This is a genomic window from Telmatospirillum siberiense, assembly GCF_002845745.1.
GTDB lineage: Bacteria > Pseudomonadota > Alphaproteobacteria > Rhodospirillales > Magnetospirillaceae > Telmatospirillum > Telmatospirillum siberiense.
On the sequence record NZ_PIUM01000024.1, the window covers coordinates 1 to 57,671 of the forward strand.

A 57,671-nucleotide genomic window follows, 5' to 3' on the forward strand; every position below is an offset into this window, starting at 1 on the left:
CGGCAACCCCACCGGCTGGCCCCCCACCACCAGTCCCAGCGACAACGATCTTCGCGCGGTGCCTTTGCGCCTGGGCAACGTCATGTCGTTGGTGCCGCCGGCTCATGCTGAAAGCTCAGATCCGACCGCGCGCCCCGCCGTCCCCTCGGCGGACATATCCGCGCCATCGCCCCCAAGTGGACTGACAGCGGCCCCTCCCGAAACGGATTTCTACTTTCTTGAGAAACACCGGCCGGAGACCACTTCTTCCCTTCCGCATACGGCCGATCAGCCCACGGCACCCCTTGATTCCATACCGCGCGGCCTGGACGGCGTGATGTCGGACATCCCGGCCATGCCGGACGCGGCGATTGCTCCGCCGCGTCCATCTGCCGCCCCGCCCCCGTCGTCACCCGATCAGCCGCTCTCCTTTACCAGCGAGAAGAAAGCGGTCGGCAACCGGACCGATCCGGCCACCCTGCCCAACCGCAATTCCATCCCTTGGACCTTGGAGCTGCGCCCCGAATCGGTACCAAAATCAGAACCGATCCCCCGCCCATTCGACCCTCTTGCGCTGAAGGGCGACTTTCCCATCCTGCGCGAAAAGGTTCATGGGCGTCCGTTGATCTGGCTGGACAACGCCGCCACCACGCAGAAACCCCAGGCCGTGATCGACCGGCTATCGCATTTCTACGCTCACGAGAATTCCAACATTCACCGGGGCGCCCACACCCTGGCGGCGCGGGCCACCGACGCCTATGAGGCGGCACGGGACAAGGTCCGACGCTTCCTCGGGGCGGGATCGGTCGATGAAATCGTCTTCGTCCGCGGTGCGACCGAGGGGATCAATTTGGTAGCCCAGGCCTGGGGCCGGCATCATATCGAAAAAGACGACGAAATCGTCATTACCTGGCTTGAGCACCACGCCAATATCGTGCCCTGGCAACAACTTTGCGCGGAAAAGGGTGCCCGTTTGCGGGTGGCGCCGGTCGACGACAGAGGCCAGATCCTGCTGGAAGATTACGCAAAGCTGCTGGGCCCACGGACCCGTATCGTCGCGCTCACCCAGGTATCGAACGCTCTCGGCACCGTCACTCCGTTACAGCCGATGATCGAAATGGCCCACAGTCACGGCGCCTGCGTCCTGGTCGACGGAGCCCAGGCGGTATCTCACATGCCGGTCAATGTGCAGGCGCTCGACTGCGATTTCTACGTCTTTTCCGGCCATAAAGTCTTCGGCCCCACGGGGATCGGCGTGGTCTACGGCAAGGCGGAAGTTCTGGCCGCCACTCCGCCGTGGCAAGGCGGCGGCAATATGATCGCCGACGTCACTTTCGAGAAAACCGTTTTCCAACCGCCGCCGGCCCGTTTTGAAGCGGGAACGGGCAACATCGCGGATGCCGTTGGCCTGGGTGCCGCCATCGATTATGTCCAATCGATCGGCATGGCCAATATCGCCGCTTATGAACACGGCCTGCTGCTCTACGGTACAGAGCGGCTGCTGAGCGTTCCTGGCCTGACCATGATCGGTACGGCTGCGGAGAAGGCCGGTGTGCTGTCGTTCGTTCTGGCTGACGTACCGTCGGAAGAGGTCGGGAAAGCCCTCAATCGCGAAGGCATCGCCGTGCGGTCGGGCCACCATTGCGCCCAACCCATCCTGCGGCGCTTCGGCCTGGAATCGACGGTGCGGCCGTCACTCGCCTTCTACAATACCTGCGCCGACATCGACGCGCTGGTCACGGCATTGCTACGGCTTCCGAGACCTTAAGGGCTTGGGGCGAAATTATCGCTCCAAGCCCTGAAGCCCGAGCGGCGCATGAGCCGGCCGAAGCCGGAGGCGCAGGCATCATATAAACCCTTAGGCTCTGGAGCGATTGTTTCGGCCCAGAGCCTAAGGGCTCGAGACAAAACAAATAGAGGCGTTTTGTCCCGGCTCCTTAAGATTTCATACGACGCCTCCGCTCCGCTTTCGGCGGGCTCAGGCGCCGCTCGTCAGATCGTGTAGTTGAACGATTCGTAGGAGATGTCGCTGAGGATCTGGTCCATCCGACGGGAGGGTTCCGGATCCTTGCCGGTCTTGATCACGCGAGCCGGAACGCCGGCCACGGTGGAATAGGCCTCGACCGGTCGCAGCACGACCGAACCGGCGGCGACGCGGGCATAGGCTCCCACCTCGATATTGCCGAGAATCTTCGCCCCCGCACCGATCATCGCGCCGCGCCTTATCTTTGGATGACGATCCGCATGTTCCTTGCCGGTCCCGCCCAGCGTGACCCCCTGCAACAGCGAAACTTCATCTTCGACCACCGCGGTTTCACCAATCACCAACCCGGTGGCATGATCGAGCAGGACGCCGTGGCCAAACGGAACAGCCGGATGGATGTCCGTCTGAAATACCTCCGACGACCGGCTTTGCAGATAAAAGGCGAAATCCCGCTCGCCGTTGTCCCATAGCCAATGCGCCAGCCGATGGGTCTGAATGGCGTGGAATCCCTTGAAATAAAGAAAAGGCTCGATAACCCGCTCGCAAGCGGGATCACGCTCGACCACGGCTGCAATATCGGCCCGCATGGCCAAGTCCATTTGCGGATCCGCCGCCGCGGCGCGGAAGAAAGTCTCGATGAGAAGCGGCAAGGAGACGACATCGTTCTTAAGGCGCGCCGCCACCCGATGAGATATCGCGGATAGGAAGGATGGCTGCTCGATGACGAAATCAACGAACAACGGAGCCAACATAGGCGAAAGGGACAAGGCGTCCTCGGCCTCCTGGCGCAAACGTGCCCAAAGGACGTCGGCGGACGCTTGACGTTCCTCCGCCCCCCCTAAAACCAGATTCAGGTTGGTCGACGTGGAGCGCGTCACAATGCTTTTCCACCTTTCCATCTTGCGAGCCGTCGGCCCCTAAGGTCCTGTTGATAAAGACAGGTCCTTAGCCCGAACGGCACGTCTCGCCCGCTGCGGCGGAGCGCAGGCCCTGAAGGCCTGCCATCTATTTTACAAAATGTTATGATGGTAACAACAATTTTAGCACACATTCATACTATCCCAATAGCCATACCCATTATTCAACATATATTTTTTGTTTATTTTTCAGATCGATGACATGGCGATATCACGCAACTTGAGACGGCGTTGCCATAGACAAACCTTGTGCCGGCTTGCCAGTTCGGACATCCCGGGAAGCAATGGCGGCCCTAAATTTCACACAAAAACATTCCTGTATCGATCGTCCATATATCGCTATACACTTTATTTATAGAATAAGTAGTAATTTAACATCGTCATTGCGTGTTTTATGAGATGATCTTGCGCCACTTCGCCGTTCCGGGTTTTCGCTCCGTCCTGACCGTCGGCACCCGGCTGGCTCGGGATGACGAATCCTGCAGCTATCTGGGGGGCTGACCGACCCTGCACGCGTTGCTCCACCCGGATGAGCCCACGACCCCAATCAATGTCGGCATAGGACTCCAAACATGATGCATCTTCGCCGCGTCTCGGCCGCACTTGGCCTGTTCATCGCTCTCGGCTTTCCGGTGATGGCCCATGCCGGGCAAACCATCGACAAAATCAGGACGAGAGGTGAACTCGTCTGCGGCGTCAGCCAAGGTTCCGCCGGCTTGTCCCTTCCGGATTCGAACGGCCGCTGGTCGGGTCTCGACGTCGACTATTGCAAGGCGGTTGCCGCCGCGGTCCTGGGAGACGGCGAGAAAGTCCGCTTCGTTCCCCTCAGTTCCGCACAGCGGTTCGCCGTCCTGCAAAATGGCGAAATCGACATTCTCTCTCGCAACACGACCTGGACATCGACCCGCGACGCCTCGCTCGGCCTGGCATTCGTCGGCACGATTTTCTATGACGGCCAAGCCTTCCTCGTTCCGAAGAAGCTAGGCGTCACCAGAGCTCGTCAACTGGATGGGGCAACCGTCTGCGTGCAACCCGGCACGGTGAACGAGCAAAACCTGGTCGATTATTTCACCGCCAACAATTTGAAATTCAAATCGGTGGTGATCGAAAGCCTGCCTGAACTGGAGGCCGCTTTCTATGCCGGCCGGTGTGACGTCTATCTGTCCGACGCCTCGACCCTGTCGGCCAGCCGGGCCGCGCGCGCTCCGAAGATCGACGACTTCCTGATCCTGCCCGAACGCATTACCAAATCGCCGCTTTCCCCGGTGGTCAGGGCCGACGACCCTCAGTGGTTCGCCATCACCCGCTGGACGCTTAATCTGCTGATTGAAGCGGAAGAACTCGGCGTGACGAGCCGGAATGTCGAACAGCAGAAAGCGTCGAAGGATCCGGCCGTCCAAAGGCTGTTGGGTGTGGCGCCCGGCATCGGCAAGGCCTTCGGTCTCGACGAGACCTGGGGCGCACGGGTCATCGCCGCCGTCGGAAATTATGGCGAAATCTTCGACCGCAATCTCGGCCCCGGAACCAAGCTCGGTCTCGACAGGGGGCTGAACGCGCTGTGGTCGAAGGGAGGCCTGCTCTACGCACCGCCATTCCAATGACAAGCGCCGCTCTTCCGGCACGCGCCGGAAGCCGGACACTGCAATCGATCGCAAGAATCGGCTCCGCCGCCACCTTGTTGATCCTTTTCGCGGGGATCGGATCGACGGTCGGTTGGCCGGGACTGCGCTTCGATTTTTTATCGCAGCATTCCGGCTTTCAGATCTCGGAAAGCCTATTCCAGATCGGCGCCGATGCGCCGATCTGGCTGATGCTGATCGCCGGCCTGATCAACACCATCCGCGTATCGGCGATGGCGATGGTCCTGACCATTCCATTGGGAATCGCCCTAGCGCTTCTCCGCGGCTCGGCGTTCCGGCCCGGGCGGTGGCTGGCGACGGGAGTGATCGAACCGATCCGCAACACGCCGGTGCTCCTGCAGCTTTTCCTTTGGTACGGGATCGTCACGCAGCTTCTGCCGGGCCCTCGCCAGGCCGTGGAGATTCCACCCGGCATCCTCTTATGCAATCGGGGTCTTTATTTTCCGTGGTTCGACGGTTCCGGCGTCACCTGGCCAAAACTCGCCGGCTTCAATATCGAAGGCGGCCTTTCGATATCGCCCGAATTCACCGTCCTGGTGTTCGGTCTCGCCCTGTTTCACGGTTGTTATCTGGCGGAAATTTTTCGCGCCGGCTTCCTCGCCGTGCCCCGCGGTCAGCGTGACGCGGCCAAAGCCTTGTCGATGCCGGCATTTTCGACCCTGCGCAAGATCTTGCTACCGCAGGCTCTGGCCTTCGCGCTGCCCTCGACGGCCGCTCAAATTCTAGCCCTCGTGAAGAACAGTTCCTTGGCGATCGCCATCGGATTTGCCGATTTCGTTGCCGTCCTCAACACGTCGGTCAATCAAAACGGCCGCACCTTGGAAGGCTTGATCGTCATCATCCTGGTTTTCCTCGGCCTCAATACTCTATTGGGAGCAGCCGTCGAAAAAGGGACGCGGCGCTTCGGCAAGGCGACGCGCGGACAACTGGCGGTCGAGCGCCAAAGTATGGAGGACCGCAAACCGGCGGGGCTTCGCGTCTGTTCCGACATCGCGATGATCGCCACCGCCACGGCGATATTTCTCCCCGCGATTGTGCGCATTTTCCGTTGGGGCGTTCTCGATGCGGCTTGGGCCGGCTCGCCAGCCGACTGTGCGATGGCAAACGGAGCCTGCTGGGCCGTGGTGACGGAAAAGGCGCCCCTGCTGCTGTTCGGACCATTCCCCGGCGCGGAAACCTGGCGTCCGCTGATCGCCACCTTGCTCATCATTCTTTTCATCATTGCGCTCGGCATCGATCGCCTGCGTCATGCCGGTGTCAGCCTGGCCGCGCTCGCCGCCACCATGATCGGATGGATTTGGCTCCTCGGGGGCGGCGCGGGCCTCGCTTCGGTACCGACCAACGCTTGGGGCGGCCTTTCGCTTACCAGCGGCCTTGCCGTCGCGGTCGTCATGGGCGCCTGCCTTCTGGCCTTGCCATTGGCTCTCGCCCGGCGATCCCCCCATAAGACGATCCATATCCCCGCCGTCATTTTCATCGAAATTTTTCGCGGCGTCCCGCTGGTCGCCTTGCTGCTGAGCGCGGATATCCTGATCCCCGGACTCCTGCCCTCCGGTTGGCAGTTTGACAAGCTGTGGCGCGCCTATGCCGCGATCACCCTGCTGGCATCGGTCAACCTCGCCGAAGTCATGCGTGGCGCGCTTGCCGCCGTGGCACCCGGGCAAACCGAGGCCGCCCGTGCCCTGGGCCTGTCCGCGCGGCGAAGTTTTCTCCTCGTGATCCTGCCGCAAGCCATCAGAATCGCCATGCCGGCGCTGGTCAATGTTTTCGTCGGCGCGATCAAGGACACCTCTCTCGTCCTGATCGTCGGTATTCTCGATATTACCGGGGCCGCCAAGGCCGCGGTCGCCGACCCCGCCTGGAGAAACTTCGCACCGGAAATCTATCTGTTCCTGGCCGCCGTCTATTTTGCCCTTTGTTTTCCCATCGGCCGGCTCGCCCGGCGCATGACGGATCAAACGACCGCCGACAGCCCCTCAAGAAAACGCTCGATATCGGCGGCATCGTTATAGATATGCGGTGCCACCCGGATCGCGCCGTTGCGGGAACTGACATAGATCTTCCGTTCCGCCAATTTGGCGGCGGCCGCGCCCGCGTCGAAACCCGGCTTGCGAAGCCCGATAATGTGGCCGGCGCGCCTCGCCGCCGGTGGACTTGAAAAACCGAGCTCCGCCGCCCGTTCGGCGATTCGCGTCGTCAATGGCGCCAGATAGGCGGCGATCCGCTCCGTTCCCCATGCTCGAATGAGACGGATGCCGGCGATCGCCATGGGAAGCGTCACGAAATTGCTGCGCTCGCCCATATCGTAGCGACGGGCGCCATCCATGAACGTCAATTCCCGCTCGTAGCGATCGGTGATCAGATCGGCACCCACGCGGGAAAATGTATGTTCCTCGAGCGGCACGCCGGATTGACGATCGGGATCGGCGTAGAGAAATGCCAAGCCATAGGGACCAAGCAACCATTTATAGGTTGGAAAAACCAGATAATCGGGGCGCACCGTCCGCACGGAAAATGGACGGGCGCCAATCGACTGTGTCCCGTCCACCACCAATTGGGCGCCGACCTCGTCAGCCGCCGCGCGGATGGCGACCAGATCGAGTGCGGCGCCATCATTCCAATGAAGCGGCGTCAGCGACAGCACTCCGACTTCGGGTCTGGAGCGGTCTTGCAGACGCGCCAGAATCGCCGCGGTCCAGTCGTGATCGGACGGACGCGGCAATTCCTCGTGGATGGCTCCTGTTTCGGCAGCCAGGCGAATCCAGACATAGACCGGGGATGGATGCTCCTCCTCGATGGTGAGCACCACTTTTCCGGGATCGACCGTCAGATTACGGGCAGACGTGGCGATACCGTAACTTGCCGAACCGACGATGGCGATGTCTCGCGGCTGGGCGTCGACAAGGGCGGCTGCTTCCGTGCGCGCCTCCTCCACGATGTCGTAGAAGCTCGCCCGCGAGAAGGTCCATGGCGTCACTTTCCGGGCGACGCCATGCTCGCCGGCGGCGCGTACGGGACCAGGGATCGGAGAGAGCGAGGCGGCGTTGAGATAAGTGATATCCGCTGGAATATCGAATAAATCGGATCGACCAAACGAAGGTGACTGCGATGCCATGGAAGTTTTCCCGTGGAGCGTATCTTTAAAAAGCGCGAAAGACATGGGGGCAACATCGGTGGCGATCGACGAAATCGACCATTCCACCATCCCCTTCGCGCCTTACCGAACCCTATGGGCCAGTATATTTTCGATATAATCCATGGGCTATATTAAATATAAGTTCCTGCCACGAAACTCGGATTTTCGCATGTGCTCCCGCATTCGGCAAAGGGATGGCGGCAGAAGGACGCGGCGTCGGCTAGCAGGCTCTATATCAATAAAGTAGAGGGCGATTTAGACATTGGGTTGGCGCACCAATGTGCGCCGACCCAATGTCATCGCGCTCTAAGCCGCGACCGCAGCATCAAGGACGCGCTGAATGGCCCGGACCAGTTCCGCTTCGCGAAAGGGCTTCTGCAGGACGACCGCCTTTGGCCGAAGCGCCCGCACGCGGGACGCATCGCCGCTGACGAACAAATGGGGGATCGGGCCGGTCCGGCGGATTTCCTCGACGGCGGAGAGACCGCTGCCCTCGCCCAAACGGGCATCGACGATCATCAGATCAGGGTCGTATCGGCCGGCGGCAATCACCGCGGCGGTCTCGGTCGCCGCGATCGCGCACATGTCGTGCCCCATCTCCACCAACATCTCTCCGAGCAGAAGGCCGATAACGGCATCGTCCTCGATCACCAGGACACGAAGTGCTTTCATTTTGCCAAATAGCCTCTGTCATCACGGTTTTGCGTTTGCGGGCAGGAGAGATTGACGGCGATCATTGCGGAGCGGCGTGGGATTCGACGAACCAAAGCTGCTGATCGATGCCGCGGGAAATTTCGGTAAACAGATCGGCCGTATTCGCATCGCCGAATTCGCTGGCCAGATCGATGGCCTCCCGCGCGGATTGACCGAACGCCGCCAGGGTGCCGGAAACGGCGAATATGTGCCGAACCTCATCGGCGATACCAAGCGGATAGGGAACCAGGAAGGAACGCTCGGCCGCCACCTGAATGGTGCCATGGGCGGTGCCGCCCAAGCCCGCGGCGCGCTCGGCGAGAAGGTCGGTGTAGGCATCGACCGCCTTCGCAACCTTGTCGAAAAGTTCGTGGGTTGCGATAAAGCCGGGACCCCGCACGTTCCAATGCGCCTGTTTCATCTGGGCATGAAGATCGATCGCCGCGGCCAAGTGCTTGTTCAGCAGCTCGACGGACTGCGAACGGATGTTCTCGGACAATGTGTTTCGCGTCGGTTGCATGGTTTTCAAGTCTCCAACGTTTCGGAAAAGCCGGCGAGGACCATAGCGGATGGGCGAGTGCGGAACGTAGATTCGGAATCTACTCAAACGCCGGCGGGGACGCCGGTGCCGCTTTGTTTCGTCCGGGACGGATCGGCACCCCGCCGGAAATCGATTCCGATCACCGGAACCGAAGCGGGAAGACGAAGTCGACCACTGGCGGGCCCGCAGGCGGAGCGTAATACACGGGCGGCGGCGCATAGACGTAGTCAGGTTGCTCATAGGAACGGAGCCGATAATCCTCACGGCGATAACGTCCGCGATCGTCGTGATGGCGTTCCATTTGGCGTCCACGGTTCTCGTGGTTGCGCCCATCCTCGGCGCCGGCAGGCAGGCTCAATAGACCGCCCGTCAAGACGGCAATGACGACCGCCATGAGGAAAGTCGGGGCACCCCGGCGCTTTCGGCCGGTCCGCGTGCTTGCGGATTGCATGATGGATGTCCTTTCAAAGGATTGCCGCCGTCTCACATATGAGACATGTGAGCGTGACGCTGATGTTCACCGAAGACATGATCGGCGCGCTTTTGCTGATCCGGCGTCATCGCCGCATAAAGCTCTTCGAAAGCCGGGATGAGCCGCTTCAACCCATCGGCATGTTGATCGGCGATGACCTGAAAGGACTTGAGGTCGTCGACGGCGGTCAAATTCTTGTCCTTCAACCGGGCTGAGCGGTCCGCCATGCTGGTCTCGAAGGTCTTGCCGTTGTCGCGCATGGTTTGAGCAACCGTGCCCCACAGCCCTTCCTGTTCCTGAGTGATCCCCAGCTTTTCATGCAGCTCCCGAATCCTGCGCTCCGCCCGATCGGCCGAGAGCATGCCGCCTTTTGCGTGCGGCGCCGTGGTCTGCATCGGCTGATCCGCCTGCTGGGCACGGCTTTCATGGAGCGGGACGAGCGACAGGAAAGCTCCGAAGAGCGTCGCCGCCGCGATGGAGCTTCCGGCTCGAACGATGAACTGGGACATTGAGATCCTCACCTCGTGATGGGCAGGACGCAAGGGGGCCTGCGCGGTTGTTCCGTTGAGCCCCCAATCGAGATTTCCCTTGGGTGTCGTCAACTTTCACACCTTAAGCCGGTGCCGACTCGCGAACATAGAATCGGAAAATACTCATCACAAAGAAGATCGATATGAAAAAATAATGTTGAAACAACACCCTGAGTATTTTCCGAGTCTTCGTCGAAAATGCATCGAATGATAGGTTAACTCAGCGTTTCCTCGGGCCCCACCAGCGATCTTAAGCGCCGTCGTGATGACGGCGGTTCTTAGGAAAGGCTCGGCTATCCTTATCTTTATCACATAACCGTCCCACAATTTGGCCATGCCGGTATCAAAGAACGATTGCCAATTGGTGCGACTTACGGAAAGCGAGTGTCTGGCCATGAAAAAGATCCACTATCTGCTGACAGCCGCGGCCGGCTTGGCCCTGAGTGGTTGCGCCACCGGCGGCAACATCGACGACGTCAATCAGTTGAGGGCGGCGCATGTGCAAGGCGGCACGCCATTTACCCAAGCCCTCGCCGTCGAATATCGGGCTCGCATGAATCATGAAGCCGACGACGAACATGAATGGAACGATGCCGGCTGGTACGCGCGGAAAGGTCTCCGGGCGGCCCAAGGCGAAGTCGTGCTGCCATCGGAGGTCGGTGTCGGCGGCGCGGACATCAATCGCTGGGGAACATTGGGCCCCGTCGTCAATGTCAGACGCGGCCTCGCGCCTCCCTTGTTGGCTGCGCGCGGCCGGTTGATGGCCTTCCTCGACGGCGGCGGGCGCGAACGTTCGCCGGCAATTGCCGCAAGCGCCCAGACCTTCTTCGATTGTTGGCTTGAAGAGGACTGGGAGCCCGATGACGACACTCAGTGCCGCGCCGAATTCATGAGGCTTGAAACCCAATTCACCGTCGCGTCCACAGCCGCGACCACGACCACGACGTCGACAACCGCCGCGGCCCGGGTGGTGAACACCTTCCAGGTATTCTTCGATTTCGATCGTTCAAATATCGCCGAGACCGCAGCACGGATTATCGACCAGGCAGCCGCCAGCGCCAAACAAGGCAAGCCGACCCGTATCGAACTCACGGGCCACACCGACGCCGCCGGACCGGACGCCTACAACCAGTCCTTGTCGGAACGCCGGGCCGATGCCGTCAAACAACAACTCGTCCGGGACGGCGTCCCGGCGAACGAGATCACCACGGTTGGCGTCGGCAAGGCCAAGCAGCTCGTCCCCACGGCGGACGGCGTTCGCGAACCGCAGAACCGTCGCACGGAAATCATCTTTCACTGATCGGCTTCAGCATCCGTCATCCCCGATCTTCGCGGGGATGACGGAAGACCATCGGTCTTTCCACGTCATCCCTTTCATGCGGTCGTACCGCCCCCTCCTTTCCCACAAGGGATTCCCATGAGTGACAACAGCGTCAGAAACGAATTCGACAGCCTTCGGGCGGACTTCAGCCAAATGCGCGACGATGTCGCCAGCCTGACGAAGGCGATCGGTGAAATGACCGCCCAAGAGGCAACGGATCGCCTGGGCGATTTGAAACAGGCCGGAAAATCCGCCCGGCGCCAGTTCAACAAGGCGGTGGACGGCGCCGATTCGCTCTGCCAATCCGGCGTCACCGCCATCGAACGGCAAATCGACGAACGACCGCTGGTCGTCATGGCGCTGGCCTTCGGCATCGGACTGCTGATCGGCAATGTCGCCCACCGGAGATAGCTTGATGGACAATCCGTTTGCCGGCTTCGCCCACGGCACGCGCCATCTGGTGATCAAGTGGCAGTTACTGGCCACGGCGGCGGGCCTTACCATGCTGGGCATCGCTTTTCTGGCCGTCGCCGCCGACCTGTGGCTCGCCGATCGGATCGGCCCTCCGGCGGCGGCGGCGGTGACCGCCGGCCTGCTGATCCTCATGGCCCTCGCCGTCGTCGGCATCGCCGCCATCGTCACGGCCTGCCGACCGAAAGCCGTTTCACGCGAACGCGCGGTTGACCCGGCCGGTCTGGCCGAAACGGCGGCGACGCTGATCGATCTCTGCCAGAAACTGGATTGCGAAATAAGGACGTCAGTCAAACCTCTGACGATCGCCGCCCTCGTTATCGGCTGCGCCGTCGGCTACAGCCCGCTTCTGCAACGGAAACTGAAGGATTTGATCTCGTAAGGATTAAGCGCAGGAATGACCGCCACTCCCTCGTCATCCCCGCGAAAGCGCATCGGCGCTTGCGCGGGGATGACGACGTGGTTCGTTTGTTTGCACCCGTCTCCTGAACCGCCATTGGTGATATCGCGGCACAAAAAATATTATAAAATACTGGTTGTGCTACAATAGAAACAATTCTCCCGTGGGGAGATAAGATCAAAGAGAACAAAGCAAGAATGCCCCAAAACCAGCCGCTCTCGACAAAAGCGATGCAGCCGCGGCTGAGCCGTCGCCCGTTGCCGGTCCGTGGCCCGCCACGTGGACCCGAGGATTTTCCCGTCGTCGGAATAGGCGCCTCCGCCGGCGGCCTCGACGCCTGCAAGACGCTGTTGAGCGCATTACCGGCCGGCAACGGCATGGCCTTCATCCTCGTCCAGCATCTCGATCCCACTCATGAAAGCATGCTGGTCGACCTCCTGACCAGCCACACATCGATGTCCGTTCTGCAAGCCGCGGATGGCGCGCCGGTCGAACGCGACCACCTCTATGTCATTCCTCCAGGAACCTATCTGTCCGTGGTCGCCGGCGCCCTGCGCCTCTCCCAACCGCACGCGCGTCACGGCGCCCGCCTGCCTTTCGATTTTCTGCTGCAATCGCTGGCGGAAGATTGCGGCACGCGCGCCATCGGCGTGGTCCTTTCGGGCACCGGGGCCGACGGCAGCCTGGGCATTGCCGCCATCAAGGAACGATGCGGACTGATCATCGCGCAATCCCCGGATGACGCCGCCTTCGACGGCATGCCGCGAAGCGCGATCGCGACAGGCTTGGTGGACCTCGTGCTCCCCGCGGCGAAGATCCCCGACGCGCTGGTCAAATACGACCGGCGCAAGGCTCTCAGCCCCCCCGGCGCTTCGATCCCGCAGGAAAGCCCGGCCCACGATTGCCTCCCCAAGATCATCGAGCTTCTGCGGACGAAGACGGCCCACGATTTCACTCTCTACAAGCAGGGAACGTTGCAGCGCCGAATCGAGAGGCGCATGGCGATGGCGGCGATCGCGGTCGATGACATGGCCCGCTATCTCGAAATTCTTCAAGACGACACGGCTGAACGCGACCTTCTCGCCACGGATTTGCTGATCAATGTCACCAGCTTCTTCCGCGATCCGAAGGTCTTCGACCTTTTGGCCGAAAGGATCGTGCCCGACCTGATCCGCAGCGCAACCCCGGATCGTCCGCTGCGCATCTGGATCGCCGGATGCAGCACGGGCGAGGAAACCTACTCCCTGGCCATGCTCTTCCAAGAGAAGATCACCGAGGCCAATTCCAATATCAAACTGCAGATCTTCGCCTCCGACGTCGACCCGGACGCCGTCGCCTTCGCCCGGGAGAGCCTCTACCCCCGGACCATCGAGACGGATGTGTCGCCGGACCGCCTGGCCCGTTTTTTCGCGAAGGAGGACCACGGTTACAGGGTCCTGCCCGAACTGCGCGGAGCGGTGGTCTTCACGGTGCAAGACGTGCTGGCCGACCCCCCCTTCTCGCGCCTCGACATGGTTTCATGCCGCAATCTGCTGATCTATCTGCGCCCGGAAGCCCAGACGAAGGTCATCTCCCGGTTCAATTTCGCGCTCCGCGAGGGCGGTATCCTCCTGCTCGGCAGTTCGGAGACGGTCGGCAACGCCGGCAAGCACTTCGAGGTGATCTCGAAATCCGAGCGGCTCTATCGGCGCATCGGCCGCCTGCGCCCGGGAGAAATAGATTTCGCGATGAGCGCCGGCGACGGTCTCCGGGTTCCGGCGCGTCCCGGACAGGCCCAGGCGCCTTCGCGCCAGACGATGCTGGGCGATCTCTGCCGCCGCTTGGTGGTGGAAGCCTTCGCGCCCGCCGCGGTACTGATCAACAGCAAGAACGAGTGCCTCTATTCCTTAGGTCCCACGGAACGCTATCTCCGCGTGGCGCCGGGGCAGCCCAGCCATGATCTGTTCGCCATGACGCGCCGGGATCTGCGAACCAGGCTCCGTTCGGCGATCCAGCGGGCCAACCAGGAAAAAGCCCGCATCGACGCCGCTGGCGGCCAAATTCCCTTCGACGGCCACATGGTGTCGTTCCGCATCGATATCCAGCCGGTCTCCAGCGAGGGCGAGGAGTTGCTGCTGGTCTGCTTCGTCGACGAGCCGAAATCCTCGCAAAAGCGAAGCGCTTCCGGGGTTTCGCGGAATGATCATCATGTCGCCGACCTTGAACAGGAACTTGAAGTCACACGGACGGAGCTCAAGGACGCCATCAGCAACCTTGAGATATCCAGCGAGGAGCAAAAGGCGATCAATGAGGAGGCCTTGTCCGTCAATGAGGAATATCAATCGACGAACGAGGAACTTCTGACGTCGAAAGAGGAATTGCAGTCGCTCAACGAGGAACTCACCGCCCTCAACAGCCAACTCCAGGAAACCCTGGAGTTGAAGCGGACGACAAGCAACGATCTGCAGAACGTCCTCTACAGTACGGATGTGGCGACGATCTTCCTCGACACCAGGCTCAATATCCGGTTTTTCACACCGGCCACCAGAACGCTGTTCAGCGTCATTCCCAGCGACCTCGGGCGGCCGCTGGCCGATCTCAACCCTCTGGCCGCGGACAATGCCTTGCTGAGCGATGCCCGGGCGGTATTGGAGAAACTGACACCGATCGAGCGGGAAATCGAAGCGCGGGACGGTCTTTGGTACATCCGCCGCATCCTGCCCTATCGCACCCAGGACGGCGGTGTCGAAGGCGTCGTCATCACCTTCGTCGACATCACCGAACGGAAACACGCGGCGGACGCGTTGGAAATAGCCAAACGACAGGCGGAGTTGGCCAATATCGCGAAGTCGCGTTTTCTCGCGGCCGCCAGCCATGATCTCCGCCAACCGCTGCAAACGCTCGCCCTGCTTCAGGGATTGCTGGCGAAAGCCGTGGTGGGGGAGAAGGCGCAGAAACTCGTGGCGCGGCTCGACGAAACCCTGGGCGCCATCTCGGGCATGCTGAACACCCTGCTCGACATCAATCAGATCGAGGCGGGGACGGTTCATCCCGAAATGGTCGAATTTCCCATCAACGATCTGCTTGACCAGTTGGGGGAGGAGTTCGCCTACCACGCGCAATCGCAGAATCTCGCCTTGCGCATGATCCCTTGCGGCCTGTCCGTTCGCAGCGATCCGCGTCTGCTTGAACAGATGATCCGCAACCTGCTGTCGAACGCGTTGAAATACACCGAACAGGGCAAGATCCTGCTGGGGTGCCGCCGGCATGAAGGATTATTGAGCATCGAGGTCTGGGATACCGGAGTGGGCATCCCGGAGTCGGAACTGCAGGCGATCTTCGAAGAGTATCATCAACTCGACAATGCGGCGCGGGAGCGAAGCCGCGGCCTCGGTCTCGGCCTCTCCATCGTGAAACGCCTGGGCGATCTGCTTGGTCACCCCGTCAGGGTCCGCTCCCGCCTGCGCAAAGGCTCCGTCTTCGCCATCGAGATTGCCCAACCCTTGATTGACACGGCGCCACGGCAGGCATTTCCACCTCACGGTGAGGACGGCCTGAGCGAAGCCCATGTTTGCCACACGGGCACGATCCTGGTCGTCGAGGACGACCCCGAACTACGCACGCTTCTCGAACTTCTCCTCAAGGACGAGGGGCATCGCACGGCGACTGCGGCCGATGGCGTCGCCGCGCTGGAACTGGTGCAGCAGGAGGGAATCCGCCCGGACCTCATCCTTACGGATTACAATCTGCCGAAGGATATGAACGGCCTTCAGGTCGCGGCGAGGCTGCGGGAAAAATTTCAATGCAAGATCCCCGTCGTCATTCTGACCGGAGACATATCGAGCGGAACCTTGCGCGATATCGCGCTCCAGAACTGCGAGCAGCTCAACAAACCGGTGAAGTTGACGGAGTTGACGCAGGCCGTTCAGCGGCTGCTTCCGGCGACGCCACCGCATAGCCCGCTGGTGGCGCATGCACCGCAACCGCCGGCCAAGACGAGCGGCATCCCGGAATCGCCCATCATCTTCGTCGTCGACGATGACCGCCATGTGCGCCAGGCGATTCGCGAGGTGCTTGAGGAGGATGGCCGGACCGTCGAGGACTTCGCGACGTGCGAGGCCTTTCTTGAGGCCTATCAACCGGGTCATGAAGCCTGCCTGGTCATCGACGCCTATCTCCCCGGAATGAGCGGTCTCGAATTGCTGAACCGCCTCAACGGTGAGGGCCACCGGCTGCCGGCCATCATGATCACCGGCTATAGCGACGTCCCGACGGCAGTCCAGGCCATGAAAGCGGGCGCCCTGGACTTCATCGAGAAGCCGATCGGCAGCGGCGACCTGCTCGCCTGCGTCGCCCGCGCCCTCGAATTATCGCGCGATGCGACCAAGCTCTCCGCATGGAGGGAAACCGCGGCCAACCATGTCGCGGACCTGACCCCACGGCAGCGGCAGATCATGGAGATGGTTCTCGCCGGCAATCCCAGCAAGAATATCGCCGCGGATCTCGGCATCAGCCAGCGCACCGTCGAGAATCACCGGGCCTCGATCATGGCGAAAACCGGTTCGAAGTCACTGCCGGCCTTGGCTCGCCTGGCCCTCGCGGCGACCTGGAACGCCCCCGACGAGCCTCACATCTAATCCTGGCGCGCCAGATGCCGTGCCAGGTTCAGGCGCAGCTCGTCGGGCGCGACCCGTTGAAGGGCCGCGCTCAATTCGCGCATCCGGCGTCGCTGATCGTATAGCTGGTCCAGCAACGACAACACGACGGGCAACGCCTCCTCATTGATCCGCATCTCATCGCGCAATTCCTGAATCAGCCGCACGCGAGCCACGTCGATCTCTCGAAAAACATAGGTACCGGCATTGCCGTCCGGGCGCACCCAGGCGTTGGAGATCCAGCGGTCCAGATCCTGGCGCCGCAAGCCAGACAGTTGTGCGACAAGGAGATCGATCGTGATCATTGTCCAGCCTCCATCGTCCGTCTCGGATCGGCCGGATGCTCCGGCTTCCAATTGCGAAGGAATTCGTCCAACGCCGCGTCCGGCCCACCCGCGAGCATCCGCAACGTGGCATACAGATCACCTGCGGCCTGACCATCATGTGCCGGCACGCCTCGACCGCGCAGCCGGAGTTCGCCCCCGCCATCGGAATGGGCAGGGATGCGCATGCGCACCGGACCGGCCGGCGTCGGCACCTCGACCGAACCGCCCAGGACCGCTTCCGCCAGGGTCACCGGCAACTCCAGCCGGATGTCCTGGCCGTCGCGTTTGAAATAGCGGTGCGGCGTCACATGGGTTTCTATCAAGGCATCCCCATCGGAACCGCCATTCACCCCACCGTTTCCCTGGCCGCGCAAACGCAAGACCTGACCGTCCACCGTTCCCGCCGGAATCTTCACGTCGAGAGAACGCCCATCGGGCAAAGTCAGCCGCCTCGTCGTCCCGTTGACCGCATCGAGGAAGTCGATCGTCAGCGCGTAGAGTTCATCCCGCCCATGCATGCGGGCCTTGCCGCCGGACCTTCCGCCCTCGGAGAACATCTTGCCGAACATGTCGTCGATGTCCTCGGCGCTCCATCCTCCCGGCTGCGGACCAGTGCGCCCGTAGCGGCGGCCCGGTTCTCCCTCGGCATAGTCGCGATAAGACGCCGGCTGCGCGCGTTCCCGTCCCGTGGCGTCGATTTCGCCCCGATCGAACTGTGCGCGCTTCTCGGGATCGGACAACAGCTCGTTGGCGGCGGATACCGCCTTGAAACGATTCTCCGCTTCCATATTTCCCGGGTTGAGATCGGGGTGAAGCTGCTTGGCCAGAGTACGATAAGCACGGCGGATGTCTGCGTGACTGGCGTCGAGCGATACCCCGAGCGTTTTGTATGGATCGTCCACGTTCAATCCCCAAATGCCTGGTCGTTGCGCGACCTGCGCTTCGCCAACCGTCGAGCGTCACGTCTCCACGCATCTTAGATCGGCGCGCCATTCCCCGAGAGGCCCGGAAACTACTCATCCCGGAGCAGGAATATTGAAGAAATCCCGCGTTCTCCCGTCGCCTGCGCACCCTTTGAGTACTTTCCGACTCTGCCCCCGCCACCCCGCTCCTCTTAAAGTGAGGCATCGAGCGTTCGATCGGGAGCGTCGTCAGGAAACGAACGGATTGGAAAAGCCCGAGACCCCGCCAGTCATCGGCTTCGCGCTTATCGAAGAGAACGGTCCTTGGCTCGAACGTCGGCCCCCCCACCAGCGCCGTCGAACACCTCACCCCTCCGTGGGAGATTCCGTTCCATGCGTACAAGATACCTCGTTTACGGCGTCACCGCGCTTCTTCTGGGAAGCATCGCCCTTCCCTGCCTCGCCGACGACGCCCCCACCGGACAGAGCGCATTCGTCTCGGAACTCGCGCGCAAGGCGATCCTTTCGGTGACCAGCGACACCATTTCCTCCAACGATCGACAACAACGGCTCTCGGTATTTCTGGACTCGGATTTCGATATGCCCCGGATCGCGCGTTTCGTTCTCGGCCGCTATTGGAAAAAGGCGAGTGAAAGCGAACAGCAGACATTCATCGTGGTCTACCGGGATTTCATGGCTCGCGTCTATTCGCAACGCTTTGCCCGATATAACGGTGAATCGTTCCGCGTCGTCGGACAGCATAAGGACACCGAGGACGCCAGCATCGTCTTGACCGAGATGAACCAACCCGCCGCGGGATCCCCGCTCAGGGTCGAATGGCGCGTCGCCGACAACGGCGGTTACAGGATCATCGATATCAGCGTCGCCGGAATCAGCATGGCCCTGGCTCAACGCGAGGAATTCGCCTCCTACCTTACTCAAAATGGCGGAAACCTGTCCGACCTTATCTCGCAGTTGCAGGTGAAGATCATCGCGCTGGATTCAAGGTGACGAACCGATCTCCCCCTCACGAGAGAGGCTTTCGGGAAGCCCTATGGGATAGGCCATCTAATTTCGACAGACACTCAACAACTGTCAAATAAACCCATCGGCTGTTCTGAGTAATTTCCGAGTCTACCTCCCCCATTTTTCAGACGTCTATACTGAAACAGTTATTCAGAGGACCAGGCCGATGATCGTCGATGACCACGGCATGGGAACGGACTCAACGCCTTCAAATTAGGAATGAAACATGATGAACGTCCGAGGACTTTTTCTGGCGACGTCTCTCGCCACCGCGGCACTGGTGTCATCGGCGGTCGTCGACCGTGCGAACGCGGCCGCCGCGGAAGACATCAATCGGGACTCCGAACAGGCACTCCAAATTCTTTACAAAGCCAATCCCATCGCGGTGGACCTGTCGAAGAAGGCCAGAGCGGTTCTCGTTTTCCCCAACATCGTCAAAGCCGGCCTCGTCTTCGGCGCGGCATATGGCGAAGGTGAATTGAAGCGGGGAGCGAAAATCGACGGCTACTACAATTCCTTTACCGGCTCCTGGGGCCTGCAGGCGGGCGCCCAGTCCTATGGATATGCCGTGTTTCTGATGACCAAGAAGGCTGAAAGCTACATCAATCGGTCGGCCGGATGGGAAATCGGTGTCGGACCGACGGTCGTTGTCGTGAACGAGGGCGTCGCCAAGAATTTGTCCAGTTCAACGCTCAAGGATGATGCTTACGCCTTCATATTCGATCAGCAGGGCCTGATGATCGGCATCAGTATTGAGGGAACGAAGATTTCAAGAATCAAGAACTGAACGATGATGCCGGCCCAAAGCGACAATCACCCAGAGAGGATCTTCCCCATGACATCGAATACACTCCTCATCGAACCGATCATCGCCTTGGTATCCGGCATCCTCATCCTGTTTCAACCGAGACTTCTCAATTATATCGTCGCAATTTACCTGATCGTGGTGGGAGCCATTGGGCTATCCCACCGACTTTCCTTCTAGACAAATTTCTAAAAAAATAATTCATCAACTTCACTAAGACACTAGATCAACACGAACGGTAAACGAAAACCTCACCTGGTGACCTATGATCTTGGGAGATAACTACGATGGAAAATGAAGAAACAATGGGCATGGCATATTTTCTTGAGCGCGCCCAGCAATGCCGTCGCCTGGCACAACAGGCACTGTCCTACGGAATCGCCAACGAGCTTGAAAAATTGGCCCGTGACTACGACAAGGATGCGGCCATGCTTGAAGCATCCGCACAGACGGCCTCCGAATAGTGGATTCCATCAACAGCCGACACTATTTTGATAATTTGACACCAGACCCAGATCTGCATCCGTCAAATTCTCGTCACCGGCAATCGGCCGCCTTGGCCGAACCATCCGCACAAGGAAGACGGTCATGGAACGCTCGATGAATACACTGATAATCTCGGGAATATTGCTAGCCTTCCTCGGTATTGTCGGATTTGCCATCCCGGTGTTCACCACACAACAGACGAAGGATGTGGCGAGAGTAGGCGATCTGCAGATTCAAACTCAGGAAGATACGTCCCACGTCATCCCTCCGCTGGTCAGCGGCGGCGCCCTGATCCTTGGAATCGTCCTCGTCAGCGGCGGGCTGTACCGCAGGCGGTAAGATCGCTCGCTCTGGCAGCATCAATATCCAAAAAATATATTAAAAATAAAGTAAAAATACATGGGTATTTTCCGACCCTATACCCCGAACTTATTACAATATAATGTTCGAAAAGAGAACTATTTTACAAAGGAAACACGAGATGAAAAACCTTTTACTATTTAGCGTTGGCGCGTTCTCGATGATGGCCGTCGCCGCATTCGCCCAAAGCCCCTCTTCCGATACGACGACATCGACACAATCGACAACCACCACGGTTGCGCCGGCCGTCGGCAGCTACAGTACCCACAAGTCCCAAAAAACCATTGAAAGCAACGGCACCGAAACCGACAAGAGCCAGAGCTATACAAGCGGCGCCAGCGGAAGCACCTCCAGCTCGAGCACCCAGACCACTGCCCCGGACGGCTCGAAATTGAGCACCACGAATGAACAACGCACCCCCTCATCGCCGGGTAGCGACACGACGACGATCAAGCGCACGACCACGACGACGGGACAATAGGCCCGACCGCGGCGCCGCGCTTCGTCCCCGTCCCCACGGCACTTATTCGCCAACATGGATCGCATCGGAGTCAAACCATGACCACGACATTGCTCCCCCTTCGACTTTTGACTGTCGCAGCGCTTCTCACCAACACCATCTTGCTGGCGGGTTGCGGCAGTTCGGAAAAAACCACCAGAACGACCACCGAACAGACCACCACCGTGCAACCGCCGCCGGTAACGTCTTCGACGACAACCACCACGACGAAACAGTCGCCGCCATGATGGGATGCGACACGGCAAAACATTTTCTCGTCATTCCGGCCGAAGCAAAGCTGAGAACCGGAATGACGAACCGGCAGAAACTGGAGACCGAAAACCATGAATAAGGATCGCATCGCCGGCATCGCCAAACAGGCCAAAGGCGCAATCGAAGAAACAACGGGGAAGGCTTTGGGTGACGCCAAACTCGTCGCCGAAGGAAAAACCGACAAAAGCAAGGGAAAGATCCAGAACGCCATCGGCGGCGTAACGGACGCGTTGAAGAAATAACGCCGGCAAAAAGGACAGCGCCCATTTCGTCCGCTCCGCGTTTTAATGCCGCCAATCAATTGAAGGATATTCCCATGACACGTCCGATCACGCTTCTGGCCGGTGCCCTCATCGTCATCGCGGCAGCCGCAAGCGGCCCCGCCTTTTCACAGGGTGTTCCTCAGACCTTGTCCGTGATGAAGATCGACCCGCTGTCGCTGGCCACGGGATACCGGACCACCAAAGTGGTGGGCAGTACCGTCGTCAACGAAGCCAACGAGATTGTCGGAAAAATCGACGACCTGATCGTCACCCCCACGGACAAGGTTCCCTTTGCGGTGTTGTCGGTCGGGGGCTTCCTGGGCATCGGCACCAAATTCGTCGTCGTGCCCTACAATGCGCTGGAAATACATGACAATCAGATGCTGCTCCGCGGCGCCACCAAAGAATCGCTGAAGAGCCTGCCGGCATTCAACTACAGCACCTGAGCGAAAGATGAAAGAATATGAGTAATTTCCGAGTCTACCAACATCATCTCTAAGTTGGTATTTTAGAAAAATACAGATGAAACAATGCATTGATATATTTTCGATACGACACCTTCTTGCTCGGGAGTTCATGCCATGCTCGGCACTATCCTACTGATCATTCTGGTGCTGTTCATAATCGGCGCCTTGCCGAGATGGTCTCACAGCACGAACTGGGGTTACCTCCCGAGTGGCGGATTGGGAATCCTTCTGATCATCGTCGTCGTCCTGCTGCTTCAGGGACGAATCTAGTGTTGTAAAGCATTTTGAATATATGTCCGTCTGAATTTCCCCGTCGGTAGGGAGGACATGTGATGTGCATATACAGAGCGAGAAACATTCATCAAAGCATCGGATCCACCCAACAGACCGAAAGCACTGCCGACAATGTCTATTGCGACAACGAGAATTCCACGAATGTCGTTGAACTGATCGTAAGCTTGCAAACTACGCCAGAAAAAACTGCATCAATACTTCGCGTTCACCAGCATTCATACGGAAAGAACAGATTTTCCCTTAGGCGCTGATGCCTCTGGAAGCGACGGCAAGAAAAAACCAGACCGAGGCCGCATGATGCAAGCCCCCCTGCCCCATCCCCTCCAGGTCGGCTGATCCATGCGGTTACGAGTGGCCCCTTTCCACCTCTGGAAAGGGGCCACTTCACTGCCAGCCTTCGACAAAACAGAGCCACCGGCGTGCCCGCCCAACAAGGCGCTCGGATAAGCCCTCGCCCCTTGTGGGAGAGGGCGGCGAGCGTGAGCGAGCGGGTGAGGGGTTCGCGCGTCGGCGCGACATAAAGACTTGTTTGTTTCTGCACACTTTTTCCGCGCTCATCGCGCGTAAGTCCCCTCACCCCGCTCGCTGCGCTCGCCCCCTCTCCCGCAAAGCGGGCGAGGGGTTTTTTATCCTCCCACCCATGGGCAGGAACGCCGGTGCCACTGAAGGATTACTTCGTCTTTGGCTCGCGAATGACACGCTTTGTCTCTGTTCACCTCAGATACAAGGTGACTTCGGTTCGACGATTTTGCGGTTCGCGAACCCCATCGTCCGTCGGGGTAAGCTGGGCCGTCCCGATATCCACGCTGGAGATTCGCGACGGCGGCACGCCATCCTTGATCAGTTCCGCCTTGACCGCCTCGGCCCGGCGTTCCGACAGCGCCTGACTGTTCGCATCCCATCCGGCGGCAACGGAATGCACCGAGAGCTTGACCTGGGCAGCCGGATTTTCTTTCGCGCTATCGGCCACTTCATAAAGAATCTTCGCGGCGGTCTCACTGATCTCCGAACGGTCGGGATCGAAGAAAACCTCGAACTTGTTCAGATCGGGAGTACCTTGCGCGTCCACGGTTGGCGGCGAGCCGCCGCCCGCAATCACACAGGCGCTCAACGCGAAACCTGCCCCGGCCATAAGCATGTATCTGCCCAATGTCATGACTAATCCTGTTCTTTCGTGCATGTCGGCCAGTGGCGTGCTTCATTCTGGATGAAGGGTGGAGAGCCCGAGCGCCACTTCGGGCTCTGGTTGGCCTTGTTCAGTTGCGGAAGAGCGGCTTCCGTCCGGGTGCCGTCAGCCTATTGGCCGGAGGCCTCATACCCGCCCGAAGGATCTTCTCCCCCCCGGTCTGCCCCGCCTCCGGTCCGGCATGTTCCGGCGTCTCGGGTTCTGGGCGCTTTGTCTCATCGGACTGATTATTCTCGTCGGTCATCTCATACCTCCTGTTGCTCCGGCCCGCACGGTCGTCACAAGGCGATGGAATCAGCGGGAAAAAAGGGTGTACCTGGAAGCCACCGCAAGAGCGTCATCGGGCCACCATCGAACCGACAACGGGCATGGAAGTCGGCAAATCACCTCTGCCAAAGTCGAAGCATAGCGCGGGATAACCAGATCCCGTCAGCCTCGGGAACTACTTATGCAAAACCGCGCGGATCGGCGGCAGGGACGCGGGGACCACACCCAGGCGATTTGAGTAGTTCCCGAGTCTACCGTCGCGGGGGCGTCAGCCGTCATTCTGTCGTAGCCATTCGGACGACATTGCTCACATCAGGAGTCGCCGCAGTAGGAACCAAGGACGGGGGAAACCAAAGACGGGCCGCCCCGTTTTCAGGAGTCCATTCCATGCTCTTCACGATTGTTCTGGTCACCCTGGTGCTGTTCCTGATCCACGCCTTCCGGAGATGGTCTCAAGGACGCTTCCGGACAAATCAGGGACAAGGCGTCACGCTAGTTATCGTCACCCTCCTGCTGCTCCTGACCTGAAACGCCACAAATCGGAAGGGTGGTGAATGGACGACTCCACGCTTAAACAGCCGGACCGGCCAAAGCTCCTTCAGATCATGGGGCCAGGCCTTATCACCGGAGCATCGGACGACGATCCCAGCGGCATAGCGACCTATTCGCAGGTGGGGGCCCAGTTCGGTTACGGCCTCGCCTGGACGCTGCTCTTCACTTATCCCCTGATGGCGGCGATCCAGGAAATCAGCGCCCGCATCGGGCGGGTAACCGGTTTTGGCATCGCGGGAAACCTTAGCCGTCACTATCCGGGCTGGCTTTCAGGCGGAATCGTCGGCTTGTTGCTGTGCACCAACATCATCAATCTGGGCGCCGATCTGGGCGCCATGGGCGCCGCGCTCAAACTGCTGATCAAGGGCCCCGACCTTCTCTATGTCTGCCTGTTCGGCCTCTTCTCGGCGGCCCTCGAAATTTTCACCCGCTACGCGCGCTACGTCTCGATTCTCAAATGGCTGTGCCTGTCCCTGTTCAGCTACGTCATTTGCGCATTCCTGGTGAAAGTGCCATGGGCCGAAGTCGGCTTGGCGGTCATCTGGCCGCGGCTATCGGCGAAACCGGACTACGCGATGGCGATCGTGGCCGTTCTCGGCACGACGATCAGCCCCTACCTGTTCTTCTGGCAAGCGGAACAAGAGGTCGAAGACGAGAAGGAATTATCCGGCGCACGCCCCCTCATCCGGGCCCCCGAACAAGCGCGCGGCGCGTTCGCCCGCATCCGTATCGACACCTATCTCGGCATGGCGCTTTCCAACGTCATCGCCTTCTTCATCGTTATCACCACCGCCGCGACGCTCCACGCCAATGGAATCACCAACATTCAAACGTCGAGCGACGCCGCCGAGGCGCTTCGGGCGGTCGCCGGCCGCTTCACATTCGCCGTCTTCGCCGCCGGAATCATCGGCACCGGTCTGTTGACGCTTCCCGTCCTGTCCGGATCGGCGGCCTACGCCTTGGGAGAGCTGTTGCGTTGGCATGTCGGCCTGTCGCGCCGGCCACTTCGGGCCAAAGCCTTTTATGCAGTGATCGCCTCGGCGACGACGATCGGCGTCGGGCTGAATTTCACCGCCATCGATCCGGTCAAGGCGTTGTATTGGAGCGCGATGCTCAACGGCGTCGTCGCCGTGCCGGTGATGATCGCCATGATGCATCTGTCGATGCGCTCCGCCATCATGGCCGGGTTCACGCTGCCACGGCCATTGCAGGTCATGGGCTGGATCGCGACGATCGTCATGACCGTCACCGTCGTGGCGATGGTCGTCACTTGGCTCGTTCCGGCCTGAACCACGCTTCAAAACTTGAGTAGTTTCCGAGCCTACCGCCACCGGAACGCAGCCCGATATGATCGCTCCGACGAGGTGGCGCATCTACCCGGCTTATCCCCCATGGCTTTTTCGAAGCCCCCCAATCTGACCGGAAGCCCGAGACAAGGGATACCGACCGCCGCCTTCCCTCTGGAAAGAGACACAAATGAAAAATACCGATTCAGCCGTCGCCGTCTTCGCGGATCACAATGCAGCGGAAAACGCGGTAAAAAAACTCACCGCAGCGGGCTTCGAGATGAAAAATCTCAGTGTCGTCGGTAAAGGATTCCACACCGAAGAAAAGGTTGTCGGCTTCTACAATATTGGTGACCGGATCAAATTTTGGGGCGCCAGGGGAGCGTTCTGGGGCGGTCTTTGGGGATTGTTTTTTGGCGGGTTGTTCCTGACCATTCCCGTCGTCGGGCATGTCGTCGTCCTGGGATATGTGGCCGCCACGATCATTGCCGCCGTTGAAAACGCCATCGTGGTGGGTGGCCTGAGCGCCCTTGGCGCGGCCCTCTACAGCATGGGGATCCCGAAGGACAGCGTCATCCAATATGAAGCCGCCGTTAAAACCGATAGCTTTCTGGTAATGGCGCACGGCTCCGCGGCGGAAACCGCCAGGGCCAAGGCAATTCTCGCCGAAACCAATCCCTCCAGTCTCACCGTGCACAGCTGCGGCAAAACAACCGAGCCGGCGGTTCCAGCCGCCGTCTGAACGTTACCGAAACAGGAGGTTTCCATGAGGATTATCATCGCTTCGCTGGTCCTGGGACCACTTCTGCTGATCGGCGGGACCGCCGCCGATGCCGGCACATCCGTTTTTCCGATCGAATCCGCCCCCGTTAAAATTGCGGCCCGCGCCGATTCCTCCGCCGACCGGGAGGGTTTCGTGCAGAGGGCGCGCGAAAGAACGGCGGAATGGCAGCAAAAACTGCAAATCCTGAACGATAAGGCGGCGGCCAACGGAAGCGCCGCCGGAACCGCCGCCGAGGAAGATCTGCACAAGGCCTGGATCAAAATCGAGGCCGCATCACACCGATTGGAAGACGCCAGCGACGAGGAATGGCAAGACGCCAAGACCGCGTTCGAAACGGCGTCCCACGAACTGGCGGACACGTGGCACAGGCGATATCCGGCGGACAAATGAGAGACATCATGTCATCGAAATCATCCATCGCCATGGCTGCCGTCGTCGTCCTGGCCGGGTTGAGCCTTGCCCCCCAGTTCGCCCACGAGGCTCACGCTTCCGGATGCGATGCTAATGACAAAATCGACAAGTCTTCCGCCGATATGGCCAGGAAGGCGATGGCAAAGGCCGGCTATCTTCAGATCCACGCGCTCAAGAAAGGCTGTGACAATTTCTGGCACGGCCAGGCGACCAGGAATGGCGTCGCCGTCCGCATCGTTTTATCGCCCCACGGACAAATCGAAACGGAAGGTGATTGATATGGCGAGACTTCTTGCCTGGCTGCTGGCATCAGCTTGCGCGCTATCGGCACTTCAAAGCGCCGCGCGGGCCGACGATACGAATCGGATCTCGGTCCTCGAAGAAAACGACTCCCCCTATTTCAATACGGACAAGCACTATACCCAGGGACTGCGCCTATCTAATCTGGGGCCCGACGTCGAATCGGGCAGTGGCTGGAATGGTCCGTTCGATCTCGCGGGCCGCCTCGCCCCCGTCTTCTCGCAGGATGGCTCCTCTCCGCGGAGCACGCGCCGCTACGCCCTGTTCCTGGGGCAAAGCATCTTCACCCCGCAAAATCAGGCTCTCAAGCCGCCGGATCCCCGGGATCGGCCCTACGCCGGCTGGCTTTACGTCGGAACAAGCCTGCTCCAGGAAAGCAACCGCCATATGCTCGAAAATCTCGAACTCGACCTCGGCGTGGTCGGACCGGCATCGCTGGCGAGACAGACACAGAACGATTTCCATCAATTCATCGGCGTTGCCCAGGCCCAGGGCTGGAGCCATGAAATCCAGACCGAGCCGGGAGGAATGCTGACTTACGAACGGCTCTGGCGCATCGCCCTGGTTGGCGACCGCGACAACGGCATCGACGTCGTGCCGCAACTGGGCGCGACGGTCGGCAACATCATGACCTACGGTGCCGCCGGAGGCCTGCTGCGGGTCGGCAAGAACCTGCGGGCCGATTACGGACCGGCGCGAATTCGCCCGGCCCTGTCCGGCACCGACTATTTCGATGCCGACCATCTTGACGGCGATCTCGGCTTTTATGTCTTCGCCGGCGCTCAGGGTCGCGTCGTCGGACAAAACATCTTCCTCGACGGGAACTCGTTTCGTACGAGCCCCAGCGTCGACAAACGAGTCTTCGTCGCCGATTTACAGGCCGGCTTCTCGCTGTTCTGGTCGCGTTCCTGGCGCATCGACATCAGCGGCATCCGCCGCACCCGCGAATATGACGGCCAGCACACCCCCGACGTAATCGGCACCGCGACCCTCTCATTTTCGATGTAGTATTCATGGACCACGGGAGATCGGCTGCGGGAAAAGCGATGCGACATCCATGGGGCCGGTGGTGAGTGAAGCGCGTCATGCGTTGGGATCGCGGAATCCGGGCACGCCTCTGGATGCGCTGGCCAGTAACTCCTTTTGCCGTGTCGCCGACGCCCAGCAATTTGATGGCAACGCCGTTCGGTTGCTGTGCGACGGAGGCGAGAACTACCCGGCGTGGCTGGCTGCCATCGCCCGGGCCAGGCACAACGTCAACCTGGAAAACTATCTCTTCTGGGATGACGAGATAGGGCGGGCCTTCTCCGACGCCTTGGCCGACGCCGCGCGACGCGGCGTCGCTTGCCGGGTCATCTATGATTGGCTGGGATGCGTGGGCAAGACCTCGGGACGGTTCTGGCGGAAAATGCGCGCCGCCGGGGTCGAGGTCCGCTGTTACAACCCGCCGCGGATCGACAACCCCCTGATGTGGGTAAGCCGCGACCACAGGAAAGTTCTGTGCGTCGACAACCAGCTCGCCTTTACCGGAGGGTTGTGTATCGGCAGCAATTGGATCGGCCACCCCGACCGGGGCATTCCGGCCTGGCGGGACACGGCCATGGAAATCCGGGGTCCGGCGGCGGCGCATCTGAGCCAGGCTTTCGCGGACAGTTGGCTCTCAGCCGGGTCGGCCCTTCCGGCCAATGAGCTGACGCCGCCGGAAGAAACGGCGGCCCAGGGCGACGTCAGGCTGTGGGTCGTCGCCGGACATCCCGATAGCATGGGCCTTTATCGGCTGGAGCAGTTGGTGGCCGAAATCGTCGAACGCTCGCTATGGCTGGCGGACGCCTATTTCGTGGCGACCACGGCCTATGTCCGGGCCCTTACCACGGCCGCCCAGGCCGGAGTCGACGTGCGCCTGCTGGTCCCGAGTTCCGGCGACGTTCCTCTCGTCGGCGCGATCTCGCGCTCCGCCTACCGTCCTTTGCTCGAAGGCGGGGTCCGCATCTTCGAATGGAACGGACCGATGATGCATGCCAAGACAGCCGTGGCCGATGGATGCTGGTCGCGGGTGGGATCCAGCAATTCCAACTTCGCCAGTTGGATTACCAATCGGGAACTGGATATCACCGTTCACGATCGCTCGCTGGCCGCGGACATGGAAGCGCTTTACCTGCGCGACCTCGATAACACCACGGAAGTGGTTCTCCGCCACGGCCGGCCGAGGCCCACGCCCCAGCCGGGATCGCATGAGGCACGCTATCTCGGCAAGCGGGCGGGAACGGCGAGCCGCCTTCTGGCGGGCGTGATCGGCTTCGGCGGAACGGTCGGCGCGACCTTGGCGAGGCATCGCGTGCTGGGCGCATCCGAAGTGCGCAACATCGCCTTCGCGGGCATTGGCCTGCTGCTGTTCGCCGCAGCCGCCCTCACCCGCCCCTGGTTGATCGCCTATCCCTTGGGCGCGATTGCGGTTTGGGTGGCAACCTCCCTACTGGTCGGCGCCTGCCGCCTTCACTTCGAAAAACCACCGAACGACAAGCCTGAACATAAATAATTCAAAGACCATAGCCAGCGTTGCCCAGGGCAATCGGGTGAACGCGCGCAAGTTGTTCTTCCAAAAGTAATCTTCTCCGCGTTGGCGCGTTGATCGCCCTGAAGCTTTAGCGGAGGAAGCCCGAGGCGGACGGATGTCCGCCGCCCGGCGTGTGAGGGGCAAGAATTTAAACCAGGGCACGCGGGATCACCCGATTGCCCTGCAGCGTTGCCGCAGCGGCGACCGGCAGGAACAATATGAAAATCATCAGTTGGAATTTGTTGCATTTTGCGGGTGCCACGCTCGATGAAATCGTGCATCTGATCGAGGACGAACACCCCGACCTTCTTCTGATGCAGGAAGCAACACGCCGTATCGATTCCTTGCCCGCACGACTCGGGGGCTATTACGCCCGACACCCGCTTCCGGGGCGCCGCCACGGCCTGGCGGCCTGGAGCCCGACCCCGTTCCGCACGGCACCACAATCCATCAAACTGCAGTCGGGACTGATGGTGCCGCGTATTTGCCAGATCCTCGGCCTTTCCGGCCTTACCGTCGCCAATGTCCATTTGTCGCATGGCCAGATACTCAATCGACGACAGTTGGGCCTGATCTTCGACAGTCTGCCGGTCAGAGCTGCCGTCCTGGGCGATTGCAATATGGTCGGGCCGGTACTTCAGAACAGATTCCGGGACGTTGGCCCCAGGATAGCCACGCATTTCGCCGGCGCCGTCTTGCCATTGCGCCTGGATCGATGCTTCGTGCGCAATCTGGACTGCACCGAGGTGGGGGTTCTGTCCAAAGGCGGCTCCGACCATCGCCCCATCATGGTTCGGCTCCGCATCCCGCAATCAAATCGAAGCGACGGACTCTCAGCATGAACGCCGATTTTGCCCTCCTGCTTTCGAAGATTCCAGATCCCCTGGCTCTCGCCGGAGCCTTCCTCGTGGTGGGGTTCCTGGTGACCCGGCTCGCATTTCGAGATCGCCCGGTCGGACGGTTTCTCTGTCAACTCGCATCCTTCGCCGGCTTCACCTCCATGCTTCTCGTCGCCAGGGTGATACCCTTCGAAGCGACGCCCAAGATGGACTGGACCCTGACCTACGTCGTCAGCGGCGCTCTCAAGATCGTCTGGTGGCTGGCGGCGTCCTGGCTGCTGTCCGGCTTTTTCCGCGCCGTCCTCGTCTATAAGAGGCAGGCCCGGGAAACCCGTCTGCTGCAGGATCTCATCGCCGGTTTCATATATGTCTGCGCCGTCCTCGCGATCATCGGCTATGTTTTCGACATCCCCGTCAGCGGCGTTCTCGCCGCCTCCGGGGTGATCGCCATCGTCCTCGGCCTCGCGTTGCAGAACACGCTGGGGGACGTCTTCTCGGGCATCGTCCTCAATCTCGCCAAACCCTATCACCCAGGAGACTGGGTGATCCTGGATGGCAGCCTGCAAGGGCGTGTCATCGAGACGAATTGGCGGGCGACGCAGATCCTCACCGACAGCAATGATCTTGCGAGCGTCCCGAACAGCATCGTCGCCAAGGCGAAACTCGTCAACGCCAGTAGACCGACGCTGGCCCATGGCCTGACCATCATCGTCAGGCTTGATCCCGCGACGGTGCCCTCGCGCGGCTGCTCGGTCTTACAAACGGCGTTGCTGAGCTGCAACCGGATCCTCCGGGTCCCGGTTCCATCCGTGACTGTTCGGTCGCTCGATGCCGTTGCCCTGGAATGCGAAGTCCAGTTTTTCGTCACGACCATCGAGGACGGTCAGGACGCTCAAAACGAGGTTTACGATCTTGTGTTCCGGCTTTGCCGGTCCGAGGGCATTCGCCTGGCGCCGCCGGCGGGTAGTCCCTTCGCCCTGCCGCCCGGCGCGACACGGCGGGAACCGGCGGATGCCGCCCAACGATTACTGGACCATCTGCCGATCTTCGCGCCGCTTTCAGATGACGAACGTGCAACCCTTGCTCCCAAAATGACCCGCCGGATTTTCAAGGCGGGCGACGTTCTGATCGAACAGGGTATCGTCGCCCAGGCGCTGTTCATCCTCAGTTCCGGTGTCCTGGTCGCCCTCCAAAGCCAGGGGAGCGAGGAAGGGGAAGTGACACGCCTCGCTCCGGGAGACTGCTTCGGTCAGGCCGGCGTATTGACCGGCACGGCGAGCATGTTCAAGATCAAGGCCCTGACAAAGGCGCTTGTCTATGAAATCGCCAAGGATGACCTTACTCCGCTCCTCAAGGAAATACCGGCGATCGCCGCGGAACTCGGTCAGACCCTGGCACGACGGGAGGCTGTTGGAAAATCGATCCTCGCGGAGCTTGCCCCCCCTGACAAGAACAATGAAAATTTTGCGACAAGGCTGGCCGATCGGGTGAAGGATCTCTTCGGACTCGACTGAGGGAGAGCGGGTTTCATAGGCTTGCTCCTCGCCCCTTGCGGGAGAGGGGCTTTTTCTCGCCGGCCGCTCAATTCATCTTGTCTCGCCGCCACCGTGCCAATATTCGATGTCGATATCCATATGCCAGGATCACGATCAGCACGATGGAAACGACGATCACGCCCCAAAATCCGCATTTGCGGATGAAACCGATACCGTCCGCGGCATGGGCGCCGAAATAATAACCGGCCATGGTCCACACCAGGACCCAAAGCGCGCCGCCAAGGGCATTGAATATCAGGAAGCGCCACCAATCCATCTTCATGGTTCCGGCGACGATACCGTTCAATTGGCGCAACACGCTGAAGAAACGGGAAAAACCCACGGCCACCGGACCATACCGCGCGAAAATCGCCTCGATCCTGCCAATTCGCGCGGCGTTCAGTCCGATTTTTCCCCCATAGCGCAGCAACAGATCATGGCCCAGGATCCGGCCGATCAGATATCCGATATTGTCGCCGAGAACGGCTCCCGCCCACGCCGAAAGGAACAGGCTGCCCACTGAAAAGTCGCCGCGGCCGGACAGCATCGCGGCGACGATGAGCAACGATTCTCCGGGAAGCGGTATTCCGCAGGACTCGAATGTCAGGATTATGAAGACGGCGACAATGCCGTAGTGATGGAGCCAGGGCTCCAACATTGCCAACTCATGTCCGAAATCCGGCATGACGTCAGGCCATCGTCTTCATCGCCTTGCGGAAATAAAGCAAGGTCGCGCCGAAGAATACGCCTCCGATGGCCGCCAGGGCCAGGAACTGCGGCCACACGACACCAAAACCGGCATCGCGATAAAAGACGGCCTGGGCAAGAATGATGATGTGGGTGGTCGGCGCGACCATCATGATGTCCTGTACGATTTCCGGCATGCTATCGCGCGCGGTAATGCCCCCCGAAAGGACCTGGAGCGGAATCAGCACAAGGATCACCATGATCCCGAATTGCTGCATCGAACGCGCGACGGTGCCCATGAAGATGCCGAGCGCGGTGGCCGCGAAAATATCGAGAGCCGCGCCGGCAAGAAAAAGCGGCATCGATCCGGCGAGCGGAATCCCCAACACGCCTCGCGCCATGAAAATCAGCGAACAGGTGGCGGCCAACAGTACGACGAGCCCCATCGACCAGATCTTGGCGGACATGATTTCGAACGGCGAAACGGGCATCACCAGCAGATGTTCGATCGTGCCCCGCTCGCGCTCGCGAATCAGAGCCGCCCCGGTGAGAATGATGGACAACATCGTCACATTGTTGATGATCTCCATCACCGCGCCGAACCAGGCCTGGGTCAGAGATGGATTGAAACGCGCGCGCAGTGCCAGCGCAACCGGCGCCTCGGCGCTCGGACGATCATGTCGCAGGAATGTCGCCACCTCCTGGCCGACCATCGACTGGATATAGGCGCTCCCGGTGAACGCCTGGCTGATCATATTGGCGTCAACGTTAAGCTGTACGCCCGGTCGCCGGCCGGAAAGCAGATCGCGCTGGAAATCGGCCGGGATATCGAGAACGAAGGTATAGGTTCCCTTGTCGAGACCGGGATCCAACTGCGCTTGCGAGATAATCGCCGGCACCTGGAAATGGGGAGGATAGAACGCCCCGGCGATCCGCGCGGAAAGCGGCGAGGCATCCTCGTCGACGATGGCGATCGGAGCGTTGTGGAGCGTTTCGGGCATGACGGTCGCCGCCACATAGATGCCCAGGCTGAAGACGTACGCGATCAGAACCAGCATGATCCGGTCACTGGCCAGACTGTGCAATTCCTTCACGCCGAGCCGGAGAATGTTGGCCAAGTGACCGATGTCACGTCTCCTGTTTCTTGAGGAGAAAAACGCAGAGCGTCATCAGCACGACGACACTGGCAAGGATTGGCATCAGCGAAGGCCAAAGCTCCACGAAGCCGAGTGCTTTGGAAAAAGTGCCCCGCGCGATGATCAGAAAATATGTGGCTGGAAAAATTCGCCCCACGACGGCGCCCGCCCCTTCCAGAGAGGACACCGGATTGACCAGTCCGGCATATTGGACCGCCGGGACCATGGTTCCGATCGCCGTGCCGAAAATCGCCGCGATCTGGCTCTTCATGAACGTCGACATGACCAACCCGATGCCCGTCGCCGCCAGGATGAAAATGAATGCCGCGGTTGAGAGCATCGCGAAACTGCCCGTCATCGGCACACCGAAGACCGTCGTCGCCAGGATGGTGAGCAATACGAAGTTCACCATGCCCAATATGACGTAGGGTATCTGCTTGCCGATCAGGAATTCACTGCGCGTCACGGGAGTCACATAGAGATTGACGATCGAGCCCAGTTCCTTTTCGCGCACGACACTGAGGGCCGTCAGCATGGCCGGGATCATCAACAGCAAAAGCGGAATCAGCGCGGGCACCATCGCGACGATGCTGACGACATCGGGATTGTAGCGAAAGCGGATTTCCACATCGACGGGGCTTAAGGAAGGCCGCGATCCCGTTCTGCCGAGCGCCATGTCCGAAAGCCAGGCGGCGTGCATGGCCTGCACATAGGACTGAATGGTCTCGCCGCGCTGGGGCATCGCACCATCGATCCACATGCCGACGGAGACCGGCGTCCCCCGGTCTATATCCCGCCCGAAGCCCGGCGGCAATTCGACGGCAAGACCAAGCTCGCCCGTCTGCATGCGGTGGTCCAAATCCGCATAATCGGTAATCGGGGCACGTTCGAGGAAATAGCGCGAGCCCGCAAGATTGAGCGCATAGCCGCGACTGAGCGCCGTATCGTCATGATCGAGCACGGCAAAATGGATATTCTCGACATCGAGACTGATTCCATAGCCCATGATGAACATGAGAATGACCGTGCCAAGCAAGGCAAGGGTGCCGCGGATGGGGTCGCGGCGCAATTCCAGCGATTCGCGAAGCGTGTAGCTCCACAGGCGCCGGAGGCTGAAACCGCTTTGGTTCAAGGCGGGCTTTACATCCCCGGCCTTGATTCCGGCCGGCACGGAGGCCGGCGCGGCTTCGCCTCCCCCGGCATCCTCAAGATAACCGATGAACGCGGCCTCGAGCGTCTTCGCCCCCCGGCCGGCGACAACCCCCGCCGGCGTATCGCAGACCAGCACGCGTCCGGCATGCATCAGGGAAATACGATCACAGCGTTCGGCCTCGTTCATGAAATGGGTCGAGATGAAGATCGTGACCCGGTCTTGCCGGGAAAGATCGATCATCATCTGCCAGAACATGTCGCGGGCGATCGGATCGACGCCAGAGGTCGGTTCGTCCAGGATCAGAAGCTCGGGCTTGTGCACCATCGCCACGGCCAGCGACAGGCGTTGACGCACACCCAGCGGCAAATTATCCGGCAACGCGTCAACGGCGGCGGCAAGCTCGAAGCGGTCGACCATCTCGGTGACGCGTCCCGGCACATCCGCCGCCGGCACACCGAAAAGCTGCGCGTGCAGTGTCAGATTTTGCGCGACGGTCAGTTCCGAATAAAGCGAGAAAGCCTGGGTCATATAGCCCACCCGTCGTCGCATCTCGACGTCGACGGTGGCCACGCGGCGTCCGAACAGCCAGGCGTCGCCCTCGCTGGCCGACAGCAATCCGGTCAGCATTTTCATGGTGGTCGTCTTTCCGCAGCCGTTCGAGCCCAGAAAGCCGAAAATCTCACCGCGCTCGATGCGAAAATCGACATGGTCGACGGCGGTGAAATCGCCGAAGCGCATGGTCAAACCCTTGGCCTCGATCACCACCTCATGCGTGGCGTCATCGGTTCGCGGCGGGATGGTGATGGTCCGGTGGCCGCGCCGCTGTTCTTCGGGCATCATCGCGATGAAGGCGTCCTCAAGTGTATCGGCGCCGGTACGCTCAAGAAGATCCCGCGTCGTGCCGACGGCCAATATCCGCCCGGCGTTCATCGCAATCAGCTGATCGAAGCGCGCCGCCTCTTCCATGTAGGCCGTGGCGACGACGACGCTCATGCCCGGTCGCGACGCGCGGATGCGCTCGATCAATTCCCAGAACTGAACCCGCGAAAGCGGATCGACGCCGGTGGTGGGTTCATCGAGGATCAACAGATCCGGGTCGTGAATCAGGGCGCAGCAGAGCCCCAATTTCTGTTTCATGCCGCCCGACAGCTTGCCGGCCGGCCGGTCGCGAAACGTCAGCAAGCCGGTGCTGCCCAGCAGATCGTCGATACGGCCATCCCGCTCGGCCTTGCCCTGGCCGAAAAGCCTGGCGAAAAACTCGAGATTTTCGACGACCGTAAGCGTGGCATAAAGGTTGACGCCCAGCCCCTGCGGCATGAAGGCGACACGGGGACAAATCGCGGTCCGGTGTCGGCGATCGGCCATGTCACCGCCCAATACCTCGACCTGTCCATCCTGGAGCGCCCGGGCGCCCGCGATGAGACTGAACAGGGACGACTTGCCGACCCCGTCCGGTCCAATCACGCCGACAATTTTTCCCGCCGGTATCTCCAGCGTAATCCCATCGAGTGCCTGCGTCGCGCCATAGCTCAGACGAACGTCCTTGAGCCGGATGACCATCGCGTCCTGATCGGAAGAGGACATCTTTTAATTCGGCACACGAAGAGCGAGGCGGTCCGGCCAAGCCTGCGCCGGATCGAGCCGGACATAGGCCACGCCGGGCAGCCCCGTCTTCACATCCCGGCTGAACTTCTTCAGCAGCGCCGGATCGATCCTGGCCCTGACGCGAAACATCAGTTTCTGCCGCTCACTCGCCGTTTCAACGGCCTTGGGCGTGAACTGAGCGACGTCGGCCACGAACGACGCGCTGGCCGGAATCACCCATTGCGGCGCCGCATCGAGCACCAGGCGCACCTCGGTTCCCAGCGCGATCCTGCCCACGGCGGTTTCGGGCAGAAAGAAGGTCATATAGACATCCGACAGATCGACGAGATTGAGCACCTTCCCGCCAGCGGCAACCACTTCGGAAGGCTGCGCGACCCGGTACTGGACCCGACCGTCGCGGGGTGACTTCAAGGCGCTATCCTCGATATCGGCTTGAATCCGAACGATGGCGGCGCGAGTGGCGTCGGCGCCGGATCGCGCGCCGACCACTTGCGCGAGAGCCGTGACGATCGCGGCGTCGGCCGCCGCCACCTGTGCCGTCGCCGCGCCGACGGCGGCGATGCTTCCCTGCTGGCTGGCCAGATCGTCGTCAAATTCCTGCACGGCGGCGGCACCTTCGTTGGACAGGGTCTGCGATCGCGCGAGACGTTTGCCCGCCACGTTCAATTCGGCCTTGCGTTGCACCACCACGGCTTGCGACGCCGCCCGCTCGCTTCGGCGTTGCGCCACCTGACTTTCCGCGATGGCGATGGCGCTGACGGACCGCGCGAGTTCCGCGACGGCTTCGTCATGCTGCGCATCAAGCACCTTGGTATCCATCCGAGCGACAATCTGGCCGCTTGTTACGAAATCACCTTCGTTAACGAGGATTTCGTTCAGCCGACCTGCCGTTTTCGCCGCGACATCGATCTCGACAGCCTCGATACGGCCATTTCCGCTGGCAAAACCGTCGCCAAGCTCCTTGGGCTTCAGGAACCACCAGAGCAGAATGCCGAGGAGAGCCGCCGCCACCAAAAGGATCGCGCCGCCGACAATCCATTTTTTCCTGGAAAGCTGCGCCGCTGCTTGTGCGGCGACCTTCGGGTCGGGCTTCGCCTCGGCCTTTGGATCGGGCTTCGCCACAACCTTCGTGTCGGACTTCGCCACAACCTTCGCGTCGGGCTTCGCCGCGGCCTTCGGATGCGGCTTCGCCACAACCTTCGTCTCGGACTTCGCCGCGGCCTTCGGGGCTGGCTTTGCCGCGACCTTCGGATCAACCCGGCTGTCACCATTCGTCATTGTGCCCGCTCATTCATTTCCTGGATTCCAGCCACGGTGTTCGCGGACGGATCGTCGCCGCCGCCGCCCAACGCGGCATACAGATCGACTTCGCTCGACAGGCGGGCGCGGCGCGATTCAACGAGAGCCTGCTCGGCGGCGAAAAGATCACGTTGGGCATCCAACACCTCGAGATAAGTCGACGCGCCATGGCGATAGCGCAGATCGGAAAGGCGCGCGCGTTCGCTCAAGGCGGCCAGCGTTTGCCGCTGCGCCGTCACCTGCTGACCAAGCCACCGCCGCGCCGCCAAGGCATCGGCGACGTCGCGAAAAGCCGTCTGCACCGTCCGTTCGTACTCGGCCACGGCGATGGCCCGCTGAGCTTTCGCTCCGTCCAGGTTGGCTCGCAGGCGACCGCCGTCGAACACCGGCATCGCCACGCTGGATGCGATGGTCCAGGCGCTGCTGCCGGCGACAAACAGGCCGTCGAGCGCGGCGCTGGCCGTTCCGTAATCGGCGGTCAGCGCGATGCGCGGAAAGAACGCCGCGCGCATCGCGCCGATATTGGCCTCGGCCGCCCGCAAACGGTTTTCCGCCCCTCGGATGTCGGGCCGGTCCGCCAAGAGTTCCGATGGCAATCCCGGCGGTAAATCCCCCACCACCGAGTCCTCGATCGAGAACAACGCCGTCACCTCCGTCGCCACGGGGACGCCGACGAGAAGCGTCAATGCATTCCCCGTCTTTTCGCGTTGCTGCTGGAGCGCGATCAGGGCGCTTTCGGCCTGTCCCAGCAGCGCATCGGCCTGGGTCATATCGAGGCGGGGCGCTGATCCGACCTCATAACGCCTGCGGGCGATGCGCGCCGATTCGCGACGGCTGGTGATCGTCCGCCCAGCCAACCCGATCCGTTCATCCAATTCGCGGGCAACCAGCCATGCGTTGGCAACGTCGGCGATCAGGCTCAAGGTAACGGCCCGGCGAGCCTCGTCCGTCGACAGCCAGCTTTCAAGAGCGGCGGCGTCCAGGTCGCGAACACGGCCCCACAGGTCGATTTCCCAACTCGCGGTCACCGAAGCGTTGTAATCACTGGCGATAAGGGTTTTCCCGGTATAGGAGAGGTCCGCCGGTGTCCGTGAGCGTGAAAAGTCCGCGCCGACGCCCACTTGCGGGAACAAGTCCGCCCGTTGGACGCGATACAAACTCCGCGCGGCTTCGACCCGCCAGATCGCGATCCGCTGATCTCGGTTGTTGTCGATCGCCGCACCGATCAAGGCGCCCAACTCGGGAGAAACGAAGAATTGCTGCCATTGAGCAGGCCTTGCCGCCTTCGCGACGCCACGGTCAGCCGGCGCCCACGCATTGGGGACCGGCATGGGTGGCCGCGAGTGCTCCGGAGCGAACGAACAGGCGGCAAGAAACATTGCTGCGATCAGAACATTGGTTCTAGGCAAACCCATCAAACAAACTCACAGTTGACGGTCAATATCGGGATATCGGGAACTCTTTCGATGAACGGAGAGAGCTCGAGGCTATTGGATCCCGCCGGTCGAATTCATCAATGTTAGGATTGTCCGTCTGGCGCGGTCAGGATCGGAAACTACTCATGCCACCCCTGCGCATCGAGTTCGCGGCGATCAGCCGGATTCTGCGTTTGATGATCGACGTGATGCTTCGCCGCTTCGATACCGTGGAAGATGGAATGTTGCGCATGTCCATGAGCGAGATGCGCTTCGCAAGCGGCCATCATGTAGTTTTTCTCGTCGCAATGCTGTGCGGCTCGACGATGGTGCTTCGCCGCTTGCTCATGGTTGTCGGCCGCCACGGCGTGATGTTCCGCGCAACCGAGGGTGGTTTGCGGAATTCCGGCAGAGTCGTAAGGCTTAGACAGGAAGCGAGGAACCTGCTCCATGTATTTTTGCAGCGAATCGATGTCGTGATCGGCATAATATCCGTTGGCTGTTTTCGCGTGGTCGACGGCCTGCCAGGCTTGGCCGAGGGCGATCAGCGCCTGATGCGCCGCATGGGCGTGATCGTGCCCGATTTGATAATGCTTCGAGGCCTCCCGGTGATATCGCGCCGCCGCCTCGTGATGACTGACAGCGGATCTATGATGTTCCGCGGCCCGATGTTCTTCGGCCATGATGTCACCGATTGTTTGTTTCCATATATTGTTGAACACAGCTTAGATCGCTGAACGATCCCAGAAGAGGACCGGAAAATACCTAGTGCATTGAATCATTCGAGTGATTCAATGCACTAGAGTCTGCAAGAGCGAAAAAGCTCCGCTTTTTCATCGCTCGAATGCCGTTCGGGCTGTCGTGCATTGACGAAATCGCCGTATTTTTTGTTTGTGTCAATACACTCGCATTTCCCGCTCAATGAGTGCTTCGTTTTCTCCATCGTTGGCGCGAAGCCCAGAGTTTTGGAGAAATCCGCCCGGCGATTGAGGGCTCGGTGATCGGTTTCGATCACCGAGCCCTGGTATAAGAGACATCCATCTCGTCAACTGACTTGGATATTGTTTTCGACATAGGTTGTGCCGGGCGTGGCCCATGCGGTGGATCCGGCGATCGATCGTTCCGTCCATTCGTGAACGGTCCCGCTCAGTTCCACGCTACCATCCTGGACGACCACCGAGATTGACTTCGGATTGAACCATGACCGATGCAACGCAACCAAAATCTTGTCCCTGATGTTTGTCGCGTTCGGCTTCACCTTGAGACTTATCTCGTTGGTGACGCCGATCACGCCGAAAAGTCCGCCCACATCCCGGGCCGCGGCCTCCCGCTGGAAATGCCATTCGACTTCGCCGCTCAGGTTAACCCAGCCATTCTCAACCTTGATCTTGACGGCATCGACGGGAATGGATGAATCCCAAGACAGGTGATGGACGGCCGCTGTCGCGATCTCCTCGTCGCCCCGCTTGATTTCGTTGGGCAGGCGAACTTCTATTTCCTCGGCGACGGCCTTGACATCCTTCACCCGGGCTGCCGCTTTCTCCGCGGCGCTCTTCTCGGCATAGCTTGCGACGTGACCCGACAGCGTCACCACGCCGGCATTGGCGGTGACGCCGATATGAGCGGCGTTTACGCTGGGCTCCCATTTCAGTTCGTCGAGCACGGATTGTTTCAGCACAGCGTCGTAGGACATTTCGGATTCTCCATCCGGGTGAATTTGAGCCTTCCCGCGCTTCAAGCACCCGCACGCGGGTCTCAAGCCGGTGACGGCCGACTATCCTCCACGAGGAGCACGAACACAGGATCGGAATCTACTTATTCCAACTCTCGGTGATCGGAACCGATCACCGAGCCCTCAATGGGCCAGACCAAGTCTCGATGAGTCATCCTCATCGAGACTTGGTATTAGAGTCTGATCTGGGCAAAGCATTGCTCCGGATCAGCGGGACTCTTCTCGTCGAGTTGGTTGGTTATCCCGATGAATCTGGCAGGCGAAACCGGCCTCTTATCCGTTAATTCCGGCGTTGCCTCAACTGAATGTCGCGGGCTTTTTCATAAGCGATGGATGGAAGCCTGGCGATTGCGCCGGTGATTGCCGTCGATAGGTATTATCCGAATCTTCCGTCCCGACTTGGGCGGCGATTACTCTCAAAACTTCTTTGGCGGGGCGTTCGGCACCCAAAACCAGGCGCATGAGCGCAGCCATGGCCACATGACGAGCCCGCCAGACCCGCATGCGTCCCTCGAAGGCCGCTCCTTCGCGGTTGCCGGCGTTTCAGAATCGTCGGGATCAGCGCGCCGATGCTATCGGCGCCGTCGATTCCCGCCGAACAACAAATAAAGGGATCCCCGCCATGAAACCGACCGGAATCTCGCCGTCCCGCCGGGCCTTCCTGCGAACCGCCCTGGCCACCACCCCGGCGACGCTCGTCCTGGCACAACAGTTCTTCCACCCCTCGCTGGGTCTGGCCGCCGCAGAGACGGCCCCGAAAGCCTATCAGCCAGCCTATTTCACCGCATCGGAATGGGCGCTGCTGATGTCTTTGGTCGATCGCCTGATCCCGGCGGATGAAGAGGGGCCGGGCGCTTTGGAAGCGGGCGTTCCCGAATTCATCGATCGGCAGATGGGCGAACCCTACGGCTATGGGGCGCTTTGGTATATGCAGGGACCATTCCGGGACGCGCCGGCAGAATTGGGATACCAACTACCGTTCACGCCGCGCACGCTCTATCGTGCGGCATTGCCGGCTTTCGACAAGGCCGTCCAGGCCAGGTTCGGCAAAGGCCTGGTGGAACTCGACGAGCCGACCAGGGATGACGCCATCAGCCAGTTGCAACATGGGACGCTGACCATTGGCATTCTGCCGCCGTTGGTCTTCTTCGATCAGCTTCTCCAAAATACTCGCGAGGGCTATTTCTGCGATCCTGTTCATGGCGGCAATAAGGATATGGCCGCATGGCGGATGATCAATTTCCCGGGTGCGCGCGCCGATTATATCGACTGGGTTGAACAATACGGCCGGGAATATCCGTTCCGTCCGGTCTCGGTTGCCGTGACGGGGGGATGAAATCATGGCCAATCGCATCATGCCTCGAACGGACGCGGTGATCGTCGGATTCGGCTGGACCGGGGCGATCATGGCAAAGGAATTGACCGAAGCTGGCCTCAACGTGGTTGCCCTGGAGCGCGGCGCCTTCCGCGACACCTATCCGGACGGCGCCTATCCGAAAACTCTCGATGAGTTGACCCACCTCCAGCGCTTCAAATTATTTCAGAATTTAGCGGTCAGTTCCTTCACCTTCCGGCATGGCGTCGCCGATCAGGCGGTGCCCTATCGGCAGATCGGGGCCTTCAAGCCCGGTGATGGCGTGGGGGGCGCCGGCCTGCATTGGTCGGGTCAGCATTGGCGGGTTCGTCCCGAGGAACTGGCGCTGCGCACCCGTTACATCGAACGCTATGGCAAGGCCTTCATTCCCGATGGCATGACGATCCAGGATCATGGTGTCACTTACGAGGAACTGGAGCCGCATTTTGATTTTGCCGAAAAGGTCTTTGGCACCTCCGGCCAGGCCTATCGGGTAAAAGGGCAAGTCGTCGGCGACGGCAACCCGTTCGAGGCGGATCGCTCCGACCATTATCCGCTCCCCCCCCAGAAGACCCCCTATTCGGCGGCTTTATTCATGAAAGCCGCCAAGGAGGTTGGCTTCCACCCCTTCCTTCAACCATCGGCCAATGCGTCCGAAGCCTATACAAATCCTTATGGATGTCAGATGGGGCCATGCACTTTCTGCGGCTTCTGTTCAGGCTACGCCTGCTACAATTATTCAAAGGCCTCGCCGAATGTGAACATTCTGCCGGCCTTGCGCCAGTTGTCGAATTTTGAATTGCGGACCAACTGCAACGTCCTCCGCGTCACTCTCGACGCCGCCAAACGGCGGGCAACCGGCGTCACCTATGTCACGCCGAAGGGCGAGGTCGTCGAACAACCCGCCGATCTCGTCATCGTCAGCACCTTCGCCTACAACAATGCGCGGCTCTTCATGCTGTCCGGGATCGGCCAGCAATATGACCCCCGGACCGGCGAAGGCACGGTCGGCAAGAATTTCACCTACCAGACCATGGCGACGATCCGAACCTTCTTCGATGTCGGCAAGAATACCAACCCGTTCATCGGTTCCGGCGGCAATGCCGTCGCTCTCGACGATTTCAACGGCGACCATTACGACCATGGATCGCTCGGCTTCGTCGGCGGCGCGCCCGTCTGGTGCAACCAGGCGGGCACGAAGCCGATTTCCGGCATACCCGTCCCGGATGGCGTGCCGGCATGGGGCAAAAGCTGGAAGAAGGCGGTAAAGGACTCCTATGTCAACACGGTGTCCTTCGACGTGCATGGCACCAATATGGCCTATCGGGACTGTTATCTCGATCTCGATCCCGACTACAAGGATCAGTATGGCCAGGCTCTGCTGCGTTTCACCTTCGACTGGAAGGCAAACGACATCAAGATGAGCCGTTACATCACCAGCAGGGCGCTCGACCTCGCAAAAGCGATGGGACCGAAGTCGATTCAGGTGGTGCAGAAGAACTTTGGCGACCATTTCGATACCAGGCCCTACCAAACCACGCATCTCGCCGGCGGCACGATCATGGGGCTCGACCGCAAGACAAGTGTGCTGAACCGTTATTTGCAAAGTTGGGATGTCCACAACGTCTTTGCGCTGGGGTCCGGCGCCTTTCCGCAGGGGCTGGGCTACAACCCGACCGGCATGGTCGCCGCCCTGGCCTATTGGGCGGCGAAGGCGATCAGGAACGACTACCTCAAAGACCCCCGCCCGCTGATCGATGCGTGAAGGAAAGCCAATGACCGTCACCAGACCATGGGCCGCACTTCTTTTGTTTCTGGCGATCCCGGCGACCGCCCTGGCCGACGGCGACAGCGATCGCGCCCTGGTGGCGAAAGGCGAATATGTCGCCAGAACCGGAGATTGCCTCACCTGCCATACGGCGAAAGACGGCAAGCCTTACGCCGGGGGGCTGCCGATGCAAACGCCGATCGGCATCATCTATTCGAAGAACATCACGCCCGACAAGGAAACCGGGATTGGCGACTGGACTTACGACACCTTCGCCCGATTGATGCGCACAGGCATTGACGATGAAGGGCATAGCTCCTATCCGGCCATGCCTTATCCATCGTTTTCACGCATCGGCGATGACGATCTGGCGGCGCTTTACGCCTATTTCCAGCATGGTGTCGATCCTGTCCGGCAGGCCAACAGAAAGTCGGAAATTCCGTGGCCCTTATCGGTTCGCTGGCCGCTTGGCGTGTGGCGGTGGGCCTTTGCCCCGGCGGTCCAGCCGTTCCAGCCGCCCCCCCAAGCCGATGCGCGGATCGCCCGCGGGGCCTATCTTGTGGAAGGACCGGGCCATTGCGGCGCCTGCCACACGCCGCGTGGCTTGGCCCTGCAGGAAGAGGCCCTGAGCGATGCCGAAGGAAGCGACTATCTGTCGGGCGGCTCCGCGATCGATGGCTGGGTGCCGGTTTCGCTCCGCGACGAATATGGCGGCGGCCTGGCCGGTTGGAGCGCAAGCGATATCGTGGCCCTGCTGAAGACCGGCCGCAATACGCACGGCGCGACATTGGGCGGCATGAACGATGTCGTCGTCCATTCGACGCAATACTTCACCGACGAAGATCTTGTCAGCGTCGCCGCTTACCTGAAATCCCTGGCGCCGAACAAGGATTCCCCCCCCTTCCGATATGACGATACGGCGGCGAAGGCGCTTTTCAACGGTACTCCGCCGACAAAGGGCGCTCAAATCTATGTCGATCGCTGTGGCGGCTGTCACCGGACGGATGGGAAGGGCGCCGGAAGCGTGTTTCCCTCGCTCGCCGGCAATCCCATTCTCCAGACCGCCGATGCGACCTCGGCCATCAATATCGTGCTCGCCGGCGGTGCCGTGCCCGCCACGGCAACGTCGCCGTCGGTCTTCACCATGGCGCCCTATGCCGACGTCCTGACCGACCAGGAAATCGCCGATGTCGTGAGTTTCATTCAAACCAGCTGGGGCAATACGGGAACGGCGACCACTCGTGAGAAAGTCACCTCTCTGCGCAACACAAAAGCTCGGTGAGCAGGATTATGAGCCGCGCCCACAAGGAACACCACCTTATCGCTCGGATCGGCTGGCTGCGGGCCGCCGTACTCGGCGCCAACGATGGAATCATCTCGACCGCCAGCCTGATTCTAGGGGTGGCCTCGGCGGCCGGCTCCCGCAACGACGCCTTGATCGCGGGAGTGGCCGGCCTGGTCGCCGGCGCCATGTCCATGGCCGCCGGAGAATATGTCTCCGTCAGTTCGCAATCCGATACCGAACACGCCGATCTTACCCGTGAGCGGCGGGAACTGGTGGCCACTCCCGATCTTGAAAAGGAGGAGCTCGCTCAAATTTATGTTGCTCGCGGCGTCAAGACACCGCTTGCCCGCCAAGTCGCCGGACAGCTTATGGAAAAAGACGCCATCGGCGCGCATGCTCACGACGAACTTGGCATTTCGGAGTCCAACACCGCTCGCCCCGTGCAAGCCGCCCTGACCTCGGCGGTGACCTTTTCCGTCGGCGCGGCCCTGCCGCTCGCATTGACGGCCGTCTCGCCGTCACCTTGGTTGCTGCCTGGCGTTTCCGCCGGTTCGCTGGTGTTTTTGGCGTTGCTGGGCATCATCGGCGCAAAGGCCGGTGGCGCGAACATCCTCAAGCCGACCATCCGCGTGACCTTCTGGGGCGCGCTGGCCATGGCCTTGACGACGGGAATCGGCGCTCTTTTGGGAAAAGTCGTCTGAGAGCGAGTGGCACCGGCGTCCCTGCCCATAAGCGCTAGCTTAACCCTCGCCCCTTGCGGGAGAGGGTGGCGAGCGTAAGCGAGCGGGTGAGGGGGGGGGCTTAGCGTCCGCGAGACATAAAGACCTGTTTGTTTCTGCACACTTTTTCCGCGCTCCCGCGCGTAAGTCCCCTCACCCCACTCGCTTACGCTCGTCCCCTCTCCCGCAAAGCGGGCGAGGGGAGATTTTTCTTAATCCGAGCGCTTATGGGCAGGGACGCCGGTGCCACTCTTTTTTCACACCCTCTTTCGCGGAAATGATGAAAAAACCCAACCATCAGCCTCATTTCTAAATATTTCGGCACACGCCGTCCGCTGCTTCCTTCAATATTTCCACACTCTTCTTCAGTTCGACACGTTCCCCGACGTCAAGAATGGGCATCAAGGTCGCCACCACGCCCCCCGCCCCCAGCAAACGCGGCAAGGACAGCGCGATATCGCGCACGCCCTGGCATTCCGGCGTCACCATCGAACAGGTGACCAGCGCCCGCTCGTCATCCTGAATGATTTGCGCCAATCGGGCGAGACCGGCACCGATGCCGAACCAGGTCGCCCCCTTGCCCTTGATGATAATATCGGCGGCGCGGCGTACCGCCTTGTCGATGCGGCTGCGGTCGGCCTCTTCCAGTCTCCGCCCCATCTGGCGGGTGATCTCGGCGATCGGCAGGCCGCCGGCGACGGCGCCGGACCAGTGCAACACCTCGCTGTCGCCGTGCTCCCCCAGAACATGGGCATGAATTGAATTCGGGCTGACCCCGATATGTTCGGCCAGCAGCGCACGAAACCGCGCCGTATCGAGGGTGGTCCCGGATCCGATGACCCGTTCCGCCGGAACGCCATGCCGGACAGCCAGGATGGAGGTGATCTGCGTCATGACGTCAACCGGATTGGTCGCCACCAGGAAGACCGCCTTCGGGGCCACGGCCAGCACGTTCGGAACGATGCCGGCGAAGATTTCAGCATTGCGCGACAGCAGATCCAGCCGGGTTTCCCCCGGCTTCTGGTTCGCGCCGGCCGTCAGCAGGACGATTCCCGCGCCATCCAGATCGGCGACCTCGCCGGCACAGACACGGACGGGATAGGCGAAAGGCGTGCCATGCAGGATATCGTGGGCCTGGGCCGCCGCCAGATCCGCATTGCGATCGACAAGCAAGATCTCCGAGCCGACACCACGCAGCATCATGGCGTAAGCCGCCGTGGAGCCGACCTGTCCGGCTCCGACGATTCCGATCTTCATGGCGATCCTCCTCAATGACGCGGTTCCGCCCCCGCGATTTTCCCGGATATCCAGGGAACGTCCCGGAGACTCCGATGGATGGACCGCGCGCGACAGCCCCGGAAAATACTCACCCGAAGACAGAGAGATAAAGAGCGGAAGCTTTGGTGTATCTGGAAAAATAACCAAATCGATAAAGACATCTCTTGAGTAGTTTCCGAACCTTTCGCCGGTGATGACGCGGAGTCTCAAATAGACGATTGCCGCAAGAATTTCCTGCGTACCATCCGCCGAATGAGGGTTTCTCCATGTCGACAGCCACAACGACCGTAGATGTGCGGATAGGAAATACGCAGCGGGGATTTATCCTCGCCTGGGGATTCTGCGTGCTGTTCTACTTTGGCCAATATGCCCTGCGATCGGCGCCGGGCGTGATGATGCCCGAGTTGACGGGCGCGTTCGGAACGACCGCGATCGCCGTCAGTTCGCTCATCGGCCTTTACTATTACACCTACTCCGTCTTCGCGATCGTCTCGGGCGCGGCGCTGGATCACCTCGGCGCCAAATATGTCGTTCCCTTGGGGATAGTGATCACCGCGAGCGGCGCCATCGTCTTTGGCCTCGGCTCCAGCTTCGACGCCGAGATCGGCCGATTGCTGCAAGGGGCGGGATCCGCCTTTTCCTTTACCGGCGCGGTCTATCTGGCAAGCCACGGTTTTTCGTCCCGATATCTCGCGACGGCCGTCGGCTTCACCCAATGCTTCGGCATGCTGGGCGGTTCCGCCGGGCAATTCACCGTCGGGCCGATGATCCATGGCCTCATCTCATGGCAGCAGTTCTGGATCTTTTCCGGCATCGCCCTGCTGATCCTGGCAACCATCATCTGCATTTCGACCCCGGCGGGACATGACCGGCAACCCCGCAAAAGCGGGGCGCTGTTGTCGATGTTCAAGCCATACAAAACCGTGCTCTCCAACCCGCAATCCTATCTGTGCGGCCTCTCGGCGGGACTGCTGTTCCTGCCGACGACGATCGGAGACATGATCTGGGGAATGCCGTTCTTGCGCGAGGGACTGGGCGTCGATTACGCGGATGCCGTCAACCGCGTGACGATGGTCCCCCTCGGCTGGGTCGTCGGCTGTCCGCTGCTGGGTTATATCGCCGACAAGCTGGGCCGGCGCAAACCGGTCCTGATCGGAGGCGCGCTCCTCATGCTCGCGGCCCTCGCCGCCACCGTCTATCTGCCGCACGCCATGCCGCATTATCTTCTGGGGCTTCTGCTCGGCATCGGGTCGGGGGCGGCGATGATCCCTTATACGATCATCAAGGAGGTCAACCCGGACAAGGTCAAGGGAAGCGCGACGGGTGCCATCAACTTCCTCGTCTTCACGCTGAGCGCGGTGTTGGCGCCGGCCTATGGCTGGTTGCTGAATCTGCTCTCGGGCGGCAAGCCGCTCACCCTCGGCGTCTTCCAGGATGCCAGCGCGGTCGGCATCGCGGGAATCGTCCTCGCCATCGTCCTCTCCTTCTTTCTGCAGGAAACCGGCACAGCCCGGCGTCCCGCCGCTCCGGTCACGCAAGCAAAAGGGTCAAACACATGAGCCATCAGCATGGTGACATGAGCCCCCTGGTCGACATGACCCAACTCCGCATGGTGGGGCCGGCCCGCAGCAGCCAGCCGCGCTATGTCGACCTGCTGCCGCCTTGCAACAACGCCTGCCCCGCGGGCGAGGACATCCAGGGCTGGCTATCGCTCGCCCAAGCCGGGAAATTCCATGCGGCATGGCAGCATCTGGTCCGTGACAATCCCCTGCCCGCGGTCCATGGCCGGGTCTGTTATCACCTTTGCGAGAGCGCCTGCAATCGCGGCGAACTCGACACGTCGGTGAGCATCCACGCCATCGAACGCCTCCTCGGCGACAAGGCCGATGCCGAGAATTGGACGCTGCCGGTGGACGCGAAATCAAGCGGCAAGCGCGTGCTGATCGTCGGTGCCGGACCCAGCGGCCTCTCCGCCGCCTTCCATCTGACCCGGCTGGGGCATCACGTGGACATTCACGAGGCGGGACCTCTTCCCGGCGGCATGCTGCATTTCGGCATTCCCGCCTATCGCCTGCCACGCGACGTCCTGATGCGGGAGATCGCCCGCATCGAGGCGATGGGGGTCAAAATCACCCTCGACCACAAGGTCGAGGATATTCTGGCCGAACAGGCGGCCGGCAAATACGACGCGGTATTCCTGGCGATCGGCACGCAAATAGGCAAGCGGAGCGATATCCCCGCGCGCGATGCGGCACGCGTGATCGACGCCATCACCCTGCTCCATGAGGTCGAGACCGGTGATTCTCCGCGTCTTGGCCGCCGCGTCATCGTTTACGGCGGCGGCAATACGGCGATGGACGCCGCCCGCACGGCCCGCAGGCTCGGCGCCGAAGAGACGCTGATCGTCTATCGCCGGGACCGGGTCCACATGACCGCCCAAGCCTTCGAATCCGCCGAGGCGCTGTCGGAGGGCATCAAGATCAAATGGCTCAGCACGATCAAGGAAATCGACGGCGACGACATCACGGTCGAAACGATGCGGCTCGATGATCAGGGACGGGCTCAGCCGACCGGACAATTCGAGACCTTGACGGCCGACTCCGTGGTGCTCGCGCTCGGCCAACAGACCGAAAGCGGTTTTCTGAAAGGCGTGTCGGGCATCGCCTTCACGGCGGACGGCTCGCTCGTCGTCGACAAGGCGATGATGACGGGCCATCCCGGCGTTTTCGCCGGCGGCGACATGGTGCCCGGAGACAGAACCGTTACCGCGGCGGTTGGACACGGCAAAAAAGCCGCCCGCCACATCGACGCCTGGCTCCGGGGGGAAATCCGGCAGGTCGCGGCCCGGCATCCGATGGTGGGGTTCGATCAGCTCAAACTGCCGATCTACGCCGATGCGCCACGCTCGATCCAACGGGAAGTGGACGCGGAAAGCCGAATCGTCCGGGGATTTAGCGAAACCATGGACGGCCTTTCCGAGGCCGAAGCGCTTTACGAAGCGCAACGGTGCCTGTCCTGTGGGAACTGCTTCGAATGTGACAACTGCTTCGCCGCCTGTCCGGAGACCGCGATCATCAAACTCGGCCCAAGCCACGGCTACCGGGTGGACATGGCTTTGTGCACCGGCTGCGCCGTCTGTGTCGAGCAGTGCCCCTGCCATGCCATGGAGATGGTGCCCGAAATCATCCCCCAACCCACCAAGACCCTGGAAGCGGCCCAATGAGCATACGCACGACGATGGACGGCAACACGGCCGTCGCACATGTGGCCTATCGGGTAAACGAGGTCTGCGCGATCTTTCCGATAACCCCCTCCTCGACCATGGCCGACCTGGCCGATCAATGGATGTCCGAAGGACTTAAGAACATCTGGGGCAATATCCCGGCCGTTCAGGAGATGCAGGCCGAGGGGGGCGCGGCCGGTGCCGTTCACGGCGCGCTGCAATCGGGCGCGCTGACCACGACCTTCACGGCCTCCCAGGGCCTGATGCTGATGATCCCCAACATGTTCAAGATCGCCGGCGAACTGACTTCGACCGTCTTCCATGTGGCGTCCCGCTCGCTGGCGACCTCGGCGCTCTCGATTTTCGGCGATCACGCGGACGTCATGACGGTGCGGCCCACCGGATTCGCCTTGCTGAGCTCGACCTCGGTCCAGGATGCCCATGACAGCGCCCTGATCGCCCAGATGGCCACGCTCGAATCCCGGGTTCCATTTCTGCATTTCTTCGACGGCTTCCGCACATCGCATGAACTCAACACGCTGGAGTTGCTGAGCGACGCCGACATCCGATCGATGATCGACGACAATCTGGTCCGCGCCCATCGCGCCCGCGGGCTCAACCCCGAGCATCCGTTCATCCGCGGCACCGCGCAAAACCCGGACACGTTTTTCCAGGCGCGCGAGGCGGTCAATCCTTACTACGCGCGCGTTCCGGGCATCGTCGAGGCCGCGATGGAGCGTTTCGCCGCCTTGACCGGCAGGCGGTATCATCTGTTCGACTATGACGGAGCCGCGGACGCCGATCGGGTGCTGATCCTGATGGGCTCGGGGGCCGAGACGGCGCGCGCGACGGCGGCGGCCTTATGCGCTGCCGGCGAGAAGGTCGGCGTGCTTCAGGTCCGCCTCTATCGCCCGTTCTCGGTTTCGCATTTTTTGGCCGCGTTGCCGGCCTCCGTCCGGGCAATAGCGGTTCTCGACAGAACCAAGGAACCCGGCGCTCTCGGCGAGCCCTTGTTCCTCGATGTCGTGACCGGCCTCGCCTGCGCGGTCGCCGAGGGCGCGCGCCGGGCGATGCCCCGGGTCATCGGAGGGCGGTACGGGCTGTCATCGAAGGACTTTACGCCGGCGATGGCCAAGGCCGCATTCGACGAGCTCAAAGCCAGCCCTCCCCGGACCGGCTTCACTCTCGGCATCAACGACGACGTAAGCCACCAGAGCCTCGCCGTCGACGAAAGCTTCATGATCGAGAAGGACGACGTCACGCGCGCGGTTTTCTATGGACTTGGCGCGGACGGAACCGTCGGCGCCAACAAGAACAGCGTCAAAATCATCGCCGAGGATGCGGGGCTCTTCGCCCAGGGCTATTTCGTCTACGATTCTCATAAATCCGGGGCGCAGACGGTTTCGCATCTCCGCTTCGGGCCCGATCCGATCCGGGCGCCCTATCTCATCTCCCGGGCGGGGTTTGTCGCCTGCCACCAGTTCGCCGCCCTGGAGCGCCAGGACATCCTGCGTGTCGCCGCCCCCGGAGCCACCGTGCTGCTGAACGCGCCCTATCCCGCGGCCGACGTCTGGGACCGTCTGCCGCGCCCGGTGCAGCAGACGGTCATCGAGAAAAAACTCCGTTTGTTCGTCATCGACGCCTCCGCCGTGGCCCGCGAAGCCGGCCTGGGATCGCGGACCAACACCATCTTGCAGACCTGCTTCTTCGCGATCTCCGGCGTCCTGCCACGCGACAAGGCGCTCGGCCATATCAAGGACTCCATCCGCAAGACTTACGCGCGCAAGGGCCAAACCGTGGTCGACAAGAACTTCGCCGCCGTCGACGCCACCCTGGCACGATTGAGCGAGGTCGCGGTGCCGGCGAAAGTGACGAGCGAAAGAGACAGGCGGCCCCTGGTTCCGGCGAACGCGCCCGAGTTCGTCCGTCTGGTGACCGCCCGCATCTTCGCGGGCGACGGCGAGGAAATTCCGGTCAGTCTCATTCCCGCCGACGGTACCTTCCCGTCGGGAACCGCCGCCTTTGAAAAACGCAACATCTCCGACATCGTCCCGGTCTGGCGGGAGGATCTTTGCGTCCAATGCGGTCAATGCGGCTTCGTCTGCCCGCACAGCGTCATCCGCGCCCGCTACTACCATGAAGACAAGCTTGCCGGAGCGCCGGCCAAGTTCAAATCCGCCCCGGTCAATGCACGCGGCTATCCGGAAGCCCGCTTCACCTTGCAATTCTACGTCGAGGACTGCACCGGCTGCGGCCTGTGCATCGAGGCCTGTCCGGAAACCAGCCCGCGCGAAGCCGGCGTGAAGGCCATCAACATGTCGGGAAAACTGCCGCTGCTGGAAGACGAACAAGCCAATATCGCCTTCTTCGAAACACTGCCGGTCAATGATCGGGCGCGGGTGGATTTCGCCGACGTCCGTGGCGTGCAGTTCCTGGAACCCCTGTTCGAATTCTCCGGGGCTTGCGGCGGCTGTGGCGAAACGCCTTACCTCAAGCTGCTGAGCCAGTTGTTCGGCGACCGGCTTCAGGTTGCCAACGCCACCGGCTGTTCCTCCATCTACGGCGGCAATCTGCCGGTGACCCCCTGGACGAAGAACGCCGAAGGCCAAGGCCCCGCCTGGTCGAATTCGCTATTCGAAGACAACGCCGAGTTCGGACTGGGCTTCCGGCTCGCCGCCGACCAGCATCTCGGGCTGGCCCTGTCGCTGTTGGCCGGCCTTGCGGACAAGGTCGGGGCCGATCTCGCCAGGGATATCGCCAATGCGCCGCAAATCATCGAATCCGATATCCGCGCCCAGCGCATTCGGGTCGCTCAGCTCAAGGCCCGCTTACAGGGCAGTACCGAGCCGCAAGCCCTCGATCTGCTCTCGGTCATCGACCATCTGGTTCGGCGCAGCATCTGGATCGTCGGCGGTGACGGATGGGCCTATGACATCGGTTATGGAGGCCTCGATCACGTGCTCGCCACCGGTCGCGACGTCAATGTGCTGGTGCTCGACACCGAAGTCTATTCCAACACCGGCGGTCAGGCTTCGAAGGCGACGCCTCTCGGCGCGGTGGCCAAGTTTGCCGCGGCCGGCAAGCGAACGGCGCGAAAGGACATTTGCCTCCAGGCGATCGCCTATGGAAACATCTATGTCGCCCAGGTGGCCATGGGCGCCAATCCACAGCACACGCTGCGCGCCTTCCGCGAGGCCGAGGCCTATCAGGGACCGTCGCTTATCGTCGCCTACAGCCATTGCATCGCCCATGGCATCGACATGCGCCTTGGCATGAAACAGCAGGACCTGGCGACGGCCAGCGGTTATTGGCCGCTATTCCGCTACAATCCGATGATGCGAAGCGTGAAGGAAAATCCGTTCATCCTCGATTCCCCCCGCCCGCGCCTTCCCTTGAAGAGCTATGCCTATAACGAGCTCCGCTACAGCTCCCTGGCGAGCACTCATCCCGCCGAGGCCGACCGTCTCCTCCTCATGGCGCAGGCGGCCGTGACGGAGAAATATCGTCAATATGAGGAACTCGCGCGCCGCGACGGCAGCCGTTTCCATCCCCCGGCAAATTGAATTGAAGCGAAGCGGATTCCCGGACATCCCCGCTTCGCGCCTTCCGCAAAAACCATCCGGCTCAGGGAGCGAAACATGTCTCTAACGACAAGCTATCTCGGCCTGACACTGAAAAATCCCCTGATCGCCTCGGCGTCACCCTTGAACGCCAATCTCGACAATCTCCGCCGCCTTGAGGATGCCGGCACGGCCGCGATCGTTCTGCCGTCGCTGTTCCAGGAACAGATCGAAGGTGACGACGAGGTTCGTCAATGGCTGACCGAAATTCACGCGGACAGCTCCCCGGAGGCCCTTTCCTATTTTCCCGCGGCGATCGGCGAGCCCTATGGCGTGGGGCCGGAGCGTTATCTCGACTTGATTCGACGCGGCACCGAAGCGGTCTCCATCCCCATCATCGCCAGCTTGAATGGATCGTCGCTGTCGGGCTGGACGGAATATGCGCGGTTGATCGAAACGGCCGGCGCGGCGGCCGTCGAATTGAACATGTATTACGTGCCGACCGACCTCAGGGAATCCGGCCAAGACATCGAAGTCCGTTACAGCGAGATCGTCGATGCGGTGTGCGGAACCATCACGCTGCCCGTTTCGGTCAAGCTGCCGTCCAATCTGAGCGCGATAGGCCACTTCGCAACGAGCCTGGTGGAACATGGCGCCGCCGGGCTGGTTCTTTTCAATCGTTTGATGCAGCCGGATATCGACCTCGTCCACCTGAAGCTGACGGACACGATCGATCTCAGCGAACCGAACGAAATGCGGCTATCGCTGCTTTGGACAGCGATCCTTTCGGGAAGAATTACGGCCTCCCTGGCCGCGTCCACCGGCGTTTCAACAAGCGCCGACGTGGTGAAATGCCTTCTGGCCGGCGCCGATGTGGTGATGACGGCTTCGGCGTTGCTGCGACACGACGTCGGTTACATGTCCATCCTCGCCGGCGGCTTGCGGACATGGATGGAAGAACGGGGAATCGCTACGCTCGCCGATATGCGGGGCATGATGAGCTGGCAGCGCAGCCGCGATCCCAGCATCTACACACGCGCGAACTATATCCGGATTCTCGAGCATTATGCGCCCCACTGACCACCGCCCGGAGCGGCGTACCTAATACCAAGTCTCGGATGAGGATGACTCCCCCGAGAGTTGGCATAAGTACTTTCCGATCCTCCCGACACACCACCCTCGGCCGCTATTCTGCTCTCGCGGTCATCGGACCTACCCGCGAGAGCAACGGAAAATGGAGCATAGCGACATGGACAAGGATCGTATCGTCGGCGCGGCTAAAGAGGTCAAGGGCGCCATTGAGGAAGCGGTCGGCAACGTCATCGGAGATGCCAAGATGGTCGCCGATGGAAAAAAAGACAAAGTGGAGGGCAAGGCCCAAAACGCCATCGGCAGCGCGAAGGACATCGCGAAAGAGGCACTTAAGAAGTAACTCATGTTTCTATTCAATTTATTTTTCAATCGACTGATGAGTTACGGGCGCCTGACCGTCATAGACGCCGGAGGAAAAATCCACGTCTATCAGGGCGAACCGACGGATGTTTTTCCTCCGGTCACCATTCGTCTGCATGACCGGTCGATACATTGGAGACTCCCGCTGCGTCCGGCGATGACCGTCGGCGAAAGCTACATGGATGGCACGCTGACCATCGAGGAAGGCACGCTTTACGACTTCCTGGCACTGGTCAGCGAAAACCTGCACCGCATGGACCAGCGCTATTCTCCCGGTGAACACGCTTTCGCCATGGTGCGCCTGTTGCAACAATGGAATCCGGTGTCGTCGAGCAAACGCAACGTCGCCCGCCACTACGATCTGTCGGGCGCCCTCTACGACCTGTTCCTCGACAGTGACCGGGAGTACTCCTGCGCCTATTTCGCGACCGCCGGGATGTCGCTGGAAGAGGCCCAAAGAGCCAAGAAAACCCACATCATGACCAAGCTGCTGCTCCGTCCCGGGCAAAAAGTGCTCGACATCGGCTGCGGCTGGGGCGGCCTGGCGCTGTCCATGGCCCGCGACTATGACGTCGACGTCACGGGGATCACCCTTTCCGAAGAACAGCTCAAGGTCGCCCGGCTCCGCGCGGAGGACGCGCAACTGACAGGCAAGGTGCACTTCAGGCTGTGCGATTACCGCGATATTGCCGAACGCTTCGACCGCATCGTCTCGGTGGGAATGTTCGAGCATGTCGGCGTCGGATATTTCCAGACATTTTTCAACCATGTGCGTGATCTGCTGACCGACAACGGCGTGGCTCTCCTGCACGCCATCGGACGTTCCGCCGGGCCGGGCGTCACCAACGCCTGGATCCGCAAATATATTTTCCCCGGCGGCTATAGCCCGGCGCTGTCCGAGGTGCTGCCCAAGGTGGAACGCGCAGGTCTCCTCGTCACCGATATCGAATTGCTGTTTCCGCATTACGCGGAGACCCTGCATCACTGGGCCGAACGCTTCGCCAAGAATCGCGCCAGCGCCGCCAAAATTTATGACGAACGCTTCTGCCGTATGTGGGAATTCTATCTGGCCGGCGCCGAAACCGCCTTCCGTCATCAGGGTTTGATGGTCTTCCAGATGCAAATGGCGAAGAACCATGCCGACATTCCGCGGACCCGCGACTACATCACCGCCCGCGAACGGTGCTGACGGCCGGGAGCATCCAGTGGAGTACGCGTTCGAATGGCGTCAATTGGTACAGCGGAAAATAAATCTCCGAGGAAACACCTGCCGATCCAATGTCTGACCGCACTCGGAATCGTGTTTGGAGATATCGGAACAAGCCCTCTCTACACCTTCAAAACCATTCTCGGCATGACGCCGGAGACGCCTGACGGAAGCGTCATTCTGGGAGCCCTTTCGCTCGTTATCTGGACCCTCTTCGTCATTACCACGGTTAAATATATCTCCTTCGCCATGCGCGTCGACAACGACGGTGAAGGCGGCATTCTGGCGCTCATGTCGTTGCTGGGGGTAAAAAAAAGACGACGGCGAGGCGTGGTGGCCATCGGTCTCTTCGGGGCGGCGCTGATCTACGGAGACGGGGCGATCACGCCGGCGATCTCGGTTCTTTCGGCACTGGAGGGGCTCACCATCGTAACCCCCGCCGTTCAGCCATACATCGTGCCGACGGCCGTGGCGATCTTGCTGGCGCTCTTCGCCATCCAGTCTCAGGGCACGGCGCGGATCGGGCACGCTTTCGGCCCGGTGATGTTCGTCTGGTTCATGACCATGGCTCTCATGGGGATTGCCGGGATCGTGCAACATCCCGTGGTGATCGCCGCACTCGACCCGCGTTACGGGCTGCGCTATCTCCTCTCCAATGGAATTTC

Annotated in this window: 54 protein-coding genes (1 of these 54 running past the window's edge); 37 read left to right on the forward strand and 17 right to left on the reverse strand. The window is 60.9% G+C overall.

All coding sequences use genetic code 11. The annotated features are described in order from the left end of the window. A partial coding sequence (locus CWS72_RS18325; protein WP_338056205.1) for a family 2A encapsulin nanocompartment cargo protein cysteine desulfurase occupies positions 1-1,747 on the forward strand: 1,747 nt, incomplete at its 5' end. Positions 1,748-1,971: 224 nt separating this feature from the next. Here the strand turns inward: CWS72_RS18325 and cysE are convergent. After that, positions 1,972-2,841 carry a serine O-acetyltransferase gene (gene cysE / locus CWS72_RS18330; RefSeq protein ID WP_338056206.1) on the reverse strand — a complete coding sequence of 290 codons (870 nt, stop codon included), beginning with the start codon at positions 2,839-2,841 and terminating at the stop codon, positions 1,972-1,974. Positions 2,842-3,452: 611 nt separating this feature from the next. Between cysE and CWS72_RS18335 the strand changes: the two genes are divergently transcribed. Further along, positions 3,453-4,481 (forward strand): amino acid ABC transporter substrate-binding protein, encoded by a 1,029-nt coding sequence (locus CWS72_RS18335; protein WP_338056207.1) that lies wholly within the window; start codon positions 3,453-3,455, stop codon positions 4,479-4,481. Continuing rightward, positions 4,478-6,532, forward strand: a complete 2,055-nt coding sequence (locus CWS72_RS18340) for an ABC transporter permease subunit (protein ID WP_101252091.1) — start codon at positions 4,478-4,480, stop codon at positions 6,530-6,532. The genes CWS72_RS18335 and CWS72_RS18340 overlap by 4 nt, the downstream gene beginning before the upstream one ends. Here the strand turns inward: CWS72_RS18340 and CWS72_RS18345 are convergent. The 5 genes from CWS72_RS18345 to CWS72_RS28120 all read right to left on the reverse strand — a co-directional run bounded on the left by CWS72_RS18345 (position 6,475) and on the right by CWS72_RS28120 (position 9,964). Further along, a complete protein-coding gene (locus tag CWS72_RS18345; RefSeq protein WP_158240712.1) occupies positions 6,475-7,635 on the reverse strand; it encodes an aminotransferase class V-fold PLP-dependent enzyme in 1,161 nt (386 codons plus the stop codon). The genes CWS72_RS18340 and CWS72_RS18345 overlap by 58 nt on opposite strands. 327 nt (positions 7,636-7,962) lie before the next feature. Beyond that, entirely contained in the window at positions 7,963-8,328 is a 366-nt protein-coding gene (locus tag CWS72_RS18350) for a response regulator (protein ID WP_101252093.1), read from the reverse strand. A 61-nt stretch (positions 8,329-8,389) separates the two neighbouring features. Then, a complete protein-coding gene (gene dps / locus CWS72_RS18355; protein ID WP_101252094.1) occupies positions 8,390-8,869 on the reverse strand; it encodes a DNA starvation/stationary phase protection protein Dps in 480 nt (159 codons plus the stop codon). Positions 8,870-9,029: 160 nt separating this feature from the next. Beyond that, the gene (locus tag CWS72_RS18360) at positions 9,030-9,341 is read right to left on the reverse strand and encodes a hypothetical protein (protein ID WP_146002802.1); all 312 of its coding nucleotides are present in this window, start codon (positions 9,339-9,341) and stop codon (positions 9,030-9,032) included. A gap of 32 nt (positions 9,342-9,373) precedes the next feature. Continuing rightward, positions 9,374-9,964: a Spy/CpxP family protein refolding chaperone gene (locus tag CWS72_RS28120; RefSeq protein WP_199175780.1), complete on the reverse strand. Its 591-nt coding sequence runs from the start codon at positions 9,962-9,964 to the stop codon at positions 9,374-9,376. Between the two features lie 322 nt (positions 9,965-10,286). On the opposite strand from CWS72_RS28120, the gene CWS72_RS18370 reads away from it, so the two are divergent. The 4 genes from CWS72_RS18370 to CWS72_RS18385 all read left to right on the forward strand — a co-directional run bounded on the left by CWS72_RS18370 (position 10,287) and on the right by CWS72_RS18385 (position 16,700). Beyond that, positions 10,287-11,192 carry an OmpA family protein gene (locus tag CWS72_RS18370; protein ID WP_158240713.1) on the forward strand — a complete coding sequence of 302 codons (906 nt, stop codon included), beginning with the start codon at positions 10,287-10,289 and terminating at the stop codon, positions 11,190-11,192. Positions 11,193-11,309: 117 nt separating this feature from the next. Continuing rightward, positions 11,310-11,624 (forward strand): ElaB/YgaM/YqjD family protein, encoded by a 315-nt coding sequence (locus CWS72_RS18375; RefSeq protein WP_101252097.1) that lies wholly within the window; start codon positions 11,310-11,312, stop codon positions 11,622-11,624. Positions 11,625-11,628: 4 nt separating this feature from the next. Continuing rightward, the gene (locus CWS72_RS18380; RefSeq protein ID WP_101252098.1) at positions 11,629-12,066 is read left to right on the forward strand and encodes an MntP/YtaF family protein; all 438 of its coding nucleotides are present in this window, start codon (positions 11,629-11,631) and stop codon (positions 12,064-12,066) included. Between the two features lie 215 nt (positions 12,067-12,281). Then, positions 12,282-16,700, forward strand: a complete 4,419-nt coding sequence (locus CWS72_RS18385) for a chemotaxis protein CheB (protein WP_101252099.1) — start codon at positions 12,282-12,284, stop codon at positions 16,698-16,700. Here the strand turns inward: CWS72_RS18385 and CWS72_RS18390 are convergent. Next, entirely contained in the window at positions 16,697-17,023 is a 327-nt protein-coding gene (locus tag CWS72_RS18390) for a chaperone modulator CbpM (protein ID WP_101252100.1), read from the reverse strand. The genes CWS72_RS18385 and CWS72_RS18390 overlap by 4 nt on opposite strands. After that, positions 17,020-17,946 carry a DnaJ C-terminal domain-containing protein gene (locus CWS72_RS18395; RefSeq protein WP_101252166.1) on the reverse strand — a complete coding sequence of 309 codons (927 nt, stop codon included), beginning with the start codon at positions 17,944-17,946 and terminating at the stop codon, positions 17,020-17,022. Before CWS72_RS18395 ends, CWS72_RS18390 begins: the two co-directional genes overlap by 4 nt. A gap of 393 nt (positions 17,947-18,339) precedes the next feature. Between CWS72_RS18395 and CWS72_RS18400 the strand changes: the two genes are divergently transcribed. The 6 genes from CWS72_RS18400 to CWS72_RS18420 all read left to right on the forward strand — a co-directional run bounded on the left by CWS72_RS18400 (position 18,340) and on the right by CWS72_RS18420 (position 21,104). Continuing rightward, positions 18,340-18,957, forward strand: a complete 618-nt coding sequence (locus tag CWS72_RS18400) for an MlaC/ttg2D family ABC transporter substrate-binding protein (RefSeq protein WP_101252101.1) — start codon at positions 18,340-18,342, stop codon at positions 18,955-18,957. A 241-nt stretch (positions 18,958-19,198) separates the two neighbouring features. After that, the gene (locus tag CWS72_RS18405; RefSeq protein WP_101252102.1) at positions 19,199-19,759 is read left to right on the forward strand and encodes a lipid-binding SYLF domain-containing protein; all 561 of its coding nucleotides are present in this window, start codon (positions 19,199-19,201) and stop codon (positions 19,757-19,759) included. 48 nt (positions 19,760-19,807) lie between these two features. Then, positions 19,808-19,957 carry a DUF3096 domain-containing protein gene (locus CWS72_RS18410; protein WP_101252167.1) on the forward strand — a complete coding sequence of 50 codons (150 nt, stop codon included), beginning with the start codon at positions 19,808-19,810 and terminating at the stop codon, positions 19,955-19,957. A gap of 107 nt (positions 19,958-20,064) precedes the next feature. Next, positions 20,065-20,241, forward strand: a complete 177-nt coding sequence (locus CWS72_RS27890) for a hypothetical protein (RefSeq protein ID WP_158240714.1) — start codon at positions 20,065-20,067, stop codon at positions 20,239-20,241. 136 nt (positions 20,242-20,377) lie between these two features. Then, the gene (locus CWS72_RS18415; protein ID WP_101252168.1) at positions 20,378-20,602 is read left to right on the forward strand and encodes a hypothetical protein; all 225 of its coding nucleotides are present in this window, start codon (positions 20,378-20,380) and stop codon (positions 20,600-20,602) included. A gap of 142 nt (positions 20,603-20,744) precedes the next feature. Beyond that, positions 20,745-21,104 (forward strand): hypothetical protein, encoded by a 360-nt coding sequence (locus CWS72_RS18420; protein ID WP_146002803.1) that lies wholly within the window; start codon positions 20,745-20,747, stop codon positions 21,102-21,104. 70 nt (positions 21,105-21,174) lie between these two features. On the opposite strand, the gene CWS72_RS18425 is transcribed toward CWS72_RS18420, so the two are convergent. Continuing rightward, complete coding sequence (locus tag CWS72_RS18425) at positions 21,175-21,468, reverse strand: hypothetical protein (RefSeq protein WP_101252104.1); 294 nt, start codon at positions 21,466-21,468, stop codon at positions 21,175-21,177. On the opposite strand from CWS72_RS18425, the gene CWS72_RS18430 reads away from it, so the two are divergent. The 3 genes from CWS72_RS18430 (at position 21,467) to CWS72_RS18440 (ending at position 22,395) form a co-directional block, all read left to right on the forward strand. After that, complete coding sequence (locus CWS72_RS18430; RefSeq protein ID WP_101252105.1) at positions 21,467-21,637, forward strand: CsbD family protein; 171 nt, start codon at positions 21,467-21,469, stop codon at positions 21,635-21,637. The two genes, CWS72_RS18425 and CWS72_RS18430, sit on opposite strands and share 2 nt — an antisense overlap. A gap of 74 nt (positions 21,638-21,711) precedes the next feature. Further along, positions 21,712-22,104 (forward strand): PRC-barrel domain-containing protein, encoded by a 393-nt coding sequence (locus CWS72_RS18435; RefSeq protein WP_101252169.1) that lies wholly within the window; start codon positions 21,712-21,714, stop codon positions 22,102-22,104. Positions 22,105-22,239: 135 nt separating this feature from the next. After that, a complete protein-coding gene (locus tag CWS72_RS18440) occupies positions 22,240-22,395 on the forward strand; it encodes a DUF3309 family protein (RefSeq protein WP_101252106.1) in 156 nt (51 codons plus the stop codon). Positions 22,396-23,131: 736 nt separating this feature from the next. Here the strand turns inward: CWS72_RS18440 and CWS72_RS18445 are convergent. Beyond that, the gene (locus CWS72_RS18445; protein WP_158240715.1) at positions 23,132-23,575 is read right to left on the reverse strand and encodes an OmpA family protein; all 444 of its coding nucleotides are present in this window, start codon (positions 23,573-23,575) and stop codon (positions 23,132-23,134) included. A 684-nt stretch (positions 23,576-24,259) separates the two neighbouring features. Between CWS72_RS18445 and CWS72_RS27895 the strand changes: the two genes are divergently transcribed. From CWS72_RS27895 to CWS72_RS18480, 9 genes are all read left to right on the forward strand, one after another. After that, the gene (locus tag CWS72_RS27895) at positions 24,260-24,400 is read left to right on the forward strand and encodes a hypothetical protein (RefSeq protein ID WP_158240716.1); all 141 of its coding nucleotides are present in this window, start codon (positions 24,260-24,262) and stop codon (positions 24,398-24,400) included. Between the two features lie 77 nt (positions 24,401-24,477). Beyond that, positions 24,478-25,713, forward strand: coding sequence for an NRAMP family divalent metal transporter (locus tag CWS72_RS18450; RefSeq protein ID WP_241911803.1), 1,236 nt, complete (start codon positions 24,478-24,480; stop codon positions 25,711-25,713). A 187-nt stretch (positions 25,714-25,900) separates the two neighbouring features. Next, entirely contained in the window at positions 25,901-26,452 is a 552-nt protein-coding gene (locus CWS72_RS18455) for a general stress protein (RefSeq protein WP_101252109.1), read from the forward strand. A 24-nt stretch (positions 26,453-26,476) separates the two neighbouring features. Next, entirely contained in the window at positions 26,477-26,884 is a 408-nt protein-coding gene (locus CWS72_RS18460; RefSeq protein WP_101252110.1) for a hypothetical protein, read from the forward strand. Positions 26,885-26,892: 8 nt separating this feature from the next. Then, positions 26,893-27,183 carry a PepSY domain-containing protein gene (locus CWS72_RS27495; RefSeq protein WP_158240717.1) on the forward strand — a complete coding sequence of 97 codons (291 nt, stop codon included), beginning with the start codon at positions 26,893-26,895 and terminating at the stop codon, positions 27,181-27,183. Position 27,184: 1 nt separating this feature from the next. Continuing rightward, the gene (locus tag CWS72_RS18465; RefSeq protein ID WP_158240718.1) at positions 27,185-28,213 is read left to right on the forward strand and encodes a lipid A deacylase LpxR family protein; all 1,029 of its coding nucleotides are present in this window, start codon (positions 27,185-27,187) and stop codon (positions 28,211-28,213) included. A 61-nt stretch (positions 28,214-28,274) separates the two neighbouring features. Next, a complete protein-coding gene (locus CWS72_RS18470) occupies positions 28,275-29,741 on the forward strand; it encodes a phospholipase D-like domain-containing protein (protein WP_199175781.1) in 1,467 nt (488 codons plus the stop codon). Between the two features lie 236 nt (positions 29,742-29,977). After that, positions 29,978-30,601 carry an endonuclease/exonuclease/phosphatase family protein gene (locus CWS72_RS18475; RefSeq protein WP_101252113.1) on the forward strand — a complete coding sequence of 208 codons (624 nt, stop codon included), beginning with the start codon at positions 29,978-29,980 and terminating at the stop codon, positions 30,599-30,601. Continuing rightward, the gene (locus tag CWS72_RS18480; RefSeq protein ID WP_101252114.1) at positions 30,598-32,112 is read left to right on the forward strand and encodes a cyclic nucleotide-binding domain-containing protein; all 1,515 of its coding nucleotides are present in this window, start codon (positions 30,598-30,600) and stop codon (positions 32,110-32,112) included. The genes CWS72_RS18475 and CWS72_RS18480 overlap by 4 nt, the downstream gene beginning before the upstream one ends. A 67-nt stretch (positions 32,113-32,179) precedes the next feature. Here CWS72_RS18480 and CWS72_RS18485 read toward each other — a convergent pair whose 3' ends face one another. The 5 genes from CWS72_RS18485 to CWS72_RS18505 form a co-directional block, all read right to left on the reverse strand. Beyond that, positions 32,180-32,791: a DedA family protein gene (locus CWS72_RS18485; protein WP_158240719.1), complete on the reverse strand. Its 612-nt coding sequence runs from the start codon at positions 32,789-32,791 to the stop codon at positions 32,180-32,182. Between the two features lie 31 nt (positions 32,792-32,822). After that, positions 32,823-33,878: an ABC transporter permease gene (locus tag CWS72_RS18490; RefSeq protein ID WP_101252170.1), complete on the reverse strand. Its 1,056-nt coding sequence runs from the start codon at positions 33,876-33,878 to the stop codon at positions 32,823-32,825. Between the two features lie 70 nt (positions 33,879-33,948). Next, on the reverse strand, positions 33,949-36,693 hold the full coding sequence (gene rbbA / locus CWS72_RS18495; RefSeq protein ID WP_101252116.1) for a ribosome-associated ATPase/putative transporter RbbA: 2,745 nt from the start codon (positions 36,691-36,693) through the stop codon (positions 33,949-33,951). Positions 36,694-36,696: 3 nt separating this feature from the next. Further along, the gene (locus tag CWS72_RS18500; protein WP_101252117.1) at positions 36,697-37,992 is read right to left on the reverse strand and encodes an HlyD family secretion protein; all 1,296 of its coding nucleotides are present in this window, start codon (positions 37,990-37,992) and stop codon (positions 36,697-36,699) included. After that, positions 37,989-39,428 carry an efflux transporter outer membrane subunit gene (locus tag CWS72_RS18505; protein WP_101252118.1) on the reverse strand — a complete coding sequence of 480 codons (1,440 nt, stop codon included), beginning with the start codon at positions 39,426-39,428 and terminating at the stop codon, positions 37,989-37,991. The genes CWS72_RS18500 and CWS72_RS18505 overlap by 4 nt, the downstream gene beginning before the upstream one ends. A gap of 146 nt (positions 39,429-39,574) precedes the next feature. Between CWS72_RS18505 and CWS72_RS27500 the strand changes: the two genes are divergently transcribed. Continuing rightward, entirely contained in the window at positions 39,575-40,165 is a 591-nt protein-coding gene (locus tag CWS72_RS27500) for a hypothetical protein (RefSeq protein ID WP_146002806.1), read from the forward strand. A 308-nt stretch (positions 40,166-40,473) separates the two neighbouring features. Here CWS72_RS27500 and CWS72_RS18515 read toward each other — a convergent pair whose 3' ends face one another. Then, complete coding sequence (locus CWS72_RS18515; protein ID WP_101252120.1) at positions 40,474-41,121, reverse strand: BON domain-containing protein; 648 nt, start codon at positions 41,119-41,121, stop codon at positions 40,474-40,476. Between the two features lie 661 nt (positions 41,122-41,782). On the opposite strand from CWS72_RS18515, the gene CWS72_RS18520 reads away from it, so the two are divergent. From CWS72_RS18520 to CWS72_RS18535, 4 genes are read left to right on the forward strand one after another with little or no spacing between them, the layout of a single operon-like run. Next, positions 41,783-42,496, forward strand: coding sequence for a gluconate 2-dehydrogenase subunit 3 family protein (locus CWS72_RS18520; protein WP_101252121.1), 714 nt, complete (start codon positions 41,783-41,785; stop codon positions 42,494-42,496). A 4-nt stretch (positions 42,497-42,500) separates the two neighbouring features. Further along, positions 42,501-44,279, forward strand: coding sequence for a GMC family oxidoreductase (locus tag CWS72_RS18525; protein ID WP_101252122.1), 1,779 nt, complete (start codon positions 42,501-42,503; stop codon positions 44,277-44,279). A gap of 10 nt (positions 44,280-44,289) precedes the next feature. Then, positions 44,290-45,564 carry a cytochrome c gene (locus CWS72_RS18530; RefSeq protein WP_101252123.1) on the forward strand — a complete coding sequence of 425 codons (1,275 nt, stop codon included), beginning with the start codon at positions 44,290-44,292 and terminating at the stop codon, positions 45,562-45,564. 8 nt (positions 45,565-45,572) lie between these two features. Further along, entirely contained in the window at positions 45,573-46,268 is a 696-nt protein-coding gene (locus CWS72_RS18535) for a VIT1/CCC1 transporter family protein (protein WP_101252124.1), read from the forward strand. Between the two features lie 327 nt (positions 46,269-46,595). On the opposite strand, the gene CWS72_RS18540 is transcribed toward CWS72_RS18535, so the two are convergent. After that, positions 46,596-47,543, reverse strand: coding sequence for an L-lactate dehydrogenase (locus tag CWS72_RS18540; RefSeq protein WP_101252125.1), 948 nt, complete (start codon positions 47,541-47,543; stop codon positions 46,596-46,598). A 287-nt stretch (positions 47,544-47,830) separates the two neighbouring features. On the opposite strand from CWS72_RS18540, the gene CWS72_RS18545 reads away from it, so the two are divergent. The 7 genes from CWS72_RS18545 to CWS72_RS18575 form a co-directional block, all read left to right on the forward strand. Next, entirely contained in the window at positions 47,831-49,123 is a 1,293-nt protein-coding gene (locus tag CWS72_RS18545; protein WP_101252126.1) for an MFS transporter, read from the forward strand. Next, on the forward strand, positions 49,120-50,787 hold the full coding sequence (locus CWS72_RS18550) for an NAD(P)-binding protein (RefSeq protein WP_101252127.1): 1,668 nt from the start codon (positions 49,120-49,122) through the stop codon (positions 50,785-50,787). Before CWS72_RS18545 ends, CWS72_RS18550 begins: the two co-directional genes overlap by 4 nt. After that, positions 50,784-54,350: a pyruvate:ferredoxin (flavodoxin) oxidoreductase gene (gene nifJ, locus CWS72_RS18555; protein WP_199175782.1), complete on the forward strand. Its 3,567-nt coding sequence runs from the start codon at positions 50,784-50,786 to the stop codon at positions 54,348-54,350. The genes CWS72_RS18550 and nifJ overlap by 4 nt, the downstream gene beginning before the upstream one ends. A 75-nt stretch (positions 54,351-54,425) precedes the next feature. Then, positions 54,426-55,427: a dihydroorotate dehydrogenase-like protein gene (locus tag CWS72_RS18560; RefSeq protein ID WP_101252128.1), complete on the forward strand. Its 1,002-nt coding sequence runs from the start codon at positions 54,426-54,428 to the stop codon at positions 55,425-55,427. 169 nt (positions 55,428-55,596) lie between these two features. Further along, a complete protein-coding gene (locus CWS72_RS18565) occupies positions 55,597-55,779 on the forward strand; it encodes a CsbD family protein (protein ID WP_101252172.1) in 183 nt (60 codons plus the stop codon). Positions 55,780-55,782: 3 nt separating this feature from the next. Next, the gene (locus tag CWS72_RS18570; protein WP_101252129.1) at positions 55,783-56,988 is read left to right on the forward strand and encodes an SAM-dependent methyltransferase; all 1,206 of its coding nucleotides are present in this window, start codon (positions 55,783-55,785) and stop codon (positions 56,986-56,988) included. A gap of 33 nt (positions 56,989-57,021) precedes the next feature. Continuing rightward, on the forward strand, positions 57,022-57,671 hold the 5' end (the start) of the coding sequence (locus CWS72_RS18575) for a potassium transporter Kup (protein ID WP_101252130.1). 1,234 nt of this gene lie beyond the right edge of the window; only the first 650 of its 1,884 coding nucleotides appear in the window; its start codon is at positions 57,022-57,024; the stop codon falls past the right edge of the window.

Coding starts and splice junctions, on each gene's coding strand:
- CWS72_RS18335 (WP_338056207.1), top strand. CDS start 3,453: ATGATGCATCTTCGCCGCGTCTCGGCCGCACTTGGCCTGTTCATCGCT.
- CWS72_RS18340 (WP_101252091.1), top strand. CDS start 4,478: ATGACAAGCGCCGCTCTTCCGGCACGCGCCGGAAGCCGGACACTGCAA.
- CWS72_RS18345 (WP_158240712.1), bottom strand. CDS start 7,635: ATGGCATCGCAGTCACCTTCGTTTGGTCGATCCGATTTATTCGATATT.
- CWS72_RS18350 (WP_101252093.1), bottom strand. CDS start 8,328: ATGAAAGCACTTCGTGTCCTGGTGATCGAGGACGATGCCGTTATCGGC.
- dps (WP_101252094.1), bottom strand. CDS start 8,869: ATGCAACCGACGCGAAACACATTGTCCGAGAACATCCGTTCGCAGTCC.
- CWS72_RS18360 (WP_146002802.1), bottom strand. CDS start 9,341: ATGCAATCCGCAAGCACGCGGACCGGCCGAAAGCGCCGGGGTGCCCCG.
- CWS72_RS18370 (WP_158240713.1), top strand. CDS start 10,287: ATGAAAAAGATCCACTATCTGCTGACAGCCGCGGCCGGCTTGGCCCTG.
- CWS72_RS18375 (WP_101252097.1), top strand. CDS start 11,310: ATGAGTGACAACAGCGTCAGAAACGAATTCGACAGCCTTCGGGCGGAC.
- CWS72_RS18380 (WP_101252098.1), top strand. CDS start 11,629: ATGGACAATCCGTTTGCCGGCTTCGCCCACGGCACGCGCCATCTGGTG.
- CWS72_RS18385 (WP_101252099.1), top strand. CDS start 12,282: ATGCCCCAAAACCAGCCGCTCTCGACAAAAGCGATGCAGCCGCGGCTG.
- CWS72_RS18390 (WP_101252100.1), bottom strand. CDS start 17,023: ATGATCACGATCGATCTCCTTGTCGCACAACTGTCTGGCTTGCGGCGC.
- CWS72_RS18400 (WP_101252101.1), top strand. CDS start 18,340: ATGCGTACAAGATACCTCGTTTACGGCGTCACCGCGCTTCTTCTGGGA.
- CWS72_RS18405 (WP_101252102.1), top strand. CDS start 19,199: ATGATGAACGTCCGAGGACTTTTTCTGGCGACGTCTCTCGCCACCGCG.
- CWS72_RS18410 (WP_101252167.1), top strand. CDS start 19,808: ATGACATCGAATACACTCCTCATCGAACCGATCATCGCCTTGGTATCC.
- CWS72_RS27890 (WP_158240714.1), top strand. CDS start 20,065: ATGGAAAATGAAGAAACAATGGGCATGGCATATTTTCTTGAGCGCGCC.
- CWS72_RS18415 (WP_101252168.1), top strand. CDS start 20,378: ATGAATACACTGATAATCTCGGGAATATTGCTAGCCTTCCTCGGTATT.
- CWS72_RS18420 (WP_146002803.1), top strand. CDS start 20,745: ATGAAAAACCTTTTACTATTTAGCGTTGGCGCGTTCTCGATGATGGCC.
- CWS72_RS18430 (WP_101252105.1), top strand. CDS start 21,467: ATGAATAAGGATCGCATCGCCGGCATCGCCAAACAGGCCAAAGGCGCA.
- CWS72_RS18425 (WP_101252104.1), bottom strand. CDS start 21,468: ATGGTTTTCGGTCTCCAGTTTCTGCCGGTTCGTCATTCCGGTTCTCAG.
- CWS72_RS18435 (WP_101252169.1), top strand. CDS start 21,712: ATGACACGTCCGATCACGCTTCTGGCCGGTGCCCTCATCGTCATCGCG.
- CWS72_RS18440 (WP_101252106.1), top strand. CDS start 22,240: ATGCTCGGCACTATCCTACTGATCATTCTGGTGCTGTTCATAATCGGC.
- CWS72_RS18445 (WP_158240715.1), bottom strand. CDS start 23,575: ATGACATTGGGCAGATACATGCTTATGGCCGGGGCAGGTTTCGCGTTG.
- CWS72_RS27895 (WP_158240716.1), top strand. CDS start 24,260: ATGCTCTTCACGATTGTTCTGGTCACCCTGGTGCTGTTCCTGATCCAC.
- CWS72_RS18450 (WP_241911803.1), top strand. CDS start 24,478: ATGGGGCCAGGCCTTATCACCGGAGCATCGGACGACGATCCCAGCGGC.
- CWS72_RS18455 (WP_101252109.1), top strand. CDS start 25,901: ATGAAAAATACCGATTCAGCCGTCGCCGTCTTCGCGGATCACAATGCA.
- CWS72_RS18460 (WP_101252110.1), top strand. CDS start 26,477: ATGAGGATTATCATCGCTTCGCTGGTCCTGGGACCACTTCTGCTGATC.
- CWS72_RS27495 (WP_158240717.1), top strand. CDS start 26,893: ATGTCATCGAAATCATCCATCGCCATGGCTGCCGTCGTCGTCCTGGCC.
- CWS72_RS18465 (WP_158240718.1), top strand. CDS start 27,185: ATGGCGAGACTTCTTGCCTGGCTGCTGGCATCAGCTTGCGCGCTATCG.
- CWS72_RS18475 (WP_101252113.1), top strand. CDS start 29,978: ATGAAAATCATCAGTTGGAATTTGTTGCATTTTGCGGGTGCCACGCTC.
- CWS72_RS18480 (WP_101252114.1), top strand. CDS start 30,598: ATGAACGCCGATTTTGCCCTCCTGCTTTCGAAGATTCCAGATCCCCTG.
- CWS72_RS18485 (WP_158240719.1), bottom strand. CDS start 32,791: ATGTTGGAGCCCTGGCTCCATCACTACGGCATTGTCGCCGTCTTCATA.
- CWS72_RS18490 (WP_101252170.1), bottom strand. CDS start 33,878: ATGCTGGTTCTGATCGCGTACGTCTTCAGCCTGGGCATCTATGTGGCG.
- rbbA (WP_101252116.1), bottom strand. CDS start 36,693: ATGTCCTCTTCCGATCAGGACGCGATGGTCATCCGGCTCAAGGACGTT.
- CWS72_RS18500 (WP_101252117.1), bottom strand. CDS start 37,992: ATGACGAATGGTGACAGCCGGGTTGATCCGAAGGTCGCGGCAAAGCCA.
- CWS72_RS18505 (WP_101252118.1), bottom strand. CDS start 39,428: ATGGGTTTGCCTAGAACCAATGTTCTGATCGCAGCAATGTTTCTTGCC.
- CWS72_RS27500 (WP_146002806.1), top strand. CDS start 39,575: ATGCCACCCCTGCGCATCGAGTTCGCGGCGATCAGCCGGATTCTGCGT.
- CWS72_RS18515 (WP_101252120.1), bottom strand. CDS start 41,121: ATGTCCTACGACGCTGTGCTGAAACAATCCGTGCTCGACGAACTGAAA.
- CWS72_RS18520 (WP_101252121.1), top strand. CDS start 41,783: ATGAAACCGACCGGAATCTCGCCGTCCCGCCGGGCCTTCCTGCGAACC.
- CWS72_RS18525 (WP_101252122.1), top strand. CDS start 42,501: ATGGCCAATCGCATCATGCCTCGAACGGACGCGGTGATCGTCGGATTC.
- CWS72_RS18530 (WP_101252123.1), top strand. CDS start 44,290: ATGACCGTCACCAGACCATGGGCCGCACTTCTTTTGTTTCTGGCGATC.
- CWS72_RS18535 (WP_101252124.1), top strand. CDS start 45,573: ATGAGCCGCGCCCACAAGGAACACCACCTTATCGCTCGGATCGGCTGG.
- CWS72_RS18540 (WP_101252125.1), bottom strand. CDS start 47,543: ATGAAGATCGGAATCGTCGGAGCCGGACAGGTCGGCTCCACGGCGGCT.
- CWS72_RS18545 (WP_101252126.1), top strand. CDS start 47,831: ATGTCGACAGCCACAACGACCGTAGATGTGCGGATAGGAAATACGCAG.
- CWS72_RS18550 (WP_101252127.1), top strand. CDS start 49,120: ATGAGCCATCAGCATGGTGACATGAGCCCCCTGGTCGACATGACCCAA.
- nifJ (WP_199175782.1), top strand. CDS start 50,784: ATGAGCATACGCACGACGATGGACGGCAACACGGCCGTCGCACATGTG.
- CWS72_RS18560 (WP_101252128.1), top strand. CDS start 54,426: ATGTCTCTAACGACAAGCTATCTCGGCCTGACACTGAAAAATCCCCTG.
- CWS72_RS18565 (WP_101252172.1), top strand. CDS start 55,597: ATGGACAAGGATCGTATCGTCGGCGCGGCTAAAGAGGTCAAGGGCGCC.
- CWS72_RS18570 (WP_101252129.1), top strand. CDS start 55,783: ATGTTTCTATTCAATTTATTTTTCAATCGACTGATGAGTTACGGGCGC.